The organism is Paracidovorax wautersii, from assembly GCF_900113035.1.
GTDB classification, from domain to species: Bacteria; Pseudomonadota; Gammaproteobacteria; order Burkholderiales; family Burkholderiaceae_C; genus Paracidovorax; species Paracidovorax wautersii.
The window spans coordinates 391,423-447,751 of sequence record NZ_FONX01000002.1 but is presented as its reverse complement, the minus strand read 5'-3'; the positions used below and the strand labels follow the sequence as shown (position 1 = coordinate 447,751).

The 56,329-nt window shown below is 63.6% G+C and carries 52 protein-coding genes (2 of these 52 running past the window's edge); 31 read left to right on the top strand and 21 right to left on the bottom strand.

The genetic code is table 11. The features are described from left to right. The 4 genes from BM070_RS04575 to radA form a co-directional block, all read right to left on the bottom strand. Nucleotides 1–65: the start of a zinc-finger domain-containing protein gene (locus BM070_RS04575; protein ID WP_092937951.1), read on the bottom strand. 142 nt of this gene lie to the left of the window's left edge; 65 of the gene's 207 nt are visible here — the first part of the coding sequence; it begins with the start codon at nt 63–65; its stop codon lies off the left edge, out of view. Between the two features lie 5 nt (nt 66–70). Next, nucleotides 71–1,009, bottom strand: coding sequence for a branched-chain amino acid transaminase (locus BM070_RS04570; RefSeq protein ID WP_092937949.1), 939 nt, complete (start codon nt 1,007–1,009; stop codon nt 71–73). A gap of 43 nt (nt 1,010–1,052) precedes the next feature. Then, nucleotides 1,053–1,499, bottom strand: coding sequence for a glycerate kinase (locus BM070_RS04565; RefSeq protein WP_092938154.1), 447 nt, complete (start codon nt 1,497–1,499; stop codon nt 1,053–1,055). A gap of 61 nt (nt 1,500–1,560) precedes the next feature. Then, on the bottom strand, nt 1,561–2,937 hold the full coding sequence (radA, locus tag BM070_RS04560; RefSeq protein WP_092937947.1) for a DNA repair protein RadA: 1,377 nt from the start codon (nt 2,935–2,937) through the stop codon (nt 1,561–1,563). 235 nt (nt 2,938–3,172) lie between these two features. On the opposite strand from radA, the gene BM070_RS04555 reads away from it, so the two are divergent. Together BM070_RS04555 and BM070_RS04550 are read left to right on the top strand one after the other, a co-directional pair. After that, nucleotides 3,173–3,514, top strand: a complete 342-nt coding sequence (locus tag BM070_RS04555; RefSeq protein ID WP_092937945.1) for a hypothetical protein — start codon at nt 3,173–3,175, stop codon at nt 3,512–3,514. A 107-nt stretch (nt 3,515–3,621) separates the two neighbouring features. Continuing rightward, nucleotides 3,622–4,242, top strand: coding sequence for a glutathione S-transferase family protein (locus tag BM070_RS04550; RefSeq protein ID WP_092937943.1), 621 nt, complete (start codon nt 3,622–3,624; stop codon nt 4,240–4,242). Nucleotides 4,243–4,293: 51 nt separating this feature from the next. Here the strand turns inward: BM070_RS04550 and BM070_RS04545 are convergent, their stop codons facing one another. After that, on the bottom strand, nt 4,294–5,892 hold the full coding sequence (locus BM070_RS04545; RefSeq protein WP_092937941.1) for an ABC transporter substrate-binding protein: 1,599 nt from the start codon (nt 5,890–5,892) through the stop codon (nt 4,294–4,296). Nucleotides 5,893–6,104: 212 nt separating this feature from the next. Further along, nucleotides 6,105–7,202: an alanine racemase gene (alr, locus tag BM070_RS04540; RefSeq protein WP_092937939.1), complete on the bottom strand. Its 1,098-nt coding sequence runs from the start codon at nt 7,200–7,202 to the stop codon at nt 6,105–6,107. Between the two features lie 142 nt (nt 7,203–7,344). Here alr and lplT point away from each other — a divergent pair, with 142 nt between their 5' ends. Both lplT and BM070_RS04530 read left to right on the top strand, forming a co-directional pair. Then, entirely contained in the window at nt 7,345–8,625 is a 1,281-nt protein-coding gene (gene lplT / locus BM070_RS04535; RefSeq protein WP_092937937.1) for a lysophospholipid transporter LplT, read from the top strand. A gap of 93 nt (nt 8,626–8,718) precedes the next feature. Further along, entirely contained in the window at nt 8,719–9,603 is an 885-nt protein-coding gene (locus tag BM070_RS04530) for a DMT family transporter (protein WP_092938152.1), read from the top strand. Between the two features lie 40 nt (nt 9,604–9,643). Here the strand turns inward: BM070_RS04530 and BM070_RS04525 are convergent, their stop codons facing one another. Together BM070_RS04525 and BM070_RS04520 are read right to left on the bottom strand one after the other, a co-directional pair. Then, a complete protein-coding gene (locus BM070_RS04525) occupies nt 9,644–10,483 on the bottom strand; it encodes an N-formylglutamate amidohydrolase (RefSeq protein ID WP_434803162.1) in 840 nt (279 codons plus the stop codon). 114 nt (nt 10,484–10,597) lie between these two features. Then, nucleotides 10,598–11,563, bottom strand: coding sequence for a Bug family tripartite tricarboxylate transporter substrate binding protein (locus BM070_RS04520; RefSeq protein WP_092937933.1), 966 nt, complete (start codon nt 11,561–11,563; stop codon nt 10,598–10,600). A 116-nt stretch (nt 11,564–11,679) separates the two neighbouring features. Here BM070_RS04520 and BM070_RS04515 point away from each other — a divergent pair, with 116 nt between their 5' ends. The 3 genes from BM070_RS04515 (at nt 11,680) to BM070_RS04505 (ending at nt 16,044) form a co-directional block, all read left to right on the top strand. Further along, nucleotides 11,680–13,902 carry a PAS domain S-box protein gene (locus BM070_RS04515; RefSeq protein WP_092937931.1) on the top strand — a complete coding sequence of 741 codons (2,223 nt, stop codon included), beginning with the start codon at nt 11,680–11,682 and terminating at the stop codon, nt 13,900–13,902. Then, entirely contained in the window at nt 13,899–14,546 is a 648-nt protein-coding gene (locus BM070_RS04510; RefSeq protein ID WP_092937929.1) for a response regulator transcription factor, read from the top strand. Before BM070_RS04515 ends, BM070_RS04510 begins: the two co-directional genes overlap by 4 nt. Nucleotides 14,547–14,724: 178 nt before the next feature. Further along, nucleotides 14,725–16,044, top strand: coding sequence for an MFS family transporter (locus BM070_RS04505; RefSeq protein WP_092937927.1), 1,320 nt, complete (start codon nt 14,725–14,727; stop codon nt 16,042–16,044). 30 nt (nt 16,045–16,074) lie between these two features. Here BM070_RS04505 and BM070_RS04500 read toward each other — a convergent pair whose 3' ends face one another. Beyond that, on the bottom strand, nt 16,075–16,791 hold the full coding sequence (locus BM070_RS04500; RefSeq protein ID WP_092937925.1) for a Crp/Fnr family transcriptional regulator: 717 nt from the start codon (nt 16,789–16,791) through the stop codon (nt 16,075–16,077). Between the two features lie 92 nt (nt 16,792–16,883). Here BM070_RS04500 and BM070_RS04495 point away from each other — a divergent pair, with 92 nt between their 5' ends. The 5 genes from BM070_RS04495 (at nt 16,884) to BM070_RS04475 (ending at nt 22,379) form a co-directional block, all read left to right on the top strand. Further along, nucleotides 16,884–18,578, top strand: a complete 1,695-nt coding sequence (locus tag BM070_RS04495) for an adenylate/guanylate cyclase domain-containing protein (protein ID WP_092937923.1) — start codon at nt 16,884–16,886, stop codon at nt 18,576–18,578. A 132-nt stretch (nt 18,579–18,710) separates the two neighbouring features. Beyond that, a complete protein-coding gene (locus tag BM070_RS04490) occupies nt 18,711–19,064 on the top strand; it encodes a DUF4148 domain-containing protein (protein ID WP_092937921.1) in 354 nt (117 codons plus the stop codon). Nucleotides 19,065–19,452: 388 nt separating this feature from the next. Beyond that, on the top strand, nt 19,453–19,845 hold the full coding sequence (locus BM070_RS04485) for a hypothetical protein (RefSeq protein ID WP_092937919.1): 393 nt from the start codon (nt 19,453–19,455) through the stop codon (nt 19,843–19,845). Nucleotides 19,846–20,115: 270 nt separating this feature from the next. Continuing rightward, nucleotides 20,116–21,315 (top strand): tyrosine-type recombinase/integrase, encoded by a 1,200-nt coding sequence (locus BM070_RS04480; protein ID WP_004883034.1) that lies wholly within the window; start codon nt 20,116–20,118, stop codon nt 21,313–21,315. Further along, nucleotides 21,312–22,379 carry a PDDEXK nuclease domain-containing protein gene (locus tag BM070_RS04475; protein ID WP_004883035.1) on the top strand — a complete coding sequence of 356 codons (1,068 nt, stop codon included), beginning with the start codon at nt 21,312–21,314 and terminating at the stop codon, nt 22,377–22,379. The genes BM070_RS04480 and BM070_RS04475 overlap by 4 nt, the downstream gene beginning before the upstream one ends. A 239-nt stretch (nt 22,380–22,618) precedes the next feature. Here BM070_RS04475 and BM070_RS24050 read toward each other — a convergent pair whose 3' ends face one another. The 5 genes from BM070_RS24050 to BM070_RS04450 all read right to left on the bottom strand — a co-directional run bounded on the left by BM070_RS24050 (nt 22,619) and on the right by BM070_RS04450 (nt 29,863). Next, nucleotides 22,619–23,866 carry a hypothetical protein gene (locus tag BM070_RS24050; protein ID WP_004883036.1) on the bottom strand — a complete coding sequence of 416 codons (1,248 nt, stop codon included), beginning with the start codon at nt 23,864–23,866 and terminating at the stop codon, nt 22,619–22,621. Nucleotides 23,867–24,154: 288 nt separating this feature from the next. After that, the gene (locus BM070_RS04465) at nt 24,155–25,954 is read right to left on the bottom strand and encodes a UvrD-helicase domain-containing protein (protein WP_004883039.1); all 1,800 of its coding nucleotides are present in this window, start codon (nt 25,952–25,954) and stop codon (nt 24,155–24,157) included. 2 nt (nt 25,955–25,956) lie between these two features. Further along, nucleotides 25,957–28,095 carry an AAA family ATPase gene (locus BM070_RS04460; protein ID WP_004883041.1) on the bottom strand — a complete coding sequence of 713 codons (2,139 nt, stop codon included), beginning with the start codon at nt 28,093–28,095 and terminating at the stop codon, nt 25,957–25,959. Nucleotides 28,096–28,200: 105 nt separating this feature from the next. After that, entirely contained in the window at nt 28,201–29,610 is a 1,410-nt protein-coding gene (locus BM070_RS04455; RefSeq protein ID WP_004883043.1) for a Shedu immune nuclease family protein, read from the bottom strand. 61 nt (nt 29,611–29,671) lie between these two features. After that, on the bottom strand, nt 29,672–29,863 hold the full coding sequence (locus BM070_RS04450) for a type II toxin-antitoxin system RelB/DinJ family antitoxin (RefSeq protein WP_004883046.1): 192 nt from the start codon (nt 29,861–29,863) through the stop codon (nt 29,672–29,674). Between the two features lie 679 nt (nt 29,864–30,542). On the opposite strand from BM070_RS04450, the gene BM070_RS04445 reads away from it, so the two are divergent. The 4 genes from BM070_RS04445 (at nt 30,543) to BM070_RS24040 (ending at nt 34,951) form a co-directional block, all read left to right on the top strand. Continuing rightward, the gene (locus tag BM070_RS04445) at nt 30,543–31,373 is read left to right on the top strand and encodes a DUF932 domain-containing protein (RefSeq protein ID WP_004883049.1); all 831 of its coding nucleotides are present in this window, start codon (nt 30,543–30,545) and stop codon (nt 31,371–31,373) included. 80 nt (nt 31,374–31,453) lie between these two features. Next, a complete protein-coding gene (locus BM070_RS04440; RefSeq protein ID WP_004883050.1) occupies nt 31,454–33,520 on the top strand; it encodes a ParB/RepB/Spo0J family partition protein in 2,067 nt (688 codons plus the stop codon). 810 nt (nt 33,521–34,330) lie between these two features. Next, the gene (locus BM070_RS04430) at nt 34,331–34,645 is read left to right on the top strand and encodes a DUF736 domain-containing protein (protein WP_004883051.1); all 315 of its coding nucleotides are present in this window, start codon (nt 34,331–34,333) and stop codon (nt 34,643–34,645) included. A gap of 87 nt (nt 34,646–34,732) precedes the next feature. Then, nucleotides 34,733–34,951: a hypothetical protein gene (locus tag BM070_RS24040; protein ID WP_103790875.1), complete on the top strand. Its 219-nt coding sequence runs from the start codon at nt 34,733–34,735 to the stop codon at nt 34,949–34,951. On the opposite strand, the gene BM070_RS04425 is transcribed toward BM070_RS24040, so the two are convergent. Beyond that, nucleotides 34,948–35,241, bottom strand: coding sequence for a helix-turn-helix domain-containing protein (locus BM070_RS04425; protein ID WP_064717570.1), 294 nt, complete (start codon nt 35,239–35,241; stop codon nt 34,948–34,950). The genes BM070_RS24040 and BM070_RS04425 overlap by 4 nt on opposite strands. Nucleotides 35,242–35,560: 319 nt before the next feature. On the opposite strand from BM070_RS04425, the gene BM070_RS25360 reads away from it, so the two are divergent. The 9 genes from BM070_RS25360 (at nt 35,561) to BM070_RS04370 (ending at nt 43,021) form a co-directional block, all read left to right on the top strand. After that, nucleotides 35,561–35,911, top strand: coding sequence for a DUF2958 domain-containing protein (locus tag BM070_RS25360; RefSeq protein ID WP_028699139.1), 351 nt, complete (start codon nt 35,561–35,563; stop codon nt 35,909–35,911). A gap of 343 nt (nt 35,912–36,254) precedes the next feature. Next, nucleotides 36,255–37,022, top strand: a complete 768-nt coding sequence (locus BM070_RS04415) for a DUF2285 domain-containing protein (protein ID WP_004883055.1) — start codon at nt 36,255–36,257, stop codon at nt 37,020–37,022. A 112-nt stretch (nt 37,023–37,134) separates the two neighbouring features. Beyond that, complete coding sequence (locus BM070_RS04410; RefSeq protein WP_004883058.1) at nt 37,135–37,419, top strand: helix-turn-helix transcriptional regulator; 285 nt, start codon at nt 37,135–37,137, stop codon at nt 37,417–37,419. Between the two features lie 26 nt (nt 37,420–37,445). Further along, nucleotides 37,446–38,288 carry a replication initiator protein A gene (locus BM070_RS04405; protein ID WP_004883059.1) on the top strand — a complete coding sequence of 281 codons (843 nt, stop codon included), beginning with the start codon at nt 37,446–37,448 and terminating at the stop codon, nt 38,286–38,288. A gap of 265 nt (nt 38,289–38,553) precedes the next feature. Further along, nucleotides 38,554–39,192: a ParA family partition ATPase gene (gene parA, locus BM070_RS04395; protein WP_004883061.1), complete on the top strand. Its 639-nt coding sequence runs from the start codon at nt 38,554–38,556 to the stop codon at nt 39,190–39,192. Then, entirely contained in the window at nt 39,189–39,464 is a 276-nt protein-coding gene (locus BM070_RS04390; RefSeq protein ID WP_004883063.1) for a hypothetical protein, read from the top strand. Before parA ends, BM070_RS04390 begins: the two co-directional genes overlap by 4 nt. After that, nucleotides 39,461–40,006 (top strand): DUF2840 domain-containing protein, encoded by a 546-nt coding sequence (locus BM070_RS04385; protein WP_004883064.1) that lies wholly within the window; start codon nt 39,461–39,463, stop codon nt 40,004–40,006. Before BM070_RS04390 ends, BM070_RS04385 begins: the two co-directional genes overlap by 4 nt. Further along, complete coding sequence (locus tag BM070_RS04380) at nt 40,003–40,602, top strand: S26 family signal peptidase (RefSeq protein WP_004883067.1); 600 nt, start codon at nt 40,003–40,005, stop codon at nt 40,600–40,602. Before BM070_RS04385 ends, BM070_RS04380 begins: the two co-directional genes overlap by 4 nt. Nucleotides 40,603–41,038: 436 nt before the next feature. Further along, complete coding sequence (locus BM070_RS04370) at nt 41,039–43,021, top strand: relaxase/mobilization nuclease domain-containing protein (protein ID WP_004883068.1); 1,983 nt, start codon at nt 41,039–41,041, stop codon at nt 43,019–43,021. Here BM070_RS04370 and BM070_RS04365 read toward each other — a convergent pair. The 6 genes from BM070_RS04365 to BM070_RS04340 all read right to left on the bottom strand — a co-directional run bounded on the left by BM070_RS04365 (nt 43,014) and on the right by BM070_RS04340 (nt 50,720). Further along, the gene (locus tag BM070_RS04365; RefSeq protein WP_197069153.1) at nt 43,014–44,507 is read right to left on the bottom strand and encodes a patatin-like phospholipase family protein; all 1,494 of its coding nucleotides are present in this window, start codon (nt 44,505–44,507) and stop codon (nt 43,014–43,016) included. The genes BM070_RS04370 and BM070_RS04365 overlap by 8 nt on opposite strands. 116 nt (nt 44,508–44,623) lie before the next feature. Beyond that, complete coding sequence (locus BM070_RS04360; protein ID WP_004883071.1) at nt 44,624–45,241, bottom strand: DUF3313 family protein; 618 nt, start codon at nt 45,239–45,241, stop codon at nt 44,624–44,626. Nucleotides 45,242–45,253: 12 nt separating this feature from the next. After that, nucleotides 45,254–45,589, bottom strand: a complete 336-nt coding sequence (locus BM070_RS04355) for a DMT family transporter (RefSeq protein WP_004883073.1) — start codon at nt 45,587–45,589, stop codon at nt 45,254–45,256. A 190-nt stretch (nt 45,590–45,779) separates the two neighbouring features. Further along, nucleotides 45,780–48,896: an efflux RND transporter permease subunit gene (locus tag BM070_RS04350; protein ID WP_004883075.1), complete on the bottom strand. Its 3,117-nt coding sequence runs from the start codon at nt 48,894–48,896 to the stop codon at nt 45,780–45,782. 22 nt (nt 48,897–48,918) lie between these two features. Next, nucleotides 48,919–50,085: an efflux RND transporter periplasmic adaptor subunit gene (locus tag BM070_RS04345; RefSeq protein ID WP_023123862.1), complete on the bottom strand. Its 1,167-nt coding sequence runs from the start codon at nt 50,083–50,085 to the stop codon at nt 48,919–48,921. Next, nucleotides 50,085–50,720 (bottom strand): TetR/AcrR family transcriptional regulator, encoded by a 636-nt coding sequence (locus BM070_RS04340; protein ID WP_092937915.1) that lies wholly within the window; start codon nt 50,718–50,720, stop codon nt 50,085–50,087. Before BM070_RS04340 ends, BM070_RS04345 begins: the two co-directional genes overlap by 1 nt. Before the next feature lie 109 nt (nt 50,721–50,829). Between BM070_RS04340 and BM070_RS04335 the strand changes: the two genes are divergently transcribed. The 6 genes from BM070_RS04335 to trbB all read left to right on the top strand — a co-directional run. Next, nucleotides 50,830–52,254, top strand: coding sequence for an efflux transporter outer membrane subunit (locus tag BM070_RS04335; RefSeq protein WP_092937913.1), 1,425 nt, complete (start codon nt 50,830–50,832; stop codon nt 52,252–52,254). A 74-nt stretch (nt 52,255–52,328) separates the two neighbouring features. Continuing rightward, nucleotides 52,329–53,273: a LysR family transcriptional regulator gene (locus BM070_RS04330; protein ID WP_004883081.1), complete on the top strand. Its 945-nt coding sequence runs from the start codon at nt 52,329–52,331 to the stop codon at nt 53,271–53,273. Continuing rightward, on the top strand, nt 53,270–53,545 hold the full coding sequence (locus tag BM070_RS04325) for an EexN family lipoprotein (protein WP_004883082.1): 276 nt from the start codon (nt 53,270–53,272) through the stop codon (nt 53,543–53,545). Before BM070_RS04330 ends, BM070_RS04325 begins: the two co-directional genes overlap by 4 nt. Before the next feature lie 282 nt (nt 53,546–53,827). Continuing rightward, a complete protein-coding gene (locus tag BM070_RS04320) occupies nt 53,828–55,843 on the top strand; it encodes a conjugal transfer protein TraG (RefSeq protein WP_004883083.1) in 2,016 nt (671 codons plus the stop codon). Then, on the top strand, nt 55,840–56,304 hold the full coding sequence (locus tag BM070_RS04315; RefSeq protein WP_004883086.1) for a ribbon-helix-helix protein, CopG family: 465 nt from the start codon (nt 55,840–55,842) through the stop codon (nt 56,302–56,304). Before BM070_RS04320 ends, BM070_RS04315 begins: the two co-directional genes overlap by 4 nt. Next, nucleotides 56,301–56,329, top strand: the 5' end (the start) of a protein-coding gene (gene trbB, locus BM070_RS04310; RefSeq protein ID WP_004883088.1) for a P-type conjugative transfer ATPase TrbB. 1,039 nt of this gene lie beyond the right edge of the window; only the first 29 of its 1,068 coding nucleotides appear in the window; the start codon lies at nt 56,301–56,303; the stop codon falls past the right edge of the window. Before BM070_RS04315 ends, trbB begins: the two co-directional genes overlap by 4 nt.

Below are 56,329 nucleotides of genomic sequence, written 5' to 3'. Positions count from 1 at the left end.
GGGCAGAAGACGCCGCCCTGGGGGTTGAGATCCTTGGCGAGCAATTCGATGACGGCTTGGGACATGACGATCAGACCTTGGTGAGCCAGTGGGCGTATTGGGGGTTGCGGCCGTTGACGATGTCGAAGAAGGCCTTCTGGATCTTTTCGGTGACCGGGCCGCGGCTGCCGGCGCCGATGGCGATGCGGTCCAGCTCGCGGATGGGCGTGACTTCGGCGGCGGTGCCGGTGAAGAAGGCCTCGTCGGCGATGTACACCTCGTCGCGCGTGATGCGCTTTTGCACCAGCTCGATCCCCAGATCCTTGCAGATGTGGAAGATGGTGTTGCGGGTGATGCCGTTGAGCGCGCCGGCCGACAGGTCGGGCGTATAGACCACGCCGTTCTTCACGACGAAGATGTTCTCGCCCGCGCCTTCGGAGACGAAGCCCGAGGCGTCCAGCAGCAGCGCCTCGTCGTAGCCGTCGTCCAGCGCTTCCATGTTCGCGAGGATGGAGTTGGTGTAGTTGCTCACCGCCTTGGCCTGCGTCATGGTGATGTTGACGTGGTGGCGCGTGTAGCTGCTGGTCTTGACGCGGATGCCGCGCTGCATGCCTTCTTCGCCCAGGTAGGCGCCCCAGGCCCAGGCCGCGACCATCAGGTGGATCTGGTTGCCGCGGGGCGACACGCCCAGCTTCTGCGAGCCGATCCAAGTCAGCGGGCGCAGGTAGCAGGATTCGAGCTGGTTCTCGCGCACCACGGCCTTCTGGGCCTCGTTGACCTCTTCCTTGCTGAAGGGGATCGCCATGCGCAGGATCTTGGCGCTGTTGAAGAGGCGCTCGGTGTGCTCCTGCAGGCGGAAGATGGCCGTGCCCTGCTCGGTCTTGTAGGCGCGCACGCCTTCGAAGGCGCCGCAGCCGTAGTGCAGCGTGTGGGTCAGCACGTGGATCTTGGCATCGCGCCAATCCACCATCTGGCCGTCCATCCAGATCTTGCCGTCACGGTCGGCCATCGAGGGAACTACGGGGCTCATCGTCATCCTTGTGTCATTGCGGGAAGTCGCAAAACCCGTGATTTTACGTTTCGGCGGCCGGTTGCGCCTGCTGCTGGGGCGTCTGCGGCGCGGCATCGTCCGCGGCCGGGCGCACCAGCTCCCAGCGCGCCAGCCGGCCGCGGCGGAACTCGCAGGTCACGTGCGACTGCGTGCCGTCCGTCCAGCGGAAGATCTCCGGGTCCTCGCCCTCGGGCGACTGCGGCTGGCCGAGCGAGCGCGTCATCGCCACCACGTGCATCAGGTTCACGCCCTCGCGTAGCCGGGCGTTCAGCATCACGGCGCTGCCCACATGGCCGATGGGGCGCTGGGCCGCCTTGTTCATCACGTTCATGAGGCGCGTGAAGTGCAGCAGCGCCCACATCATCAGGCCGCCGCCCACGGCGAAGACGCCCTGCCAGCCGTAGCTGCGCCAGGCCAGGCCCACCAGCAGCAGGATGCCGGCCGGAACGAGGTATTTGCGAAAATTCATGGCGCGCATTGTCCTATGGCGATTCCGCCGCGCCGGTGTGGAAGCTGCGTAGGCGAAGACCCTAGAGCCCGCGCACGACCTCCATGGCCTGCTCCACCCGCTCCACGGCATGGATGGTCAGCCCCTCGATCGGCTTCTTGGGCGCATTGGCCTTGGGTACCACGGCCACGGTGAAGCCCAGCTTGGCGGCTTCCTTCAGCCGCTCCTGGCCGCGCGGAGCGGGGCGCACCTCGCCCGCCAGCCCCACTTCGCCGAAGGCGAGGAAACCCTTGGGCAACGGCTTGCCGCGCAGGCTGCTGGTGATGGCCAGCATCACCGCCAGGTCGGCCGCGGGCTCGCTGATGCGCACGCCGCCCACGGCGTTGACGAACACGTCCTGGTCCATGCAGGCCACGCCCGCATGGCGGTGCAGCACGGCCAGCAACATGGCCAGGCGGTCCCGGTCCAGGCCCACCGACAGGCGGCGCGGGCTGGGCCCGCCCTCGTCCACCAGCGCCTGGATCTCCACCAGCATGGGCCGCGTGCCTTCCAGCGTGACCAGCACGCAGCTGCCGGGCACGGGTTCGCTGTGCTGGCTCAGGAAGATGGCGCTGGGGTTGGTCACGCCCTTGAGGCCCTTCTCGGTCATGGCGAAGACGCCGATCTCGTTGACGGCGCCGAAGCGGTTCTTGATGGCGCGCACCAGCCGGAACTGGCTGTGGGTGTCGCCTTCGAAGTACAGCACCGTGTCCACCATGTGCTCCAGCACGCGCGGGCCGGCCAGGGCGCCTTCCTTGGTCACGTGCCCCACGAGGATGATGGAGACGCCCGAGGTCTTGGCCGCCCGCGTGAGGTGGGCCGCGCATTCGCGCACCTGGGCAACCGAGCCCGGCGCGCTGGTGAGCTGGTCGGAATAGACGGTCTGGATGGAGTCGATCACCGCCACCGCGGGCTGCGTGCTGTCGATGGTGGCGAGGATCTTCTCCAGCTGGATCTCCGCCAGCACGTTGACCTGGCTGTGGTCCAGCCCCAGCCGGCGCGAGCGCAGCGCCACCTGCGCGCCGCTTTCCTCGCCCGTCACGTAGAGCGTGGGCAGGCCCAGGCGCTGCAGCGCATCCAGCGCCTGCAGCAGCAGGGTGGACTTGCCGATGCCCGGGTCGCCGCCGATCAGCACCACGCCGCCCTCGACGATGCCGCCGCCCAGCACGCGGTCCAGCTCGTCCAGGCCGCTGGGCGTGCGCGCCACGTCGGTGGCCTCGATGGCGGCCAGCGGCGTCACCGCCTGCGCCTGCGCCAGGCCCGCATAGGCAGGCGCGCTCAGCCGGTTCTTGCCGGGGCCGGCTTCGGCCACGGTCTCGACCAGTGTGTTCCAGGCACCGCAGGAGGGGCACTTGCCCAGCCAGCGCGGGCTGGTGCCGCCGCAGGCGGTGCAGGTGTAGAGGGTCTTTTCTTTGGCCATGGGAACGCAGCTCGGAAGGGGTCGGCGCGGGCGGGCCGGGGCCGGCCGCGCAAAGGCGGCATTGTCGGGGATGCGGCGCGCACGCCACTGCGCAAGGGCATGGGGCGTTCCCGCAGGTCAACGGACGTAAGCCATTGCAATGTCAGCCCCCTCCTACCCGAGGGGCCGGCCCGCGCACCGAGCATCTCGGCTCCAGCGGCGGTTCGCCGCGCCACTTTGATACAAGGAGCCTTCCATGACCTCTTCCCGACTGTCCCGTACCTCCACGCGCTGGTGGATCGCAGCCCCCCTGGTCGTCGTGTCCGCACTGGCCCTGAGCGCCTGCGACCGCACCAAGCCCGGCGAGCCGGCCAACAGCTCGGCGCCCATGACGCCGTCGCCCTCCGCTCCGACCACGCCCGTACCGGACGCCGGCACAGGCACGACGGGTTCCGGCATGGGCTCCAGCTCCAGCATGGGCACGGGTTCCGGCACCGGCACGGGCGGCATGGGATCGACCGACTCCGGCACGGGCAGCTCCATGCCGCCGGCCGCTGCCGCATCGGATGCGGCCAGCATGCCGCGCACCACGAACTGAGAACGTGTTCACGATCTCCCAGGGACGACTGGCGATAGGCTGAAGTAGCGGCCCGGGATTAGCATCAGGGCACCCTCAGCCCTGATGCGCCCCCGGCGCCTTCATCCATGCCCTCGTCCGAACTCACCCTCTACTACGCTGCCGGCACCTGCGCGCAGGCCGTGCGCATCGCGCTGGAAGAAGCCCAGGCGCCCTACCGCCTGGAACGGCTCGATTTATCCGCGCGCCAGCAGCAGTCGCCTGAATACCTCGCCATCAACCCCAAGGGCCGTGTGCCGGCGCTGGCCACCGGGCACGGCGTGCTGACCGAAACGCCAGCGCTGCTGGCCTACATCGCCCAGCGTTTTCCGCGGGCGCAGCTGGCGCCCACGGACGCATTCGGCTTCGCGCGCATGCAGGAGGTGCACAGCTACCTGGCCTCCACCGTCCACGTGGCCCATGCCCACCGCCCGCGCGCCAGCCGCTGGGCCGACGAGCCCGAGGCCATCGCCGCCATCCAGCGCAAGGTGCCGCAGAACATGACGGACTGCTTCACGCTGATCGAGGACCACTACCTGCAGGGCCCCTGGGTGCTGGGCGATGCCTATTCGGTGGCCGACGGCTATCTGTTCACCATCGCCGGCTGGCTGAAGAGCGACGGCGTGGACATCGCGCGCTTTTCCAAGGTGCATGCGCACTTCGAGCGCGTGGGCGCCCGCGCCGCGGTGCAGAGGGCGCTGGCCGACTGAGCGGGCGAGCCGGCGCACCCCCAGCGCCGTCCGCGCGCGGCTTCGGCCGCCTCAGTTCACCTTGAGCTGGCGCCAGTCGATGCGGTTGTCGGCGCGGTGGGTGATCTCCACCTTCTTGGACGCGGCCCACGGAATGATCTGGTTGTAGAGCGGGATGTGCGAGATCAGCGCATGGTCCTTGACCAGCGCCTGCTCGATCAGGCCGTTGCGCGTGGCGGGGTCGGTTTCCTTCTTGATGCGCTCGATCAGCGCGTCCTGCTGCGGATTGCTGAAGCGCCCCAGGTTGAAGTTGCCGTCGCCGCCCGCGCCGGGCGATCGCACCAGCGACTGCAGCGTGTAGAACGCGTCGAAGGTGGGCACGCCCCAGCCCAGCAGGTAGATGCTGGCCTCGTTGCGCTGGATCATCGGGAAATAGGTGGCGAAGGGCAGCGTGCGCAGCTTGGCCTTCACGCCCACCTTGGCCCACTGGGCGGTGATGGCCTGGCAGAGCTGCTCGTCGTTGATGTAGCGGCCCGCGCTGCAGGCGAAGTCCACCTCGAAGCCCTGCGGGTAGCCCGCCTCGGCCAGCAGCTTCTGCGCGGCAGCAGCGTCGTACGGCCAGCGCACGTCGGCCTTGGGCGTCCAGCCGTTGACCTGCCGGGCGATGAGCGTGCCGGTGGGCTGGGCCAGGCCGCGCAGCACCACGCGCTGGATGGCATTGATGTCGATGGCCTGGTAGAGCGCCTGGCGCACGCGCACGTCCTTGAGCGGGTTCTTGCCCTTCACGTTCGAGCCGGGCAGCTCGTCGCGGAACTGGTCCATGCCCAGCAGGATGGTGCGGTTCTCGGCGCCGTCCAGCACCTTCAGGTTGGGCTGCTGGCGGATGCGCGGCACGTCCTGCAGGCTGGGGTCGATCACGAAGTCCACCTCGCCCGAGAGCAGCGCGGCGGTGCGCGTGGCGTCGGACTTGATGGGCGTATAGACCACCTCGGTCACGTTGCCCGGGAACTTGCCGCGGCCCCACCACAGCGGGTTGGCCGTCAGCACCACGCGCTGGTCGGGCGACCAGGACTTGAGCACGAAGGGGCCGGTGCCCAGCGCGTTGCGGTGGGCGTAGTTCTCTTCGCTGACCTTGATGTCCTTCGGAATCGTGGTGTTGTTCTTCTCGGCCCATGGGCGGCTCATGATGCGCAGCTCGGTCAGCTGGTTGACCAGCACCGGGTTGGGCAGGTCAGAAAAGATGTCGATGGTCTGCGGGTCCACCACCACGACGCGGTCGATGCCCAGGGTGAAGACGGCGTAGTTGGAGCTCTTGGCCTTGGCGCGCTCCAGCGAGAACTTGACGTCGTCCGCGGTGAGCGGCGAGCCGTCGCTGAACTTCACGCCCTGGCGCAGGCTGACGCGCAGCTGCGTGGGGCTGACCTGCTTCCAGCCGGTGGCCAGCTGCGGCTCGGGCTTGAAGGTCTTGCTGTTGTATTCGACCAGCGTTTCATAGACGGCCGAATGCAGCGCGTTGTTGGTGCCCACGTTCTGCGCGTGGATGTCCCACGAGGTCAGGTCGGCCGAGCGGGCGTAGCGGAAGGTGGCGGCATCGGCCGTGGCCGGCAGGGCCGCGGCGGTGAAGACCGCCACGGCGGCGGCAATGGCAAGCAGGGGGGCGGGGGCGCGCATGGTGTGTCGGGTCCTCTCGGTGGCGTCGTCGCCGTGTTCATGGGTCCGCGCCGGCCGACTCTCTGGCGAGGCCGGGCCGACGGGGGCAAGAGCGCGACTATGCCGGGCCTGCGCCCGGCAGCGAACGAATCATTCGTGTTAACCATATGCACTGCCGGTGCTTGCTTGCGCGCGCACCGGGCAGCGCCACTGCACGTGCGCTGCGGGCTCGCTCAGTCGGCCAAGGCCACCGGCACCCGCTGCGCCAGCGCGCACATCAGCTCGTAGCCGATGGTGGCGCCGGCGCGCGCCACCTCGTCGATGGGCTGCACGGCGCCGCTGGAGGAACGGCCCCAGAGCGTGACCTCGCTGCCGATGCCCGCGCCGGGAACGCTGGTCAGGTCCACGTTCAGCATGTCCATGCTGACGCGGCCCACCAGGCGCGTGGGCGTGCCGTTCACCAGCACGGGCGTGCCGGTGCTGCAGTGGCGCGGGTAGCCGTCGGCATAGCCGCAGGCCACGATGCCGATGGTCATGGCGCGGTCGGCCGTGAAGCTGGAGCCATAGCCCACCGTGTCGCCCGGCTGCAGGTGCTGCACGCCGATGATGCGGGACGACAGCGTCATGGCGGACAGCAGGCCCCAGTCGGCCGCGGTGCGCTCGGGATGGTCGGGCGCGCTGCCGTAGAGCACGATGCCGGCGCGCACCCAGTCGCCGCGCACGGCCGGGTCGCTACCTTGGCGCAGCGTGGCGGCGCTGTTGCACACGCTGCGCTCGCCGGGCAGGTCCTGCGTGGCCTGGCGGAACACGGCCATCTGGTGGTCGGTGCCGCGCGGGCCGTCGGCGTCGCTGAAGTGGGTCATGAACGAGATCTCATCGACCTGCGTGAGCGCGTTGAGGCGCGCCCAGGCGGCGCGGTAGCGCTCGGGCGTGAAGCCCAGCCGGTTCATGCCGGAATTCATCTTCAGGAACACGCGGTGCGGCGCCTGCGTCTTGTGCGCGGCCAGCCAGTCGATCTGCTCGTCGCAGTGCACCGCGTGCCAGAGGCCCAGGCGCGAGCACAGCTCCAGGTCGCGCGGCTCGAACACGCCTTCGAGCAGCAGGATGGGACCGCGCCAGCCCAGGGCGCGCACGCGCTCGGCCTCGGCCAGGTCCAGCAGCGCGAAGCCGTCGGCGGCGCGCAGCGCGTCGAACACGCGCTCGATGCCATGGCCGTAGGCATTGGCCTTGACGACGGCCCAGACCAGCGCATCGGGCGCGGCCTGGCGGGCACGTGCCAGGTTGTGCTGCAGCGCAGCGGAATGGATGGTGGCCAGGATGGGACGCGGCATGACGGAATTTCCACGGGGAACAAGCATGGAATTCTGGCACTGCCCCCCTGGGGGTGCGTGATATAACCGCCGGTCCCTGCAGCAGTTCTGCAAGATTTAACAGGACATCAGTCCAACTGATGCACGACGCCCCAGCCATTCGATGAAGCGCGGTTTCTACACCATCATGTCGGCGCAGTTCTTCAGCTCGCTGGCTGACAACGCGTTGTTCGTCGCCGCCGTGGAGCTGCTGCGCACCAGCGGGGCGCCCGAGTGGCAGCGCGCCGCCCTGGTGCCCATGTTCGCGCTGTTCTACGTGGTGCTGGCACCCTTCGTGGGCGCCTTCGCGGACGCCATGCCCAAGGGGCGCGTGATGTTCATCAGCAATGCCATCAAGGTGGTGGGCTGCCTGATGATGCTGTTCGGCTCGCACCCGCTCATCTCCTACGCGGTGGTCGGCCTGGGCGCTGCGGCCTATTCGCCGGCCAAGTACGGCATCCTCACCGAACTGCTCCCCGCCTCGCAGCTGGTCAAGGCCAACGGCTGGATCGAGGGGCTGACCATCGCCTCCATCATCCTGGGCGTGCTGCTGGGCGGCCAGCTGATCGGGCCGGTGGTGTCGGGCCATCTGCTGGCCTTCGACATGCCGCTGATCGACACCGGCGTGAACACCGCGGCCGAAGCGGCCATCGCCTCGATGATCGCGCTCTACCTGGCCGCCGCCTGGTTCAACACGCGCATCCCCGACACCGGCGTCGAGATGCGCCCCATGCCGCGCAACCCGCTGGCCATGCTGCCGGACTTCTGGACCTGCAACAGCCGGCTGTGGCGCGACAAGCTGGGCCAGATCTCGCTGTCCACCACCACCCTGTTCTGGGGCGCGGGCGGCAACCTCAAGTTCATCGTGCTGGCCTGGGCGGCAGCGGCCCTGCACTACAACACCACGCAGGCCTCGGCCCTCACTGGCGTGGTGGCCATCGGCACGGCCGTGGGCGCGGTGGTGGCTTCCATGCGCATGCGGCTGGACGCGGCCACCAAGGTCATTCCGCTGGGCATCGCCATGGGCCTGCTGCTGATCGCGATGGTGTTCATCAAGAGCATCTGGGTCGCCGTGCCCTTCCTGATCCTGCTGGGCGGGCTGGGTGGCTACCTGGTGGTGCCCATGAACGCGCTGCTGCAGCACCGCGGCCACAACCTGATGGGCGCGGGCCGCTCCATCGCCGTGCAGAACTTCAACGAGCAGGCCTGCATCCTGGGTCTGGGCGCGTTCTACAGCCTGTCGCTCAAGATGGGCCTGTCGGTGTTCGGCGCCATCACGGCCTTCGGGCTGGTGGTGGCGGGGGTGATGTGGCTCATCAAGCGCTGGCACATCCACAACTGCAAGGCCTACCCGGACGAGGTCGAGCACCTGCTGCATCTGGCCCGGCACGACCACCATCACTGAGCCGGGCAGCGCTCGGCCTGCGCTCCATCGCTCCTTTATTGATAGCTGCACGCGCAGGTGGAAAGCGCGCCGCAGCCGTTTTTCGCCTTCAACATGCCGTTGCCTTCCTCCCTGCTGCCCGTGCTGGCCCTGCTGCTCAACGCCCTGATCTGGGGGCTGGCGTGGTGGCCGTTCCGGCTCATGCACGGTGCCGGGCTGCATCCACTCTGGGCTACAGCGGTGATGTACAGCGGCGTGCTGGCCACGCTGCTGGCGCTGCGCCCGGGCCTCATCGCCCAGCTGCGCGCGCACCCGCAGCTCTGGCTGCTGGCGGTGTGCTCGGGCCTCAACAACGTGGCCTTCAACTGGGCGGTGACGGTGGGCGACGTGGTGCGCGTGATCCTGCTCTTCTATCTGATGCCCGCCTGGGCGGTGCTGCTGGCCTGGCGCATCCTGGGCGAGCGGCCCACGCCCATGGCGCTGGCGCGGCTGCTACTGGCCTTCGGCGGCGTGCTGCTGGTGCTGGTGCCGGCGGGCGCCTCGCCCGGGCAGCTGCTGCACGGCCTCTCGATGGCGGACGGGCTGGCGCTGCTGGGCGGCTTCATGTTCGCCATGACCAATGTGACGCTCCGGCGCCTGAGCGCCGTGCCCGGCCAGGCGCGCATGTGCGCCATGTTCGGTGGCTGCCTGCTGATGGCGCTGGCGGCGGCCAGCCTGGGCAGCCGGGTGGGCGTGGTCGAGCCCTTTCCGGCCTTCAACGCGACCTGGGCGGTGACGGCAGCCGTGCTGGCGGCCTTGCTGCTGCTGGGCAACTGGGCGCTGCAGTTCGGTGCCGCGCGCCTCGCAGCCGGCACCACGGCGGTGGTGCTGCTGTCGGAGGTGGTGTTCGCCAGCGTCTCGTCGGTGCTGCTGTCCGCCGCGCAGCTGCAGCCGCGCACGCTGCTGGGCGGCGGACTGATCGTGACGGCCTCGCTGCTGGCGGCGCTGCAACGGCGCTGAGCCGCGGCGCGCGAAGCCAGCGCGGAGCCGATCCGAGCCGTCAGCTGCGCGGGTCGGTGGCCAGCAGCATCTCCACCATGGCCTTCAGGTCGGCCTGCAGGCGGGCGAAGCCGGCCTCTTCGATGGCCAGGGTCTGCTCGTCCATGTAGAGCTTGCGGTTGATCTCCACCTGGATGCTGTGGCGCTGCGCTGCCGGGTCGCCGTAGCGGCGCACCAGTTCCACGCCCTTGTAGGGGTGGTTGTAGTCCACGCTGTAGCCGCGCTCCTTCAGGAAGGCGCAGAGCTTCTTCGAGAGCGCCGGGCTGGCGGTGCTGCCGTCGCGGTCGCCCACGACGAAGTCGGCATGCACCAGGCCCGGGTGCAGCGTGGCGTGGCTGGCGGCCACGGCGGGCATGGAGTGGCAGTTGATGTGGATGCAGTAGCCGTGGCGCGCATGGGCCGCGTCGATCTCCCGCGCCACCGCCTGGTGGTAGGGGCGCCAGCAGTTGTCGATGCGCGCGCGGATCTCGTCCACGCCCAGCTTGCGGGCGTAGATGGGCACGCCCTCGTCGGTGAACTTCCAGATCAGGCCCTTGCCCAGCCGCACCTTCTGCAGCACGACCGGGTCGGTGGTGATGGGGTCGGTCCACTCGCCGTCGAGCAGATCGACATCCAGCTCGGTCGTGTCGCGGTTGGCGTCCAGGTAGATGCGCGGGAAATGCGCCTCCACCCAGCCCACGCCCAGCGCGGGGGCGAAGCCGTAGAGCTTCTCGACGTGCGTGTCTTCCGCGCGGCGCAGCACGGGCAGGGCCAGCGCGGCGCGGAAGTCTTCGGGATAGACCGTGCCGCTGTGCGGCGAGTCGAGCACCACCGGCGTGCGCCCCGGCACGGCGCTGACCATGCGGGCGGCGGGCGCCGCGCAGGGCCCGGAAGGCAGGCTGGGGGATGGGGTGGGACTCAACACGGCAGGCATGGACACGTCGCTCCGTCAGTTTTCATTCACTCATTCACTCATTCACTCGAGCTTGATCTTGGCATACGCCGCCACCTTTTTCATCTTCTCGATCTCCCTCACGATCTGCTGGGAAAACTGCGCCGGCGTGGTGCCCGAGGGGTAGAGCCCCTGCCCGGCCAGCCGGTCGCGCACGGCCGGCTCCTTGAGCGCCGCGGCCACGGCCTGCTGCACGCGCAGCACCTGCGCGGCGGGAGTGGAAGCGGGCGCCACCAGGCCGAACCACGAAGGCTCGTTGGCCTGCGGATAGCCCAGCTCGGCGTAGGTGGGCACGTCGGGCAGCACGTCAAGCCGCTCTGGCCACGACACGGCCAGGGCCTTGAGCTTGCCGGCCTTCACGTGGGGCAGCGACGAGGCCACCTGGTCGAAATACACCGGCACCTGCCCGCCCAGCACGTCGTTGATGGCCGGGCCCGCACCACGGTAGGGAATGTGGACCATGGCCGTGCCGGTGCTGCTCTTGAACAGCTCGCCCCACATGTGGCCGATGGTGCCGTTGCCGGGGGTGGCGTAGGAGATCTTGCCGGGGTGGGCCTGGAGGTACTTCACCAGATCGGCGAAGTCCTTCACGGGCAGCACCTGCGGGTTGATCACGAGGACGCCGGGCGCCTTGACGATCTCGGTCACTCCGGCGAAGTCCTTGATGGGGTCGTAGGGCAGCCTGGCATAGACGGCGGGATTCACGCCGTGCGTGGACAGCGTGGCCACGCCGAAGGTCAGGCCGTCGCCCGGCGCGCGGGCCACTTCGGCCATGCCGATGGAGCCGCCCGCGCCGGCGCGGTTGTCGATGACGACCGGCTGGCCCAGCAGGCGCTGCAGCGGCTCCTGCAGGGCGCGGCCGGCGATGTCGGTCGCGCCGCCGGGCGGAAAGGGCACGACGATGCGCAGCGGCTTGCCCTCCTGCGCGAACGAGACGAAGGGCGCTGCGGAGGCGGCCGCCAGGGCGGCCAGGAGATGGCGACGTTGCATGGGAGAGTGCTTTCTTGGGCAAGAGCCTGAACGAAGACCCTGACGCCCAAGCAACGGACATGCCGGGCGCTGCCACGAGAACCGACCCCCATCCGGACCGGTTCTAATCCAGGGCCATGTTCCGGCTTCCACCCGCCTGGGCCCGCCTCGCCGCGGCGCCGCTTCGCGCACTCAGAACCCCATCGCCCGACACGCCCGGCGCCGCCCACGGGCTGCGCCGGGCCGCCGCCTGGGCCGCCCTGCTGGCCTGCGCGCTGATGCTGATCGGCCTGGCCGCGCAGTGGGCCGAGCGCCGCGAAGCGCGCATGCAGGCCGACACCATCCGCCGCGCGATGGAAGTGCATGCGCTGGGGCTGCGCGATGCGGCCGGCAAGTACCGCTACCTGCCCTTCACCGCCGGCCTGCACCCCGACCTGCGCGCTGCGCTGGCGCACCCGCGCGACGCCCGCGCGCTGGCCCGCGCCAACCGCTACATCGCCCAGGTCAACCGCGAGGCCGGCTCCGACGCGCTCTACCTCATCGGCCCCGACGGCATGACCCTGGCCGCCAGCAACTGGGACACGCCCCAGAGCTTCGTCGGCGAGTCCTACGCCAACCGGCCCTACTTCGCCGAAGCGCGCGACGGCCAGAACGGCATGTTCTACGGCGTGGGGCAGACCACGGGCGAGCCGGGCCTCTTCCTCTCCGCGCCAGTGCGCGCCGAGGGCAGCGGCGCCGTGCTGGGCGTGGTCGCCGTCAAGCTCAGCCTGCAGCCGCAGCAGCAGGCCTGGGCCTTCGTGCGCGCGCCCATCGCGCTCTCGGACGCGAGCGGCGTGGTGTTCCTCAGCTCCGTGCCCGAATGGCTCTACCGCACCACCCGCGCCCTGCAGCCGGCCGAGCGCGAACGCATCCGGCGCGAGCAGCAGTACGGCGCGCGCGGCGATCTGGCGGCCGTGCCCTGGCGCGTGGAGCGCGACGCCGGCCAGCCCGGCTACTACCTGCTGCACACGCGCATCGGCGGCCGGCCGCAGCGCCTGCTGGCCGTGGACGAGGCCCTGCCCGACCTGGGCTGGACGCTCACGGTGACGGCCGACGACACCGAGGTCGCGCAGGCCGGCCAGCGGGCCTGGATGCTGGGCCTGCTGGTGGCCGCCGTGCTGCTGCTGGGCGGCCTCTACTGGCGGCTGCGCGAGCGCCGCTTCGCCGAGCAGCGCGACGCCCGGCAGGACCTGGAGCGGCGCGTGCGCGAGCGCACCCAGGCGCTGGACGAAGCCCACGCCTTCCGCAAGGCGATGGAGGATTCGCTGCTGGTGGGCATGCGCGCGCGCGACGCCGAAGGCCGCATCACCTACGTCAACCCCGCCTTCTGCGCCATGACGGGCCATGCCGCCGAAGACCTGCTGGGCCGGCTGCCGCCCTACCCGTACTGGCACCCGGACGACGTGCCCCAGCACTGGCAGCGCTACGAGGCCATGATCCGCGGCGAGCCCGCGCGCACGGGCTTCGAGTCGCGCCTCAGGCACCGCGACGGGCACGAGGTCATCACCATGGTCTATACGGCGCCGCTGGTGCGCGCCGACGGCACGCACGCGGGCTGGATGAGCTCGGTCGTGGACATCACCGAGCAAAAGCGCGCCGAGCAGCGCCAGCGCCAGAACGACGAGCAGCTGCAGCACGCGCAGCGCCTGGCCAGCCTGGGCGAGATGGCCTCCACCCTGGCGCACGAGCTCAACCAGCCGCTGATGGCGCTCAGCAGCTTCGCCAGCGCCGCCAAGGCCTTCGCGCAGCAGGGCAACCAGGCGCTGCTGGCCAGCAGCCTGGACGAGACCATGGCGCAGGCCCAGCGCAGCGCCGAGATCGTGCGCCGCATCCGCGGCTTCGTGCGCCAGCACACGCCCGGCACCGAGGACTGCGCCGTGCCCGCCCTCATCGCCAATGCGCTGGCGCTGCTGCGCGGCGAGATGCGCCAGCGCCAGGCGCGCGCCGTGGTGCAGGCGCCCGCCGGCCTGCCGCCCGCGCGCGGCGACCGCGTGCTGCTGGAGCAGGTGCTGCTCAACCTCGTCTCCAACAGCCTGCAGGCCATGGAGGCCAAGCCGCCCGAAGAGCGCGTGGTGGAGATCGACGCCCAGGTGCAGGACGGGCGCATGCACATCCGCGTGGCCGACCGGGGCGCGGGCATCGACGCGGCGCTCACCGAGCGCGTCTTCGCGCCCTTCTTCACCACCAAGCCCGCCGGACTGGGCCTGGGCCTGAACATCTGCCGCACCATCGTGGAGGCCCACCGGGGCCGCCTGGGCTTCGCCGCCCGGCCTGGCGGCGGCACCGTATTCACCCTCGAGCTGGAGATCGCATCGCCGTGAACAACGCCCCTGCACCTGCCCCTGCCGCGACGGCAGCCCTCGCCAACAACCTCTGCGTGGTCGATGACGACGAGGCCGTGCGCCGCTCGCTGGGCCTGCTGCTGCTCTCGCGCGGCCATGCGGTGCAGACCTTCGCCTCGGGCGAGGACTTCCTCGCCGGCGCCGACCTGCAGCGCCCGGGCTGCGCCATCCTCGACCTGCGCCTGGGCGGCATGAGCGGGCTGCAGGTGTTCGACGCGCTGCGCGCGCAGGACAGCCCGCTGGTGGCGGTCTTCCTCTCGGGCCACGGCGACATTCCCATGGCCGTGGCCGCCGTGCAGCAGGGCGCCTTCGACTGGCTGGAAAAGCCCTGCAACGACGAGCGGCTGCTGGAGACCATCGGCCGCGCGCTGCGCCGCGCCGGCGAGATCGCCGCACGCCAGCAGGTCCGGCGCGCCGCCCAGGCGCTGTGGGACAAGCTCACCCCGCGCGAGATGCAGGTCGCCCGGCTGGTGGCCGAAGGCAAGCCCAACAAGCAGATCGCGCAGGAACTCGCCCCGCTGGAGCAGCGCACTGTGGAGACGCACCGCGCGCACGCCTTCGCCAAGCTGGGCCTCGCCAACAGCCACCAGCTCGACCGCTTCCTGCGCGAGCACAGGCTGTAGCGGGCGGACGGCGCGAGGGAACCTGCGCCCGGGATCTCGGTATTAACCCTTGCGTATCGCTACGCAGGCGCCCGGCGGGCGGCTACGGACGACATGCGCGAGCGCACCGCGCAGACTCGGCGCATGGGCTGCCCCTGCGCGGCCCAGGCCCCGAGAGACCGAGACAAGGACCGCATCCATGAGCACTGCCACGGCGCCAGCCGATACGACCGACCACACGCCCTACACCTTCGAAGAGAAGAAAAAGCGCATCTTCGCCATCTTCGCCGCCTCGTCCGGCAACCTGGTGGAGTGGTTCGACTTCTACGTCTATGCCTTCTGCGCGATCTACTTCGCGCCGGCGTTCTTCCCCAAGTCCGACCCCACGGTGCAGCTGCTCAACACGGCCGGCGTGTTCGCGGCCGGCTTCCTGATGCGGCCGGTGGGTGGCTGGCTGTTCGGCCGCCTGGCCGACCGCAAGGGCCGCAAGACCTCGATGGTGGTCTCGGTCACCATGATGTGCGCGGGCTCGCTGATCATCGCCTGCCTGCCCACCTACGCGCAGATCGGCGCCGCCGCGCCCGCGCTGCTGCTGGCCGCACGGCTGCTGCAGGGCCTGTCGGTGGGCGGCGAGTACGGCACCACGGCCACCTACATGAGCGAAGTCGCCATGCGCGGCCAGCGCGGCTTCTTCTCGTCGTTCCAGTACGTCACGCTCATCGGCGGCCAGCTGCTGGCGGTGCTGGTGGTGGTGCTGCTGCAGCAGGCGCTGGACGACGCCGAGCTCAAGCGCTGGGGCTGGCGCATTCCCTTCGTGCTGGGCGCGGTCGCGGCCGTGGTCGCCCTGGCGCTGCGCCGCACGCTGACCGAGACGGCCAGCAAGCAGCACCGCGCCACCCAGGGCGCGGGCACGCTGCGCCACCTCTTCACGCACCACAAGCGCGCCTTCTTCGTGGTGCTGGGCTACACGGCCGGCGGCTCGCTGGTCTTCTACACCTTCACCACCTACATGCAGAAGTACCTGGTCAACTCGGCCGGCATGTCGATCAAGACGGCCAGCAACGTGATGACCGCGTGCCTCTTCCTCTACATGTGCATGCAGCCGCTCTTCGGCGCGCTCTCCGACCGCATCGGCCGGCGCAACAACATGCTGCTCTTCGGCGCCCTGGGCGCGCTGATGACGGTGCCGGTGATGAGCCAGCTGCAGCAGGTGGGCAGCCCGCTGGTGGCCGGCGTGCTCATCACGCTGGCGCTGGCGGTGGTGAGCTTCTACACCTCGATCAGCGGCGTGGTGAAGGCCGAGATGTTCCCGCCCGAAGTGCGCGCGCTGGGCGTGGGCCTGTCGTACGCGGTGGGCAACGCCATCTTCGGCGGCAGCGCCGAGTACGTGGCCCTGGGCCTGAAGTCGCTGGGCCACGAGTCGTACTTCTACTGGTATGTGACCGGCATGCTGGCCATCGCCTTCCTGGTCAGCCTGATGCTGCCCAAGCAGGCGAGCTACCTGCACCACGACAAGTAGGCGCGGCTCGCAGAGCCGCACAACGGGCCGTCAGTCGCCGCGCACGGCGGCGACCAGCGCTTCCAGGGCGCGCACGTCGGTGATCCGCACCGCGTGCGCGCCTTCTTTCTTGAGCACGCCGCGCCGCGTCAGCGCGCCCAGCTCGCGCGTGACCTGCTCGCGGTTGGTGCTGATCCGGCCGGCCAGGGCCACATGCGGCGGCATGGGATCGATGAGCGCGCTGTGGTCCTCCGCCACGCCGGCCTCGTGCGCCATGCGCAGCAGCTCGGTGTGCAGCCGCGTGTGCACGCCCAGCGTGCTGAGGTCGATCACCCGCTCGGTCAGGCGCCGCACGAGCAGCGCCAGACTGCGCATCATCCGCATGGCCAGCGCGGGCTCGCGCTCCAGCAGCGCCAGGAAGGCCTTCGGCGACATGCAGGCCAGCAGCGAGGGCTCCAGCGTCACCACGTCGGCCGAGCGCGGCTGCCCGTCCAGCGCCGAGAGATCGCCGAAATGCGCGCCGGCATCGCAGTCGCGGAAGGCCACCTCGCGGCCATTGGCCGAATAGGTGGTGATGCGGGCCTGGCCGGAGACGAGGAAATACACCTCGCCGCCCACCGACGCGCGCGTGAAGAGCGGGCGGCGCGCCTCCAGCATGCGCCAGTCGCAGTCCGCGGCGATGCGGTCCAGGCAGGCATCGCCCAGCCCCTCGAAGAGCGCGATGCGGCGCAGGGCCAGGCTGGAGCGGGCGGGAGCGGAAGCATTCATGGAACGGGGCGCAGCAAGGGAGGACGGGGCGCGGATTATGCTCAGCCCCCGCCGCGCGCGCAGACGCCCGGCGCTACAGCCCTGCTCGCCACATGCCCACACCGCCCTCCCCCGCCCACCGCCCCGCCTGGCCCACCGCGCGCAATCTGCGCTGGACCAGCGGCCTGGTGCTCTGGGCCTATGTGGCGCTGCACCTGGCCAACCATGCGGCGGGGCTGGCGTCGCTGGAGGCGGCCGAGGCCCTGCGCCGCACGCTGCACGGCGCCTGGGCGACGCTGCCGGGCACGGTGCTGCTCTACGGCGCCTTCGCCACGCATCTGGCCATGGCCTGCGTCGCGCTATGGCAGCGCCGCAGCCTGCGCATGCCCGCCATCGAGGCCGTGCGGCTGGCGCTGGGCCTGGCGCTGCCGCTGCTGCTGGCCGCGCACGCGGTGGGCACGCGCTGGACGGACGACTGGCTGGGCGTGGAGCCCAGCTATGCGCGCGTGGTGCGCGCCATCTGGACGCCCGAGGGCCTGAGCCTGCAATGGCTGCTGCTGGCCGCGACCTGGGCGCACGGCTGCCTGGGCCTGCACCTGGCACTGCGCAGCCGGGCCGGCTGGCAGCGCTGGCAGCCGCTGCTGCTGGCCGGCGCGGTGCTGCTGCCGGTGCTCGCCGCGCTGGGCGTGGTGGCGATGGCGCGCGAGCTGCAATGGCGGGGCCTGCCCGCCGCGCCCACCGCCACGGAAGCCGGTGCCGCCGCCGCCCATGCGCTGGCCGAACAGCTGCGCCTGGGCTGGCTGCTGGCCCTGGCCGCCCTGCCGGCGCTGCGCTGGGGCTGGGGCGCCGCCCGCCGGCGGCACTGCCAGGCCGGCCGCACCGTCACGCTGCGCTACCCGGACCGCGCGGTGCAGGTGCCGCGCGGCTTCACCGTGCTGGAGGCGAGCCGCGCCCACGGCATCGCCCACCTTTCGCGCTGCGGAGGGCGCGCACGCTGCTCCACCTGCCGCGTGCGCGTGCAGGCCGCGCCCGGCGCCCTGCCCCCGCCGGGGCGCGACGAGCGCCAGACGCTGGCGCGCGTGCAGGCGCCGCCCGACGTGCGGCTGGCCTGCCAGCTGCGGCCGCAGGGCGATGCCACCGTGACGCCGCTCTTTCGCGCCGAAGGGGCCGACGGCACCGCCGCCGCAGCGGCCCCGGTCGCGGCCTCCGCGGCCTACGAGGAGCGGCAGGTGGCCATCCTGTTCGTGGACCTGCGCCGCTGGTCGGGCCTGGCCGAGCGGCAGTGGCCGTTCGACCTGGCCTGGGTGCTGGACCAGTATTTCGCGCAGGTCGGCGCTGCCGTGCAGGCCAGCGGCGGCCTCGCCAACCAGTTCATCGGCGACAGCGTGATGGCCATCTTCGGCCTGCGCACCGACCTGCCCACCGCCTGCCGCCAGGCGGTGCAGGCCGCCGCGCTCATCGAGCAGCGCATGGACGCCTGGAACGCGCAGAGCTTCGCCACGCAGTTCGGCCATGCGCTGGACTTCGGCATGGGGCTGCATGCGGGCCGGGTCGCGCTGGGCCGCGTGGGCTGGGGCGACACCACCACCTTCAGCGCCGTGGGCGAGGTGGTGAACACCGCCAGCCGGCTGCAGGACCATTCCAAGCAGGCCGGCACGCGCCTGGTGCTGTCACTGGAAGCCGCCTGCCTGGCCGGCGTGGCGGACGCGCTGGGCCAGCCCGTGCCGGCGGCGGTGCGCGGGCGCTCGCAGCCGCTCGACGTGCTGCATGTGCCGCACCCGGCGCGGCAGTGGCCGCCGGCCGGCTGAGCGGCCCCGGGCCGCACCGATCTGCGAAAAGCTGTGCGTTTGCGCACATACGCCCATCAGGGAAAACCCGACACTTCTTCCCATGCAGACGGCAATCCCGCCCCTGCAGCAGACCAAGAAGGAAGAACCGTCATGAACCGCCATACCAAGCACCTGATCGCCCTCGCCGCCGTTGCCGCCGCCGCTTTCGCCGGCTCCGCATCCGCTGCCACCACGTCGCAGGAAGTCTGGTTCGGCGCCCAGCCCGCCGCCCAGGGCGCCCCGCTGTCGCGTGCCGAAGTGCAAGCCGATCTGAACCTGTGGAACCGCGCCGGCCTGGGCTCGATCAACTCGGGCGAATACAGCGACGTGACCAACCCCGCCTACGCCCAGCGCCTGGCCACCTACCAGCGCCTGCGCAGCGGCCCCGAATACGTGGCTGAAGTGCAGCGTCTGGGCGGCAGCGTGAGCACCGCCGGTGCCGCTGCACAGCGCAGCGTGAACTGAATCGCGGCGGCAAACGCGAGCATTCCCTTCGGAGTGCAAGCGCGGTAAGCCGCTGTAAGAAACAGGGCGGAAACGGTCTTTGCGGCCCGCCACTGCGCCGCCGGCGCGGCCCCGGGCGACATCGCCGGGGCCGCACCGGCGGCGCTGCTGTCTGCAGCGGTTTTTCATTGGGAAACCCGGCAGAAAGCCCACAGCCCGCAGCGCATCGGAGCACACGCCCGTCGGATGGGACCTGACACGAATACCTGCGTTTTCGCACACGTTCGGCCCCCCTCCCGGCGCGACACTGAAATCCCTGCAGCGAAAGATGCTGCCGCGGCAACCCCGCTGGCAACACCCTCTTTTCCTTTCACTGCATCCCTCTCACGTGTCATTCGAAAGGAACAACATGAACCGCAAGCAACTCATCGCCGCCGCCACCCTGGCTTTTGCCGCCACCGGCGCAGCCGTCGCAGGCCCCATGGGCAGCGCGAACGTGTCGCAGGAAGTCTGGGCCGGCCCCGCGCCCGCTCCCATCGTGTCGGCCACGAGCCGCCCGGTGACCACCGCCGAAGTGATGGCGGACTGGAACCTGTGGCAGCGCGCCGGCCTGGGCCGCTACCAGGTGGGCGAAGGCTCTCCCGCCAACGACCCGATGTACGCACAGCGCCTGGCCGAATACCAGCGCCTGCGCAGCGGCCCCGAATTCGTGGCTGAAGTCCGCCGCCTGGGTGGCGAGCCCAGCACCTATGCGTCGGTCTATGAAACCCGCACCTGGCCCGCTCCCGGCACCGCTGAATAAGCGCTGCTAGCCCGGCCGTGCCTGCCGCACCCCGTGCGGCAGCGCCCCGCCAGTGCCAGACCCGAAACCCGCGCCCTCCGGCGCGGGTTTTTTATTTCACCATGACTCCAGCACCGAAATTCGCTGGACTACGCTACAGCCCGATACAGCAGGTTTATCAATGACTTAAGCGAGTTCAACATATGCCGGTGCTTTCCGAAACCTGACCTGACTTCCGACCGCCTGACTCCTATCCGGCCCTTGGAATCCAGGTCTTTCCAAGGAGTCATCATGGCTAAGATCAAACTCACTAAGTCCGCTGTCGATGCGGCGCAACCCCAGGCAGAGGCCGTCGAACTCCGGGACACGCTGGTCCCCGGCTTCCTGTGCAAGATTACCCCGGCGGGTCGCAAGGTGTTCATGCTCCAGTACCGGACGAACGCTGGCGAGCGCCGCAAGCCCTCGCTAGGACTGTACGGGGAGCTGACCGTCGAACAGGCGCGGTCGCTGGCGCAGGAATGGCTGGCCCAAGTCCGCCGAGGCGGAGATCCCGCCGCAGAGAAGGCGGAGGCGCGCCAGGCACCTACGGTCAAGGAGCTATGCACGAAGTTCATGGAGGACTACTCCAAGAAGCGCAACAAGCTCAGCACCCAAGCCGGCTATCAGGCTGTCATCAATCGCAACATTATTCCGCTGCTGGGACGCAAGAAAGTTCAGGACGTGAAGCGTCCTGAAATCGCCGGACTGATGGAAAAGCTTTCGTACAAGCAGACCGAGGCGAACAAGGTATTCAGCGTCTTGCGCAAGATGTTCAACATGGCCGAGGTATGGGGCTATCGGCCCGACGGTACCAACCCTTGCCGTCACGTCCCGATGTTCCCTGCCGGCAAATCGACTCACCTCATCAGCGACGAAGAAATGGGCAACCTGTTCCGACAGCTCGACAAGATCGAGTCGGAGGGGCTGGAGAACTACGTCATCCCTTTGGGAATCCGCCTGCAGTTCGAGTTCGCCGGCCGCCGCTCGGAAATCATCGCGCTGGAATGGAACTGGGTTGACTTGCAGAACCGGCGCGTCGTCTGGCCTGACAGCAAGACAGGCGGCATGTCTAAGCCCATGAGCGAGGAAGCCTATCGGCTACTCTCGACGGCACCCCGGCAGGAGGGTAGCCGCTATGTGCTGCCTTCTCCTAGCCACGCTGGCAAGCATCTAACCACGGGCGAGTATTACGGTGGCTGGAGCCGTGCGCTCAAGGCGGCTGGCGCTACGCACGTGGGCACGCACGGCATCCGCCACCGTTCGGCGACCGACATTGCCAATTCGGGCATCCCGGTCAAGGTCGGCATGGCGCTAACGGCGCACAAGACCGTCGTCATGTTCATGCGCTACGTCCACACCGAGGATAAGCCGGTGCGAGAGGCGGCCGAACTGGTGGCGAATCGGCGTAAGACGATCACCGGGATGCAGGGAGCCAAGGAGGTGGCCGCATGACCCGGCGCAAGGCATCCGTCTCAGCGCCAGCAGCGCCGCCCGCGCTGCTGGGCGACATCCGGGCACTGATCGAAGCGTCGCGCCAGCGCGTCGCCTCGGCGGTCAATGCCGAGCTGACATTGCTGTTCTGGCGCATTGGCCAGCGCATCCATACGGAAGTGCTTGCCGGGCAGCGGGCCGGGTACGGCGACGAAATCCTGCCGACCCTGGCGGCGCAGCTTGTCCGCGACTACGGACGTAGCTTCGCGGACAAGAACCTGCGCCGGATGGTGCAGTTCGCCGCCACCTTCTCGGACGAGCCAATTGTCGTGACGCTGTCACGACAATTGAGCTGGTCGCATTTCGTGGCGCTGCTGCCGCTAAAAGACCCGCTCCAGCGGGACTACTACGTGCAAATGGCCAGCGCCGAACGCTGGAGCGTGCGGACGCTACGCGAGCGCATCGACTCGATGCTATACGAGCGCACGGCGCTGTCCAAGAAGCCGGACGAGACGATCACGCAAGAGCTGGCGGCGATGCGCGATGCGCAGCGCATGTCGCCGGCGCTGGTCATGCGCGACCCGTACATCCTCGACTTCCTGGGCCTGCGCGATACCTGGCAGGAAGGCGACCTGGAAGCCGCGATCATCCGCGAAATGGAGTCTTTTTTGCTGGAGTTGGGCGCGGGCTTCTCTTTCCTAGCCCGGCAGAAACGCATCCAGATCGACGACGAGGATTTCCACCTGGACCTGCTGTTCTATAACCGCAAGCTGCGGCGGCTGGTGGCGGTGGAGTTGAAGATCGGCGAGTTCAAGGCAGCATACAAGGGGCAGATGGAGCTTTATTTGCGTTGGCTCGACAAGCACGAACGCGAACCGGAGGAAGCCTCGCCGCTGGGCATCATTCTTTGTACCGGCAAGAAGTCAGAGCAGATCGAGTTGCTGGAGCTGGACAAGTCGGGCATCCACGTAGCCGAATACCTGACGACCCTGCCGCCGCGTGCGGTGCTGGGGGAGCGGTTGCAGCAGGCGACCGAACGGGCGCGGTTGCAGATCGAGCAGCGGCAGCCTGGCGAGAAGTCCTGACAGCAGCATCTGTCCAACCGTACACCCAAACCACAGCACGAGCATGTGGCAACGGATCTCTTGCTCTATCGAGGCTCCATGCTAGTGTGGAATCGCCATAGGCCGATAAGGAACTGGCCTGCGGCTCAAGGATGCGCTGGGGCTAGTGGGCGCGAGCGCCCAATCACATGATTATCGCGGGCAGCAGCGCCATGTTCTATGCCGATCGCTGTTTTAATTAAATATCTCAAACTATAAAGTCAGTTAATTTTTTCAAAATATTCACGAATCAAGTCATCATTTTTTAAATACGAATCGAGAACCTGAAACAGAAAAAGATCCCCGCTAATATTTATATCAAACGGGATCATTGAGTTATCTATTTTGAATGTCTTTATTTTTCTATGCCCCTTGATGTTGGCATTGCTCAATCTTTCTTGATAGCTATCCAACGTATATACGATAAATTCGTGATCCAAGTGAGTTATAAAAAAATCATCGCCTTTTGAACTGTATTCAAGATGGATGACTTGCGTTACGACGTCGTCGCCTGCCACCTCAAAGTCCTCCATCAATTCTTCAAAAGTCAAACTTAGCTTCTCTGCGTCATGGTGAATCCATAGATTGTTCTCATATTTATCGGTGGAGTAGAACTTTGACAATCTAGGAAGGGAAGATATTTTCAATCGCAACGGAGCGCCAAACTCCATCTCCTCCATTGCAGGGACATAATCGGAGACGTAATCAATCCTGAATGCTATTTCGGACAGCATTCCTTTTTCAATGAGTTCCTCGATAGAGGTAAGCAGCTTCCTCGGAACTTTTATCCAGAAGTGTCGCCCTATGCGTTCATCGCGTATTGTCTGACTATCCTTGTCGTTGAATATCTGAATATTCTCGTTCAGGCTGACAAGACTATATTTAGAGAACTGAGCATCTTCCTTTCTTATGTCAATTCCAATTTTCTCGTACTCACGTTCAACTACCTTGGAATATTTTAGCTCCAGCATCTCAGCCCTCCCCATGATTGATTGGTGCTTGGAATAAAAAATGCAGCCAATGCGATAATTTGCGTAATTTTCTTTTATGTACGAAACACCATCTTCGTCATGGATATGCTTGTAGGAATTGTTGAGAATTTCTAGCGATCCCGGATACTCGTTGAGATAATTATTTAAGTAGTCCATTAAATGCTGGATTGTCTTTATAGCCAATCGCTTGTCCACTAGATCAAGCTGTGGCCCATAAAACTTGGCTGCGTTTGGATGGTCGCGTTTGGCTTCAAATTCTTTCAGAATGGCCGCCTTTTCATTCATGCAGCCCTCCGTATAAGCACGCATTACGTCTGCCTGAAAGCTCTCATTTGCCAGAGAGGTTTGGATGAGGGGAAGCAATTTCTTGACAAAGATCGGGTCTTTATTAAGAAAGACGTAGCAAAATTTCCCAAAGCTGAATAACGCGATTTTTTCCGAAGAAAATTCATTGATTTCTTCAAAGATATTTTTCATATTTTTTACTCAACTCGCCGTAGTCCAAATAGTAAGCGACGGAACCTTGAGCGTCTCCACTTTGTGGATCGCGCTGCTCCACGTTCGCTATTCGCTCATCCCTGACGGGACTGGCATTCGCCAGCCCTCCACGGCCCGACACTGTGATCCGGGCCTGCGCGCTCCGCTTGCATGTTGAGCTGGCGACAGCAGGGCATGCAGAGCGAGCCGCGCGCAGATGATTCAGCCAAACGCTAAACAAAGCTGTAGGGCATCCCATAGAGAGCGCGGTTGCGCTACTCGTGATTTCTATGGAATTTGATCGTATCCAAAACTGCATGAGGCAAGCTTGCGAGTTACTTGATACTCTTCGCCAGAATACTGGCGAACTCGACCTCGTTCCGAAACAAGGTGCAGGTTCTTCCTTGCCCGCGAACCAATGACATACAGCAATTTCATCGCGCTTTCTTGACCGTTCGGATCATTGAAATGCGGCACCATATCTTCTAATAATGCATAAGCGATCACTGCATCGAACTCGGCTCCCTTGACGCCGTGTATCGTCGAGATGGTGATTCCAGTCCTATGCTGAAATACCTTCCTGAATGTCTCAATATCGCCTATAAATTCGCTACCTTCACTCTTCAATCGATTTACCCGGGCTTGCGAACTATCGAAGAAGGCAACGTGATGCTCTTGAAGCAGCGTGAAAAGGCGAAAGTCGATTGCTAAGTTTGCAAACAGACGCTCGAAAAATGCGCTCAAGTAGGTAAGACCATCTGTTTCATCGATCTTAATTGCATTGCACTCCCTCAACAAGGACCTCCGCGTGAGCTTCGACACGCTAGCCCCGGCCGCCTCTAGGTCATTCAGAATCTCCCCGGCCCACCGCAGTCTGCGCACATACATTCCCGGCGATGCCTGAGTAAGTGCAATCTTAGAAAGCCTGTACCAGAAATTCTCTGTGTCCCGTGCAAAGGGAACCATACCGGGGCCATCGAATGAGTACTCCGGCATGCTGGCGACCAAACGACGTGTCATGCTTGCAAGATGCGTCCACTGTGGCGCGAGAATGCACACCTCGTGAGGTGAGATGCCCATAGTCTCAATGTTGAAACGGATGAGCCGGATGAGCTCAGCGTCCAGATCATTTTTGCTCACTGTGTCGTCGAATGAAATAAGGCTTGGGTACGCCTTGTCCTCGGATGCGGCTTCGATGCGTGTGTTGTGAACGTTGTAGTTTCCGAAGTACTCAATGATGCGCTCAGAAGAACGGTAGTTCCGCGACAGTTCGAGTTCGTCCAAATCGATATTGGCCATCGCCTTGAAATCCTCGAAGGCAATCGGATATCCGCCAAGCGATTGATAAATCGCCTGGTTAGGATCTCCGACAATAAAGGCCTTGGTCGCACCTTGACCAGCTTTCAGAATGGCGGTGATGATCGAATACTGAATTCGTTTGGTGTCCTGATACTCGTCGATCAGCACGAAAGAGAACAACTGTGCCAGAAGAGTGCTGATCGCAGGATGACGTGCGATCAGTTGGTACGCATAGTAAAGAATGAGCTCAAAGTCTAGCTGCCGACTTTCGTGCAGAATCTCAAAATACTTGCCCAATATGACGTGAAGACCCGAATGCTTCCAATCTTGTGGGCAGGAGAGCACATATCCAGTTTCGGTGTAATAAAACTCACAATCCCAGAATGTTATTTTTGGCTTCTGGTAAGGCTTGCACAATGCCTCCAGGATTTTCTCGCGCTCATGCTGATCGATCACACGGAAGCCTCGATCCAACGCTTCGTGATAGATGCCGTACGGTTTCAATATCCATTCAAGACAGAACGAATGTATCGTTCCTATCCATAATCGGGATGTATCCACCCCAAGGCTCTCAATGCGCTCGTGGATTTCGTCGGCGGCACGGTGCGTATAAGTGATGGCAACGACAAACTGCTTGTTCGATTTCAGCCTGGACAACTCATAGGCGATTTTGTAGGTGAGCGTGCGCGTTTTCCCGCTGCCCGGGCAAGCGATGAGAAAGACGCTCCCTGGCTTCAGAATGGCTGCTTCCTGCTCGGGATTCAGATCATCTTTGTTCCACATGAACATGATCAGAACACCGCGAGTACATCGTTGATGCGATCATCTGGGAACGTGGCAAGCATCTCGTTTCGGATGCCGACGAAGTCGATGTCTCCATTTCGGAAGGCCAGCAGCTTGGCCCTAAAGTCGTCGAATACGGCAGACGCAGTGAAGATATCTTCTGCATCGATGTAGTTCACGCGGTAGCTCAGCACGTTAAACCAGACTTCCTTAGTGACCACCGGATGCGCAAAAGCGATGGCGTCCAAGATGTACTTCGGAATGGCGGTCTGCGGATCGATCTTCTTTCCCAGCAAGATGGCAAACCATCCCTTGCCGTAGTTGTCCGCCATGGTCAATGCGCGCTGACCGAACAACGCGATGTCCGCTGATTCGAGCTCCGCCTTGGCCGTCGCGATGGTTGGTGCATCCTTGTAGACATCAGGAAGGATGCCGACCACCTTACGCGCATTGCCGGCGGCAATGAAGTCGACCTCGAAGGTATGGGGGGCAAAGAATGGAGAAACCCACCCGTTATCTTTGAAGGTGTCTTCCAATAACGCTTTCCTGGCGACCCCTTTTTCCTGGGATGCCTGATACTTGCCCTTGCGCCGGAGCAGCCCTTCGGAGTCTCCCGCCGCCGGCGTTGTGTCAATGATGGACTTGTCAAGGTCGGTGACGATGCTGCACCGCTTCCGGATTCGGGCATCATCGAAAAGAACCGCGACGTTCTGAAATCCAGTGCTGCGGATATTAATTAAACTGATGCCGAGTTCATCAAGGCTGACGCCTAGCACGTTCTTGATCAGGATCGGAACGAGAATTTCTTCTGCATCGCCCTCCACTAAGAGGACGCTCTTGGCAAACAACAAGTTGCTACGGACAGCATCCAGGTAGCGTTGAATGTTGCCGATCTCTTCTGGGTTTAGGCCAATTGCAGGCTGGTATGCCTCGCAACGATCACCTTCTCTGCCGAGGATGTTCACGTTCTGAACATTGCTGACCTCAGAGATGTGCGTCGAATGGGTCGAATAAATGATCTGTGTGTCGTCGTATTTGAGCTTGTCGAACAGTGTTTTCTGGATATGTGTGTGAATGTGAGCTTCCGGCTCTTCGATAAGCAGAAAGTTGGCGATCGACTGTTTAGCCTTTTGATACTTGAATTCAAGCAGTTTCAACGTGAGGAATATCAGGTTTGCTCCACCAAGGCTCAGCTCGTGGATCGGTCCTTCGTGGCTCTCCCCCGATTCGCCAACGAACAGCTTGAGCGACTGGAACAACTTGTCAGCTTCGTCTGGCAGATCCGACTTGATAGAAAGAGAAGACGGCGAATACGCCTCACCCGCCGCATCCTTGATGGTGTCTCTGATATCCGTCCGGACGACCTGCACGTCTGGCAACGCTTCGATGGAGTCATTCAATGCCTTTACCCCGTCGGTGATAGCCTGGAACGCCACGGGGTCGATATCGCCGCTCTTGCCCTTCAGAAGCGAAAAGAGCGGATTTGTCCGGTTGTTGTGAAATTCGGAGACGACGTCCCGTAGCGCCTGGACGAAAGTGAACGAAATTTCTTTGGAGACGGACAGCACGTTCGGAATCTTCGCGCCGATAACACGAAATTCAACCTCTTCATTGAATCGAACATTCGCGAAGTCGCCGACCACATCCTTATAGAAGGCCTCGTCGTTGAAGTCGGCTTCACTCCGACCTGTGAAAATCGTTTCATAGTCGTCGATGGTGACCGGGTTCAGGATAGCGTCGAGGCCTGCCTGATCACCATCGTTCAATTGAGAAAGTCGCAGCCTGATTTCCTTCTTCGGACGAAAGATCAGGTTGTAAGTGGCCTTGCCGTTCGCCTCTTCCTCAATTACGCCCGTCCCATGTCGGAAGAGCGCCTGCACTGATTCATCCGCAGAGATTTCCTCAAACTCAAGACTGATGATGATCCAATGTCCCTGCCAGCGCCCTAGGCCGCGATGAAAGTCGGTATGCTCCAGCCGGTAGGCAGAGCGAATCATGTTGTCATCAAGCAGCAATCTGATTGCGCGAAAGAGATTGGTTTTGCCAGATCCATTTTCGCCGATGACAGTGTTGATACCCTTCTGGAACAGCAGCTTCGTGTTGGGAAAGTTCCGGTAGTTGACCAGGCTGAGCTTGGATATATGCATTTGATTCAATCTTGTTGTTGAAATCCACATGCCGATCGGCCGATGGATTGGTTGAACACTGCAGCCATTGATCCCAACTACGGAATGGCCAACTGTCAGTTGGTTTTAGAACGGCACCGTGTCTAAGGTAGGAATCGGTTGGAGCGCATTTTTAATCTCGGTTAGCCTTGCAAGTAGTTCATCGAAAGTCACGATCACGATCTCTGCGAACGCATTTCGAACGAGCTCGAATGACTTTCTTTGCTGATGCTCTTGTGGCGTCATGCCAGCGACAACTATGCAGCGAACCGCATAGCTGTGGAGGTCGTATCGGTTCATGTTATTTTTTATGACGGGTAGTTCACTCTGCAATTTGAAACGCTGATCTAGAATTTGAGCAATCGCTCCACCCAATTCTGTCGATGGGCCAAAAACATCATCTCCACGATAGGGAGATTTTCCTAGCAGTTCGGTTTGCGGCTTTTTTATCTCAATGAGGCCAAGATTGCCCGTGGAAGCGGATGCGTATAGAAAATCTGAAAATTTTCCGCCGGACCCGTTAAGTCGCTTGCCACCTGCATAAGCTTGCCCCTGAACCAGCATGGCTGGAACGGCAAATGCAAGACTAAGTATGAAAGGATTTTCCAGAAAGAAGCTTTGCCACTTGCTTTCCGTCAGTCCTTTTCCAAGCATTTCCTGGTATCGCTCAATCAGTTGATTCAGTGTGATGAGCTCAATATCATTCTTTAATGCCAGCAGCGAGCGCGGCTCAGATTCCGCCAGTGCTTCTATATTGTCTTGAACCATGCGAACAGCGGCGCGCCGATCACGCTTGGAAAGCGTCACATGCTGCCGCCCACCATCGGTCATTTCCGTTAGTGCATCAGGTCTTACGCTCTTCTTTAGAGCGGGAAATTGTGCTGAATCGGCAGCATGTAATAAGGTCTGGTAGACATGAAATTGCTTGTCCTTGCGCGCGTCTCTCTGGTGGCGAGAGGCTATGCGATTTAATTCTTTTCTTAATTCATGAAATCTTCTTATTCCGAGAATAAAGAATGGCGAATCAATTTTCGCGTCATTTCCTTTGTGGACAATGAGTATGCTTACGTTTTCTAAGCTGGCGGCTGTTTCGCAAATTTGCCGATATTCCCACAGAAGCCCCAAACCGAATCGAAAATCTTTGGCAAACCCATCCGGCAACTGCTCAAGAAGCCCAACGACATCGTCAGTAGTCTCTGGCAGTATGTAGGGCTCGATAACAGGCCGAGCGACGACGATGCGTTCAAGGGTGCCGTATTTAGGTTGCAGGTAATCGTCGCGATCTTCTCGAATATTAAGAGGCCAAATGGTCAATCTGTCTGGACACACATTGAGCAGTCTCGCTATTGGCGAATCCGGCTTGCGCTCCGCTGCGGGAATATCAGTGAAGAAAACGTTAATGCCTTCCTCTTCCGGTTCGGCTGCTTCAATGACAAGGAAGGGGCCGCCGTCCAAACGCTCACGTTGATTGAATGCTGAAGGTCTGATAGATGCCATGAACTATTCTTGATCCCTACTGTTCAGAGAAACGATTTGCGGGCCTTGCCTCAGCGCAACCTTATGGTGCCTTCCGATCAGAATCGGACGACACACGATTGATGTCAAAGGGGAGTGCCTTATCTGCCGCGATTCGGGTCAGCAGCATCCGAATCGCATCCGAAATTGATAACCCCATTTCAGCCAGAACAACAGTTGCGGCTTCTTTAATCTGCCCGTCAATCCGGGCACGAACGACGTCGTTACTTGCCATTGTTGCGCTCACAATAGATGTAGCTACATTGTGGCTCATAAGTACTATTGCGTCACTTACATTTTGTTGTGAACAGTAGAGCATCCCGGCGTGCCGCCGTCGGGCTCGCGGGCGTTGCCCCGCGCCTCGTGCCGAGTCGCGGCCATGCGGCTTTGATCCCTGATGCCTCCGGCCGTCTCTTCGCTCCTGGCCTGCGCGCGGCGCTTGCCCTCCAGGGGATCGGCTGGACAGCCCATCCCCGCCGCGCCTTGCTTGGCGCCCCTCGCATGCACCGAACAGGTTGCACCTGATCGACCAACAGCCATCCAGCTAGGCGTGCCGCTGGCACGCAGGGGCGCTCGCCGCGCGGCGTTGGTTTCAGCGCACCCCCTGGCCCATTGGCCGCTGTTCGTCTTTCCCCAAGTTCATCGCTTTTTCCCGCGACCGTAGCCCGCGGTGCCTGGCCGTCAAGGCGCGCAGGGCCGAGTCCTCGCTGCGCTGCGGGCCGCACCAACCCTGCGCTTCTCCCTTGACGGCCAGTCCCTCGCTGGCCCGGTTTTTCGCGGGCGATGAACTCAGGAAAGACGGCGGCAAACAGGACCGGCCCAGGTCTCTGCGCCGAACCAACCGAAGCCACAACGGGCTCCGAATCTTGGAATCCGGTCAGCTTTGAAACCACAGCAACTCATTGGAGAAAACCATGCAACTCGCATCTCGATTCGCTTCCCATTCCCCGACGCTGCGCAGTGACTACCCGCTGTCCGACGACCAAATCCGCCGCGTAGCCCCGTCCATCTTCGCGGAGGCCCCGCACGATAGCCGCTCCGAACGGTACGCCTACATTCCCACCGCCGCCGTGCTGGCGGAACTGCGCAAGGAAGGGTTTGAACCCTTCATGGCAGCGCAAACCCGCGTGCGGCACGACGACCGCCGCGACTACACCAAACACATGATTCGCCTGCGCCATGCCAGTCAGATCAACGGCGCGGAAGCCAATGAAATCGTGCTGCTGAACTCGCACGACGGCACCAGCAGCTATCAGATGCTGGCCGGAATGTTCCGGTTCGTTTGCAGCAATGGCCTTGTGTGCGGCGATACCGTGGCCGATGTGCGCGTGCCGCACAAGGGCGACGTGGCCGGTTCTGTCATCGAAGGCGCTTTCGAGGTGTTGAGCGGCTTCGAACGCGTGAAGGAATCCCGCGACCTGATGCGCGCTATCACGCTGGACGAAGGCGAAGCCGAAGTGTTCGCCCGTTCCGCGCTGGCCCTCAAGTACGACCCCACCGATAACAAGCCCGCGCCCATCACGGAAAGCCAAATCCTGATGCCGCGCCGGTTCGACGACCGCCGCCCGGACTTGTGGAGCGTGTTCAACCGCACCCAAGAAAACCTGACCAAAGGCGGATTGCATGGCCGCAGCGCCAACGGACGCCGCCAGCAGACCCGCCCCGTGCAGGGCATTGATTCCGATGTGCGCCTCAATCGCGCCCTCTGGATGTTGGCCGATGGCCTGCGCCAGTTGAAGGCCTGATTCCCCACGCGGCAGGGGCAGGCAGCAGCCCTTGCCGCTTTCTTCGCTGCTGCATCCCTGAACCGATAGGAGTTATCACCATGAACGCCATTACCCAAACCGAAGCCCGCGCCCTCAACACCGCCGCCGCTATCCCGCTGGAAGCCGCCGACCCGACCAAGAACCTGATTTTGGTTCCGCTGTCGCGGCTGGTGTCGCGTCCTGCTGGCCGCAACGTGCGCAAGACCCCGCGCATGTCCATTCCCGAACTCGCCGCGAGCATTCAGCGTGTCGGCCTGCTGCAAAACCTCATCGTCATTGCCGCCGCCGATGGCGAGCATTACGAAGTCGTGGCCGGTGGCCGCAGGCTGGCCGCGTTGAAGCTGCTGGCGAAGAAGCGCCGCATCAGCAAGGAATGGGAAGTGCCTTGCCTGTTGGTGGCCGATGGCACCGCCCGCACGGCCAGCCTCACCGAGAACGTGCAGCGCGAAGCCATGCACCCCGCCGACCAGTTCGAGGCATTCGCCGCGCTGGTGGCCGAAGGCCGACCCATCGAGGACATAGCCGCCGATTTCAGCGTCACGCCGCTGGTGGTGCAGCGCCGCTTGAAGCTGGCGAACGTCTCGCCCCGGCTGCTGGCCGACTACCGCGCCGAAGCCGTGACGCTCGATCAGTTGATGGCCCTTGCCATCACCGACGACCACGCCGCGCAGGAAACCGCGTTCTACGACGCGCCGACGTGGCAGCGCAACCCTTCCCAATTGCGCGACCGCCTCACCGAGCGCGAGATTGACGCATACCGGCATCCGCTGGTGCGTTTCGTGGGGCTGGATACCTACGGAGCCGCAGGCGGTGGTGTGCGCCGTGACCTGTTCGCGGAAGGTGACGCGGGCGTGTATCTGACCGATGCCGCGCTGCTGGAACGGCTGGCGCAAGACAAGCTGGCAGGTATCGCCGCCGAGGTGAAGGACGAAGGCTGGGCGTGGGTGGATGCCACCCCCGCCGTGACCCATGCCGACCTGCACGCCTTCCAGCGTGCGCCGAGGGAGCGCCGCGAACCGAACAAGCGCGAAGCGCAGCGCATCGAGAAGCTGCAAACCAAGATGCACGAACTGGCCGCCGCCGTGGATGACGCGCTTGATACCGAAGACGAGGAAAAGGCCGATGCCTTGCAGGAAGAAGGCGAAGCCGTGGGCGAGCAGTTGCAGGCGCTGGAAGATGGCTTGCAGGACTACGGCACGACCGTGAAGGCCGCAGCCGGTGCCATCGTCACCATCGACCGCAACGGGCAGGCAGTGATTCATCGCGGGTTGATGCGCGAGGCCGAGGCCAAGGCGCTGCGCACACTGGAACGCCTGCGCCAAGGTTTCGGCAGCGAAAGCGAAGCCGGGAACGACGACGAAGGCGAGGACGACGAGCAGCCCAAGACCGCCGCCATGTCCGACAAGCTGGCGCAGCGGTTGAGCGCCCACCGCACCGCCGCGCTGCAAATCGAAGTCGCCCGGCATCCGCAAGTGGCGCTGGCCGCGCTGGTGCATGGCATGGTGCAGACCGTCTTGCAGGGCAGCCACTACGGCCACGACTTGCCGCTGGGCGTGAGCCTGAAAGCGCAAGACCGGCTGGAAGGCATCGCCCCGGATATACCGGATTCGCCCGCCGCCGTGGCGCTGCGCGAGTTGCAGCAGGTAGCAGGCGAAGGCTTGCCGGAGGACAGCGCCGAACTGTTCGCCGTGCTGCTAGCGAAGTCGCAAGATGAACTGGTGCGGCTGCTGGCGATATCCGTGGCCGTCACGGTGGACGTGGTGACACCCCGCGCCACGCCGCAGCAACCGGGCGCGGAACTGGCGCAGGCTGTCGGCTTGGACATGGCCGCATGGTGGAAGCCCACCAATGAGGGTTATTTCCGGCATGTGCCGAAGGCCGCGATTCTGGAAGCCGTGGAGCAGTACGCCCCGGCGCACGTCACCCGGCTGGCGAAGTTGAAGAAGGCCGACATTGCCAGCGAAGCCGAGCGGCTGGCCGATGGCACCGGCTGGATGCCTGCCATCTTCAAGGCCGAAGGCACCGACGACACCACGGCGCAGGATGCGCCGCAGGCGGTGACGAACGACGAGCCGGAAGCCATCGACAACGACGACGAGCAGCAGGCCCACGCACTCGCCGCCTGACCTTCACCACCACCGAGCGCCCCGGTTTCGGCCGGGGCGCTTCGCTGTTCCATCAGCATCGGCCCCAGGCCGTTCCGCCCTGGTGCCGATGGTCAAAAATCCGGGCGCGGCGGTGGCCGCGCCCGGTTTCCAAGCCCAAAGCCAGAACGCCCCTTCGCCGCCTTCGGGCGGACGGCGAAGGGGCGGCGCACAAGTGACCTTGTGCGCGGGAAACCCTCGAAGCCCATAAGTGCGTCGGCGCACAGCGCCGACGACATTCCGAACGCGCCCCACCGCAATGGACGGGCGTGTGGGGCTACGCCCCGGCTTGCTGCCGCAGGTTGCACGAAAGCGTGCCGTCCTCGACGCTGGCGGTTCGTCGCCTGTACGTCACGAAGGACGGTTCACCGACACGCCGCCCGGCCTTGCAATGGAGCTTCCACGCCACGCCTCACGCAAAGGGCCGCAAGCAGCAGTAGGGACGCTTTCACCTTGTCGCTGGGCATTGTCCTTGCCCGTGTCAGGGCGCAGGCCGGTGAAGCCGTCGCGCGGGGATGCCGAGTCGGCCATGCCTCCATTCGGGAGCGGGCGGCCAGTACGTCCTTGTGTTGTTGTGAATCCTGGCGGTGGCTGGGCTTCATGGCCGCAACCTTCCAGCGAAAACAATTCCCCCTGCGCTGCGCGCATTCCTCGCGGGACAAATTCTTTTCGCTTCCAGGTTCTCCACGGTGTTGCGACCGCTGCGCGGTGCGGCCAGCCCATCCCCCGCCGGACGGATCACAACAAGGACGCACTGGCGCGACCTTGTTCAACCCGAAAGGAGAAATCATCATGGCTAACATCGGCACCTTCACCGCAGAGAAAGACGGCTTCACCGGCCAGCTCCGCACCCTGACCCTCAACTTCAAGGTCAAGCTGGTTCCCAACGACAAGGGCGAGAACGAAAGCGCCCCGGACTTCCGCCTGCAAGCGGCCGGCCACGACTTCGGCGCGGCGTGGAAGAAAACCAGCGAGGCCGGGCGGGATTACCTGTCGGTGGCCATCGACGATCCTTCATTCCCGGCGACGGTCTATGCCCGCCTGATCGAAGGCGAGAATGACACGCACGACCTCATCTGGTCGCGCAGCAAGCCCAAGGCGGCCTGACGGCCGCCCACCGCGCCCCGCCCATTGCGGCGGGGCGCGGTGCTGCTGATCGCAGCATCGCACGCACAGGGTTTCGGCAGTTGCCCCATGTCCCGCATGTCCAAGGCCAGCATTGCATTGGTGATGGTCGAATGGCTCGAAGCCCGTGGCAGTAGGAACAGCATGGCGTGTCGGCGCATTGCGCCGCCGGGCTTTCGGGCTGCGCCCCATGCCGCCAATGGCGTCATGTCCATTCGGCTTCAATCCCTCACGCCTTCGCGCCTGGCGGCGCTGCGCGCTCCGCTTGCGGGCATTCAGACGCGCTAGGGCGCGTCGCGCTCTTTCAGCACGGCCTCGAACTCCTGGCGCACCCGCGCCAGCAGTTCGTCGGCCTTGTGCGTGTCGTCGCCGGCGTAGGCCAGCGTCAACAGCGTCAGCGGATGCACTTCCATGACCTCGCACAGCTCGGTCAGCTTGTGCAGGGTCGGACTTTTCAAGTCGCGCTCCAGCGTACTCATATAGGTGCGGCTGGACACGTCGGAGAACGCTTCCTGGCTCAAGCCTCGCGCCTTCCTGACTGTCCGTATTGCCGTTGCCAATGAGTGTTTCGCTGTCACTAACTTGGTTTCCCCATAAAAACCAAGATGACAGCCCATTGCGCCCTATAGGGCTACAATCTATAGTGTTCATTCATGGCTGAAAGGCCCGCTTTCGTGCTTTTACGGAAATCCGCAGATGCGGATTCCGACAGAACCGGGGAATCGCATCCGTGTCTTTCCGGCTTCCGACAATTCCGCTTCGGCGCTTCTGTTCTTCTACGGATGCGATGGCTTGCACATCGGTGCTTCCACACGAATGCACGGATGCGTTTCGGCAGTTCTGCGCTTCGGCACCAAAGCGCATTCGCGCATCGTCGGTTTCGTGGAGAAGCTGCCCATGACCCTGCCGCTTGTCACCGCTGATGAACGCGCCCGGCTGCTGGCCCACGGCGCGGCGCTCGCCGCTGGTCAGCGGCTCGACCCGCTGCCCGTGGTGCGCTTGTTCACCCCGGACGCGCATGTGACCTGGCTGCTGGTGTCGCTCGACCCGGCGGATGGCGACACGGCCTACGGCCTGATCGACCTCGGTATCGGTATGCCTGAGCTCGGGATGGTCAAGCTGTCCGACCTGGCGGGCATCGTCGGGCCGCGCAAGCTGCCGGTGCGGCGGGATCGGTATTTCCAGGCGGTGCGCCCGTTATCGGAGTACGTCCGGCTGGCGCAGGAGAACGGCGCGATCACGGACTGATGAAAACCAGCGCGGCCTAGCCAGCCGGGGCGCATCGTGACTATTTCAATCTTGATCAAGACCGTGCAGGTCTGAATCCGCATTCTTGCACCGAAGTGGTGCGATCCTGTTGAAAACAGTCCTGATCTTGGGCGCGGGCTGCGGCACGGTGTTCGGTGCTGCGCGTCATTTTCCTGAAGGCGTAGCCGTCGCATTCAGACGATTTCCGCAACACGCAGAGCCAAATGGTCTTGACACCGACAGTTACAGCCTAACCAATTTTGATGACGACCTGATGGCATTTCGATAGTTCCCGCATCGCGGAAATCGTGGCGACGCATCCCAAACAGAGGGAGGTTTCGCCATGACTGATCGCAGCGCCGAACACTGGTATCCGACAGCGGCCTATCTCTACGTTCTGCACCTTGACGGCCCTGCGCTGGCGTGGGAATACCTGCGCCGAAATCCCGACTACCGCCGCGACTGGCTGCGCCGCCGCCGCCGGCCGGACACGGCGCAGGCGTGGGGCCTGCGCCTGCTGGAAGACCCAGCCCTGGATGCGCGCGACGCGCATCCGGCCTGGTTTCCCGATCACGATGCCGTCGTGCAGGTTTACCCGGACGATGACCCGCCACCCGAAGCCCATGCCTTCGAGTTCTGGCGCGTCCCTGGCCGCAAGCAACTGATCCACGACGGCAAGCGCCTGGTGCTGGTGTCGCATTGGCCCGGCTGCTGCCTGCGGCTCGCGCTCGCGCCGGGCCTGGAAGACGGCATGGCCTACCTCTACGCCACCCGCGCCTGCGCCACGCCCTGCGCGCGCTATCGCACGCTCGCGTCCGAGCTGGACGCATTGGCCGTGGCCACGGTTGCCACGCCTGCGGCGGCGGCCCGTTCCAGGCCCACGACGGCCGCGGTGCTGGAACTGCACACCTTGCAGACGCTCGACGCGACCCTGGCGGGCGCGTCATTGCGCGAAGTGGCCGAAGGGCTGTTCGGCGCCGATGCCGTCGCCGCCGACTGGCACAAGGACAGCGCCTTACGTGCCCGCGTGCGGCGGCTGGTACGTCGTGGCGATGCGCTGATGCGTGGCGGCTATCGCCGCCTGGCACAGCTTCCGCCGCCGTTGCAGTAGGGGGGGACGTTTCGCGTCCCCCGTAGATCGTCCCTTAGCAAGCAGCCTCGCTTTCTTGAAAGTGCCTCTAACCGGCCGCGTGGTGTGGCCGGGCTTGATGGAGGTACATCCCATGCGACCCGCTCCCTTGCGGCCTGCCGCCGCTGCTGTCGCTGCGCCTGCGCAGCCCCAACGCTACCTGACCAACGACGAAGCCGCCGAGTACCTGCGCCTGTCGCCACGCACGCTGGAGAAACAGCGCGTGATCGGCGGCGGCCCGAAGTTCCGCAAGTTCGGCCGCCGCGTCATGTACGCGGTGTCCGACCTCGATGCCTGGGCCGACCAGCGCAGCTACGAGGCGACTTCCGACCCGGAATATGCCGAACGCCACGCGGGCGATTACCGTGATGGCCGCTGATCGCTGGCGCGTGGGTGGCCGTCGCCATGTCCAGCCCGCCAGGGCAAGCCTTGCAGCGCGAACAGCTCGACCTGTTCCGCGCGCTGCCGGGCGACATGGCACCCCGCGACAGCCAGGACTTGATGGCCTTTCCGTTCTTCTCGCTGGCGAAGTCGCGGCGTACCGCGCCGATCGACTTCCGCGCCGGCGGCATCACCATCCGCGTGGAGGGTACGCAGGAGCACGGCATCGCAACGATATGGGATGCCGACCTGCTGATTTGGGCCGCCTCGCAGATCGTGGAGGCGCGCGACGCGGGCTTGCGCCCGTCGCGCTGGATACGCGCCACTCCCTACGAGATCCTGCGCTTCATCGGGCGCGGCACGTCTCTCAACGACTACCTGCGCCTGAAAGCCGCGCTCGACCGGCTGCAATCGACCACGGTGGCCACGTCCATCCGCGAAACCACGGGAAGGCGATTGCATCGCTTCTCGTGGATCAACGAGTGGAAGGAACTGGCCGATGCCAGCGGCGTGCCGCTGGGCATCGAACTGATCCTGCCGGACTGGTTCTATGCGGGCGTGCTCGATGCCGCCTTGGTGCTGACCATCGACCCAGCCTATTTCCGCTTGAAGGGCGGGATCGAGCGCTGGCTGTACCGCCTGGTGCGCAAGCACGGCGGCAAGCAGCCGGGCGGCTGGCAATTCGACTTCCGGCACCTGCACCGCAAGTCGGGCAGCGCTGCGCGCTTCTCCGACTTCGCTTACGACCTGCGCGTCCTGGTGGCGCGGCAGTCGCTGCCCGGCTACGTCCTGGGCATCGAGCGAATGCCGGACGACGGACAAGAACTGCTGACCTTCCGGCCCGTGCTGCACACGGCACGGGGATAACTCGTGGAAAAGGTGTGGACGGCCTCGTGCTATCAGGAGTACCGGGTATCGTGCTATCGGGAGTACGCCTATCGTGCTATCAGGAGTACGAAAACGCCGGAAAGCCAATAACGGCGCGGGTTTGCGGCCCCTCTAACTTCCCTAACAAGAAATACATAACTTTTAGTAGAAGCGCGCCGTTTCGGTGGACAACCGAGAAACGGCACGGCGAACAGCGTTTTGCACGGCAGGTAAAGCCCGGCTTTCCAGCAGGGAGGGCCGCGCCATGATCCTCGCTCTGCTCAACCAGAAAGGCGGTGTCGGCAAGACCACGCTCGCCACGCACATCGCGGGCGAACTGGCGATGCGCGGCCAGCATGTCGTCCTGCTCGATGCCGACCCGCAGGGTTCATCCCTGGACTGGACGCAGCGCAGAAGCCAGCAAGGCTTGCCACGGCTGTTCAGCGCCGTGGGCCTCGCACGCGAAACGCTGCATCAGGAAGCGCCAGAACTCGCCAGGCGGGCCGATCACGTCATCATCGACGGGCCGCCGCGCATCGCCGCCTTGGCGCGCTCCGCGCTGCTGGCGGCCGAGCGCGTGCTGATCCCGGTGCAGCCCAGCCCCTACGACCTCTGGGCCAGCTCGGAAATGGTTTCGCTGATCCGCGAGGCGCAGGTGTTCCGGCCGCTGCTCCGCGCGGCCTTCGTCATCAACCGGCGCGTCAGCACCACCATCATCGGGCGCGAGGCGCGGCAATCGCTCGCCGAACAGCCGCTGCCCGCGCTGCGCTCGGAGGTGCATCAGCGCATCGTCTTCGCCGACAGCGTGGCCGCTGGCCGGCTCGCACGCGAGACAGCGCCCGACAGTGCCGCCGCCCGCGAAATCACCGCCCTGGTGGACGAACTGCTGCGGTGGCCGACATGACAGCGCAGCAGCCACCCAACAGCAAACGCACGGGCAAGCGCGTCGGCATCGGCGCACGTCCGCCCGCGAATCCGCACGCCGAGGCGTGGATTCGTCAGGGCGATGCCGACGCGCTGGGCAAAGGCGACCTCTACACGGCCCGCCTCACGCTCGACATCACGCCCGCCATGCGGGCGCGCATCAAGGTGTCGGCCTTCACGCAAGGCGTGACCGTGGCCGACCTGCTGCGCGGCCTGCTGGAGCGGGAGTTTCCGCCGGAGAACACACCATGAACGCATTCGCTTGGCCTGCCGCGAACGCGGCACCGGCTGCGCCGCTGCCTGCGCTTTCGGCACTCGCCGGACAGGCCGGCAATGTGCCGCTGACGCGCGTTTCGCTGGCCTACCTCGAACATCGCTTCAAGCTCTACCTGCGCTTCGGCGAACCGGCGCGCACGCTTCAGCTCGACCGCTGGCGGCGCTGCGCGGTGTTCCTGCCGGGCGCGATGCTCTGCCGCATCCGCTGGCAGGCCAACGACTACGGCACGATCCGCTGGCAACTCATGGTGATGCAGGCTTGCACACCGCTGGACGCGGCGCAGCGCATCCCCGGTGTTCAGCCGGGCGCGCGCTTGCTCCTACACACCGAAGGCGATGCCAACGTGCGCGCCGTGCTGGAGCGCATCGACGGCATCGAGGCGCTGGGCATCGCTGCCATCGACGTGTCGCCGGCGTACTGGCGCACGCTGGGCAACCGTCTTGCGGCTCGCCTTGCGCTGCCCGAATACACCACCGAGCGGCATACCGCCTGGCTGGCCGGGAAGGTGCTGCCATGACCGCCCCGACCACCACACCCAACGCGCCCGACGTGGCGCCGCGTCCTCGCTCACGCCTGCGCGCTCGCATCGTGCTGGCGACACTGGCCGCCATCGGCTTCGCTGCGCTGGCCTGGGCGGCTTTCGTGTCGCCGCTGCCGCGTCTGACCTACAACCCGTCCGACAGCGTGGCGGTCGGCTGGTATCGCATTGACCCGTTCGACCCGCGCACCGCCTCGCTGCCACGTCCGTTGTCCGTGGACAGCATCGTGCTGGTGCCGCTTCCGGCCACGGCTGCCGCGCTCGCTGCGCAGCGCGGCTACCTGCCGACGCGCGTTCCGCTGCTCAAACGTGTGGGCGCGGTCGCGCCGCAACACGTCTGCATCGTCGCCGGTCAGGTACGCATCGACGGCGTGCCTTCGGCCGCCGTACTGCCCGCCGACCGGCTGGGCCGGGCGCTGCCGTCCTTGCAGCTTTGCCGCCGCCTTGAACCGGGCGAACTGCTCCTGTTGAGCGTGACGAATCCAGCATCGTTCGACAGCCGCTATTTCGGCCCGGTCAGCGCATCCGCCGTGATCGGCGTTGCGCATCCGGTGTGGCCGGAGATACGCCCATGATGGCCGCCGATTCGCTGCGCTCTGACGTGCCATCGGGCATGTCGTTCTGCTGGCTGCTTCAGTGTCGCTGCGCCTGTCGTGCCGGTGCATTCGCACCGCACGTCGCGCAGCATCCGGCGCAGCCGTCCAACGTTCAGGCGTCTTGCCTCGAACGCGCCCGGCCTGCGGCCATTGGCGCTTTCGCCGGCGCGCTGTCTGTTCACGCAGCAGCGCCGCCGGGCCGCCGTTGCCTGGAGCGACAGCGAAGGGCAAAGGCGGAAGGCAAGACAAAAGGACGCGGCACCTGGCCGCGTCGAAAGCCAGTCAGCACATGGGGGGAACGCGGCACGGAGCGGCTTCGCCACCGTGCCGCGTTTGGCGCGAGGGTCGCGCCAATGCTGGCATGTCCGCGTGCTTCGCACGACAGGACACGCCCAAGCTTGCGGGGAGCGCAGCCATGACCGACAGCCGCGACGACGACTTTCGCGTGCGCCCCAGCGCCCCGAAGAACCGGGGCAAGGGCCAGGGGCAGAGCTTCGTTTCCAAGGTGCTCAAGCAGGCCGGCAAAGCCAGCAGCGGCAAGTCGGCAGTACGCCGTCCTGGCGCGGCTGGCACCGGCCAGCGGCCCGGCTCTCGGCTCGGACGTGGCCACACGGCGGCGCGCTTCGCCGGGGCGAAGCTAATGCCCATGTCGCGGCGCGTGACCATCAAGACCTTGCTGGTCAATCACCAGCGGGCCAGCCCGCAATCGCTCGCCAAGCACCTGCGCTACATCGAGCGCGACGGCGCGGGTCGCGATGGCGAACCGGGCCGGGGCTACGGGCCACAGGCCGACGAAGCCGATCTGGACGCCTTCAAGGAACGCTGCGCCGACGACCGGCACCATTTCCGCTTCATCGTCTCGCCCGAGGACGGGGCCGAGCTGGACGACCTGCGCACCTACACCCGGCATCTGGTGAGCCGCATGGAAGCCGACCTGGGCACGCGGCTGGATTGGGTGGCGGTGGATCACTGGAACACCGACAACCCGCACACCCACCTGATCGTGCGCGGGCGCGACGACACCGGCAAAGACCTCATCATCGCGGGTGACTACATCGCCCACGGCTTCCGCCATCGCGCCGCCGAGCTGGCGACCGAGTGGCTGGGGCCGCGCACCGAACTGGAGATTCAGCAGACCTTGAGGCGCGAGGTGGAACAGGAGCGGTGGACGAGCCTGGATCGCACCTTGCAGCGCGAGACCGGCGAGGATGGCCGGGTGCATGTCGAACGGCTCAACGAGCCGAGGTTGCAACGCCAGCGCCTGCTGCTGATCGGCCGCCTGCAACGCTTGCAGCGCCTGGGCCTAGCCGACGAGGTGCAGCCCGGCACCTGGGCCATTCATGCCGATGCCGAGAAGACCTTGCGTGCCCTGGGTGAGCGTGGCGACATCATCCGAACGATGCAGCGGGCCATGAGCGGCCAGCCGCGTGAGCTGGCGGTGTTCGAGCCGGGCGACGATGGTCGCAGCCTCATCGGCCGCGTGGCCGCGAAGGGGCTTGCCGATGAGTTGCACGACCGAGGCTATCTGATCATCGACGGCACGGACGGTAAGGCCCACTACGTTGCACTGAACGCCCGCGACGAACTGGCGAACTATCCCACGGGCGCTGTGGTAGAGGTGAAGGGTTCGACTGAGGTGCGCACGGCCGACAAGAACATCGCCTCGCTGGCGAGCGATGGCCTGTACCGCACCGATCATCACCTGGTAATCGAGCAGGGCCGGGCTACGCCCGGACGCGACCCGCAGGAAGTCGTCGCCGCTCATGTCCGGCGGCTGGAAGCCCTGCGCCGGGCTTGCATCGTGGAGCGCGTGGCCGAAGGGCTATGGAAGGTACCGGACGACCTGGCCGAGCGTGGCCGCCAATACGACGCGCAACGGCTGGGCGATGTAGCCGTAGAGCTGAAATCACACCTTCCTATTGAACGGCAGGCCCGCGTCATCGGCGCGACTTGGCTTGACCAGCAACTGATCGGCGGTGGCCGTGGGCTGGGCAACTTGGGCTTTGGCGGTGATACCAAGCAGGCCATACAGCAGCGAGCCGATTTCCTCGAAGAACAGGGGCTGGCACAGCGCCGCGGGCAGCGCGTCATCCTCGCGCGCAACCTGCTGGGCACGCTACGCAATCGGGAACTAGTGCAGGCCGCGAAAGACATTGCGGCGGAAACCGGCCTAGAGCATCGCCCGGTGGCCGACGGGCAGCGCGTAGCCGGTATCTACCGGCGTTCCATTATGCTCGCCAGCGGGCGCTACGCGATGCTCGATGACGGCATGGGGTTCAGCCTTGTGCCGTGGCGGCCGGTAATTGAGCCGCGACTGGGACAACAGCTTGCCGCAAAGGTTATCGGCGGAAGTGCCTCTTGGGAACTTGGACGAAAGCCCAGTATCGGTATCAGTTAGATATCAAGGGAAGCTGAGTACCAGGCGCAGTCTGCTTGGCTGCTGTGATTCTTCTTAGAGATTCAATCAATGCCATAAACTCCTTGGATTGCCTCAGTGCTTCGCCTCCCGCAGTTTGCAGGTCCAAGACATCCGTAGCCTCGATCGTGAAGGCTGTGGGCACGCGCAGCAGCGAATGCCGGATCTTGTCGTCCGGCACGTCGTTCAGACTTACGCTTACTACGTAGATTTCTGCGTCGGCCGCAAAGGGGCTGTCCGCTTGGCCACGGGTGCGGACAATCTCGGAACGCCAGTGTTGCAGGTCGTCGTTAAGCATGGCCAGCGTCACCTGGGTCTCGCGAGCGCCGGCACCGAAGATCAGCGACTCAAGTACTTGCGTCGTGCTGGGAACTCGGTCGCTACTGTCCACTCTCTCGCTCAGTCCTCGTTCGGAGTTCACCGTCACCAACACGAGTCGGCGCAAGCTTCCGGGCTTGACCTCCGAGAAATTGGCGCTCATTGAGCCCGAAGCTACTAGCCGGTCTAGCATCAGACGTACGCCGAGGTTGTCGGAGACACCACCGTCCACGAGGTGGATATAGGGCCGATCGTGCGCATTGAGGTAGCTGTCTATGCCGCTTTGCAGGATGCGTGATCTGTAATTTTGCCCTCTGACAGGCAAAGATCGGAGAGGCGGCGGACAGGTATTGGCGTTGTTTCGCACCGTTACGGGCGACAGCACCAGCGGTACTGCCGACGAGGCCGCCACCGCGAAAGACAGCGGCGTTGCATCGAGGTCGGAACAGATTAGCCGGAATTGCTCGGTGGTGAAATCGAAAGGGGCACCGGTCGTGAGGTCGGTTGCCGTGATCATCAGTTCGGGCGCGCCCGGTCGTCGGCGCACGTCACCAAAGGTGCGGCCTTCAAAAAGTTCGTCCAAGCGTTGAGCCAGGATCTGGCTGCGCCCAAACCAAGGTGAAGTTAGTCTATAAAGACGCTCAGGCCACAGAGCTTCACGTATGAGTCGCCCCTCAAAAGGCACAAGCAGAAAATCCGGCTCGAAACGAGTCAGCGTGGCATCGCCGAAGGCCGCGAAGTGCGCGGCAAGGATGCTGCCCCCCGACACTCCGCTGACCAGGAACACCTGATCCAACAGAGTGGTCTCCTGGCCCTCTAGCGCGAAGCGTGTGGCCTTGAGTTCGCGCAGCACGCCCAGGCCGAAGGCCGCCGCCCGAGCGCCCCCGCCTGACAGTGTCACCGCTACAACCACCGGTTGGTTGACCTCCGACGGCCTGATGCGTTGGTCGTTCTCGGCGAGAGACATTAAGGCGGCGTCGGAAAGTGTCGGGTTGATCCAAGGACGGTAAGTGGAACACCCTGTCAGAACTACCGTTGCCAGCACACCGGCCAAACTCCATCGTGTGAATTTACACACCTCCAGGCGCTTTACCTCTGCAAGCAGCACCACGCAGCGTTTCGAATAGACAAGAACGAGAAACGCCGGCAATTTTGCGACGAAGCAGAGCCACTCCAGAATGCTGCAGACGTTACAAGAACGGCACCCTACGAATCCCCTTGATGAGGCTCCTCGCGATCCGCGCGAAGTTATGGAATAGCAGCTATTCACGAGCCAGCACTTCTCCAAGCGCTATTGATCCGTTCAAGGCAGGTGGTGATTGCAGACTTTGCATGCCCGAGCAGTGTGTAGGAGCCTTTGAAATCCGCGAGAGCGTTGCCGTGCTCGAAGCAGCTAGCAGCAGCCACCCGACGATCTGTTTGTTCATCTACTGCCTCAAACTCCAAACTAGCTCCCCCAGTTGTCACTGGTCCAACAAGCAACGTCGTTAGGGTGTTGACTGCTCTATTGGGCGTCTCAATGGTCGTAATTGCCACACGCACACGTATGCGGCCTGACGATGCGGGAGCTTCGGACTTAGTTTGGAGATGTCGCAGTTCACTGTTGACGTGATCGAGAAGCTCTCGCACTTGCTCAGCTTCAAGCCCACCTATGCGTCCAGTTGCCGTCACTACCTGAGCATCCTCGACTAATATTTCCCGGTAACGACTGGGTTCAAAGCCTGGCGCCTTGAAGAGCAGAACATTTTCGTACTTCGTTTTTCCCAATACATCGTAATCACCAAGAAACCCTGATCGAGTCATTCCGTTTGAAGCACAGCCAGATAAGGTTGCCGTGAGGCCTGCCAGCAGCACAAAATGGATTAATGAAATAGGGCGTTTCATATATATTTTCATTTATCCCATTTTCAGACAGACGATGCCAGCAACAACCAGCGCAATTCCAACCCAACGTATCAAGGAGGCGGTATCGCCGAACACATACACGCCCACGAAAAACGCGCCCAGCGAACCGATGCCGGTCCAGACCGCATAAGCTGTTCCTATGGGGATCTGTTTAAGAGATAACCATAGGAAAAAGCCGCTGGCTGCCATACAGGCAACTGCAATCGCCGGCCCCACGTAGCGCATCGCTGCATTGGCCGCACCCATCTTGAGGCCTAGTGGCCAACCGATTTCGAACAGGCCGGCAATCAGTAGAACCAACCATGGATTCCATGACAACGGGTTCATATATTTCTCCAAATCTATTCAGTGAAAATTGATTATCAAAGCATCAAAGCATCAAAGAATAGGCAGTAGGCGGTCAATTCGCTCTGCTTCTGATTTCTTCTTAAACTCTCTGATGGCGAGAATCTGTCTCCCCGATCTCTCCGGCCACGAGAGAGATCGGGGGAAGCGTGTGGACAGTTACGCTGAGGGATCAGACCGGTTGCACTGGTTGTTGTACCGCCTCGTGACTCCGTTTGCTGCCCGGCCACTTCATTCCGAACAGCACCTCGTAGAGCAACGGAATCAGGCCAAGCGTCACGAGCGTGCCAAGTGCGAGACCACCGATCATGCCGATGGCCATGCCCTTCCACAGCGGCCCCGCAAACAACATCAGGGGCACGAGACCCGCGATACAGGTCACCTTGGTCATCACGATTGGACGCAGCCGCTGCATCGCAGCTCCCACCAGGGCTTCATGTCGGGCGAGACCTTCCGAGAGGCCGTGTTCAATTTGTTCGAGCAGAAGAACGGCGTTGTTGACGATGATTCCGAACAGCGCAAGCACCCCGAATGTCGCCATGAAGCTGAAAGGAGTGCCTGTTGCCTTCAGTGCAATCACGACCCCAATCAACGTGAAGGGAATCGTTGCGAGAATCACGATCAGCTTGCGGAAGGAGTTGAACTGCCAGATGAATAGCAGCAACATCGCCAGAAGAGCGAACGGCATGTAGTGCGTGAGCGATGCATTCGATTCAGCCGATTCCTCAATTTCTCCACCAAGCTCTATGGCATAGCCTGCAGGTAGTTCAATTGCGGCGATCCGAGGTGCGAGGTGATCCACGATCTCTTGCGCGGTGTATGCGGTGTTCTGCCCCTGAACTGTGACTGTACGAATGAGATTGCGGCGCTGGATCACAGACGGCTCGCTAGCGAGCGTGACATCGGCCACTTGCGCCAGGGAAACCGGCTGGCCACCCGACGCTGGATAGATGGTCGTCGAACCAACGTCCGCAGTGCTGCGCCGATCATTGGACGTCCCGCGCATCACGATTGGCACGCTGGTATCGCCATCTCGGATCACAGAGATCGACTGGCCGATGTAGCGGGTGCCAAGCCAGGCAGCTATGTCGTCGGTGGTGACGCCAGCACGTCGCGCACGATCTTGATCGACCCGAACATCGAGACGGCCGACACGGGTATCCCAGTTGTTCTTGATGTTGGCCGTACCTGGCAGCTCCCGTAGCGCGGACTCAATTTTCGCCGCCGCATTCATCAGCACCTCATGATCCGGCCCACTGACCCGGTAGACGGCTGTGCCGGCTTCGGTAGTGCCTAGCGAGAACCGCTGAGGCTCTGCGCGTACATCTCCATGATGCTGCGCGAAGTAAGCCCGAGTTCGGGCAATCACGACGTCAATGTTGGTGCCTGCCTTGACCGTCACGACAAAGTACGCGATGTTCGATGCTGGCAATGGGGGATTGAGCCCAAGGATGAAGCGCGGCCCACCGTCAGCGACGTAGCCAATGTGATCCGTGATTTCGGGGTTGATTTCTTGATCACCGAGCCAGCCGCTCACTTCCTTCACTTTGGCAAGAGTGAGCCGTGAATCCGTTCCAGGGGCGAGCTGCACCGGTATTTGGAATTGAACTCGGTCGGACTTCGGCAAGAAGTCGTATGGCAGTGTCGTGAATCCGTACAGAGCTACGGCCAATGCACCCGTCATCACACCAACGTAGATCGCCTTGTGGTCAAGCACCCACTCAAGCAACTTGCGATAGCCGCGATAGAAGCGTGTGTTGTAGGTTTGCGCGTCATTCGCCGGTTGATGATGCACTTTGGTGAAGTGGTAGCACAGCAGTGGAGTGACGGTCAGACACAACAGCCAAGATCCGAGTAACGTGAGCGCGAGGACAATGACGAGAGAGCGCAGATACTCACTCGTCGCACTCTGGCCGAAGAAGAACGGGGAGAAGGCGATGACGATAACCAATGAGGACGTCAGCAGCGGCAGTGCGAGGGTACGACCCGCTTCGAGACAAGCCTGTTTGCGGTCTTCACCGGCTGCCAAGCGCCGTTCAATGTCTTCGGCAATCACGATGCCGTTGTCTACCAAGAGCCCCAAAGCGATGATGATGGCTGCCATCGAAACACTTTGCAGCTCGATGTTCAGCGCGCGCATCACGATCAGTGCCCCCAGAATGGTAAGCGGCACGATCATCCCGACGATGAATCCTGTGCGCCATCCCAGGAAAAGGACGACGACGCCGAGCACGATGACAATCGTTTCGATCATCACCTGGTTCATCTTGCCCATTTCACGTTTGACGACGTCTGCCTGGAATGTCACATAGGAGAGCTCGAAACCTGCGGGCAGAAGTTTCTCAAGCTCGGCCACACGGGATTTGAGGGCTACGCCGAATTGCTCCACGTTCTGGCCCGAGGTCATGGACACTGCCATCACTACGGCAGGCTGGCCCTTATAGACTGCAGCAGACTCGGGAGGATCTGCAGGTTGTACCTGCACGCGCGCAAGCTCTCCCAGTGAGATTGAAGGAGCAGGCGAAGCACCGCGCGCACCCTGAGCTTGCGCCATCATGATCGGCAACGCGCGCAGCGAAGCGGCGTCGCGAACCTCTCCACTAACAGCCAGCGAAGCGTTGATGCCACCGATGGCGATTTGCCCGCCTGAAAGCACGACGTTTTGTTTAACGAGTTGATCGATCACCCCTTGTGGGGTCAATCCAAGCTGGGCTAGTTTTGGTCGATCAAATTCGAGATAGACGCGCTCTTCCTGCAAGCCGTAGAAGCTGATGCGATCAACGCCGGGAAGCGCGTATAGGCGATCGCGCATCTCTTTCAACGACACACGCATTTCGCCCATGGAGTAGCCCGGCGCGGTCACCGCAATGGAGGCCACGGCAACACGGCCGAAGTCGTCGTTGACAAATGGCCCCAACGTACCCTGTGGAAGCAGAGGCTGAGCATCGGCAACCTTCGCGCGAACGCGCTGCCATATGGGGGCTAGGTCGGTGTACCGCTCCCAGATCGTGACCTGTATGACGGCCCCGCCCGCGCGAACGGTTGTGGTTACACGCTTGACCTCGGCCAGCTCCCGCAAACGCTCCTCGATCGGACGCGCGATCAACTGCTCAACACGTTCGGCTGGCATGCCAGGGTTCAGAACGGCAACAACCGCATCTCGAATCGTGACCGATGGCTCTTCCTGCGAAGGGAAATTGAGAAACGTGGCAATGCCGGCAACAAGAATGATGACCGCGGCAAGGTAGGTGAGTCTGCTGGCGCGCAGCGCCATTTCTGTGATCTTCATAGCGAAGTCTTCCTGTAGCGGGTCAGCGTCCGGCCAATTGGGTCGTGGCCTTGAGTGGGGTGACTTGTTGCTCGTTCGTCAGCCAACTCGCGCCAGCCGCGACTACCATCTCGCCGCGCTTCAGGCCGCCCACAACGCGAACGTTGTCGCCGCCTGGCTCGCTCTGGAATTGCACTTCCCGGCGGTGCACCTTCTTTCCGGTCACGTCATATACAAACACTGCGGCTTGTCCTGCTTTCTCACTGAGCACCAGTGCCGAATAGGGAAGCATCAGACGATCTGGTGAGGCATCCTTCGCTTCCGGTGCCTTCAGCAATACTTGAACGGCAGACCCGGGTCGAAGACTGCGCGCAAGAGTAGCATCTTGAGGAACGAGCACGACAGGTAAAAGTGAGCCATTTTCAGCACGCAAGCCGATGCGTTGTACCGAAGCACGAACGGGACTTGCTGACTCGCTCAGGCGCAGTTCGGCGACCTGCCCAATTTTGATATTTGCCGCCTGGGTCGTCGATGCAGTCGCAAGGACTTCTACGCCGCTGCGTAGTCCATCCACTTGAAGCACCGGCGCTCCGGCTGCAATATCTGTGAACGGCAGAGCGAGTTTCTCCGCGACGACGCCGTCGAATGGCGCATGAATGGCGGCCCCCCTTCGCGCACGCTCGGCAAGGCCGAATGCGGCCTTTGCATTGCGCACCTGGCCTTCAGCTGCAACCAACTGTGCTTTCACACTCTCGAATGCAGCCGGGGAGATTACGTTGCCCTCAAGCAGCCCCCTTTGCTGCGTTGTCTGCACGATTCTGTCTGCCAATGCGGCTTCCGCAGCAGCGAGTGTCGCCCGAGCCTGTTCTAGGCGGAGTTGCTCGGGCTGAACATCCAACTCAGCCAGAAGCTGTCCGCGAGAGAAGCGATCTCCCACGTCCACATGAAGCTTGCTGATACGCCCGCCAGTCTCGAACCCCAAGGTACTCCGCTCACTGGAGCGAGCTAGACCACTCAATTCAATGCGATTGGCCACAGAACCTACATCCCCCACCGTGAGCAGCTTGACCGCTCGCGGTGGATCGGAAGCAGGCTCCTTCTGACTACCACAGCCGGCAAGCGATGCGAGCAGAACAAACGCGAGGCCGACTTTCTGCATTTGCCAGGACTGGGATTTAAAGGGAGTGCAAGACACGGGAAGGCCTTTCATCAGCGTTTATCAATAGGGGTGAGTTCCAGTTCGCCGCGGGCGAGCGCCTGGAGGGTGTGCATGAGTCGAGAAAGGTCTTCGGCAGCAAACGTCGGAAAACCCATCATTTCGGCGAGGAAGACTCCGTCCAAGGCAAATAGAACGATTCCGGCGATATCGGTGCCGCGTGGAGATTTGCTCGCGTTCTCGTACTGCCTGCGGTACCAGCCGCGCACAGGCTCAAGCAGCGTGGGGTCTTCAGCCACGGCCGCCAGCAATGCAGCGCTCATCTTTTGCATCCCGCCGTCAGGCATAGCCGAGACCTGGCTGGATAGCCAAGGGTCTGGATCGCCGACGAATGGCAGCTCTCGCTCTTCCTGCCCGCCATCAAACGCCGAGACCTGGTCATCAATCATCGTGAGGAGCAGATCGCGCTTGGTCTTGAAGTGGTGCAGGAACGCACCTTTGCTCATTCCTGCCCGTGCAACGACCGCGTCAAGCGTTAGGTGCCCGGCACCTCCCTCCATGACTACGTCACGCGCAGCTTGAAGGATGCGCTCCCGTGTTTGTTGCGCTTTCTTAGAGATGGAGGGGGCTTCAGCGCCGTTGTCCGCCGAATGCGACTCCTCTGGGCTTGATTTCATACGAGTTGCCATGGTGAAACTCCAAAGATGCTTGATTTTTGAACCGTCTGGACGGTATAGTACACGCCATGAACTATGCCCGTCAAGACGGCCTCCTCAATTCACAACCTAGTGGCTCAACATGTCCGATCCCTACGCCCGCCGCGGCCTTACTGCTGTTGCATTCCTATCGATCACGCTTCTCGCCGCGTGCAGCCACTCGCCTCACAGGGTGGAGACATCACGCGTTGAGGTTCCGGCCAAATTCATGAACGAAGCGGGTCTGGCTGTGCAGCAGGTGCCAGCACAAGCACTCCCGGCCGAGTGGTGGACGGCGTACGGTGATCCGCTGATTGACGCGCTGGTGCGCAACGCGCTGGAGCACAACACCGATCTCGCTATTGCAAGAGCGCGGATTGATGAAGCTGTGGCGATCACCCGACGTACACGCGCTTCAATGTTCCCTAGCTTGGCGCTCACGCCCCAAGCAACGCGCGCGCGCGACTTTTCTTTGGCACCGACCATCAGCAGCGATGCCAGGCTTCCGCTGTCGGCTTCATGGGAAGTTGATCTAGCGGGCCGCCTCTCGCATGCCGCTGATGGCGCACGGATGGACGCAGTTGCTGTCGAACAGAACTGGTTCGCGACACGTTGGCAGATCGCCTTTGAGACAGTGTCCGCTGCACTGCAGCAGCGGCAGGCGGCAGAGCTGGAAGATCTGGCAAAAGAGCGACTTCAAGTCGCCGAGCGCCTTGAGCGTCTGACAGAGCAGAAGTTCAAGGCAGGTCAAGCTACGGGCTTTGACATTGAACGCACGCGTTCCGAGGTCATCGCCCTCCGGGTGGAGCAAGAGCAGTTGCGACGCGTACGCGGCGAAGCAACGCATGCCTTGGATGTGCTCGTTGGCCGGATTCCGGGGGCGCTTGGCAGCGGTCCTGCGCTTGCCTCTCTCACCATGCCCGATTGGACTCCCAGAAGCGTGCCAGGCGAATTGCTGCAGCAGCGCCCCGACGTCAGAGCCGCGCAGGCGCGTCTTGCAGCGGCGACGGCGCGATGGAACGCAGCAGAAGGCGAGCGGCTCCCCAAACTTGTGCTCGATTTGAGTGGTGGGCGCCAACGCTTCGAGAACAACGGAACACGTGTGGCAGGGAACATTTTCTCTCTGGGCTTGGGTGTGACGCTTCCGATCTTTGACGGTGGAGCAATACAAGCGGGAATCGACGAGGGCTCAGCACGCAGTCGCGGCGCACAGGCTGACCTGGAACGCACGGTTTTGCTTGCGCTTCAGGATGTGGAGAACGCTTATCTGGGCTGGCAGACCCAGCGGACTTCTCTGCAGCATCAGGTCGATGGTCTTGTCGTCGCTGATCGACTCCTTGACCGCAGTCGACGCCTCTTTGAGGCGGGACAGGTGGATGCGACCGTTGTTGCAGAAGCGGAGCGTGGCACCTTGTCCCAGCGAGCGGCTCTGGTCCGTGCTCGCGCCGACGCAGCCGTGCAATGGGGTGTTCTCGCTAAAGCGCTTTCTGGTTCGCCAGAGCATGTGAATCTGCAATCTTCACCCTGAGTCCTTGAGTTGGAAGAACGCAGCATGGCAGCGAGTTTTAAATACTGAATAGATCGACGATTAGTAGGGGACGCATGGAAATTCGACATCTACGTTGTTTTATGGCGCTCGCCGAGGAACTTCACTTCGCTCGCGCCGCTGCGAAACTGCATATTGAGCAGTCCCCACTGTCTCGCACGATCAAAGAACTCGAAGAGGAGTTAGGAGCACAGCTCTTTATTCGGAACACGAGAAGCACGCGTTTGACACGAGCTGGGTTGATGCTCATGGAGCACGCACCTCGGGTGTTCGCATCCTTGCAACAGGCGCGGGACTGCGTGAAGGCAGCAAAAAATGGCTTTCATGGACAACTCCGCGTCGCCTTGTCAGACGGCGCAACACTACTGTGCTTACCAGCCCTATTGGCGTTGTGTCGCGAGGAGGAGCCCGAGGTTGAGATTCGCTTTTTTGAGGTGCCACTATCCCAACAAATCAAAGGATTGCACGACGACCTGTATGACGTCGGCTTTGCACAGTCCGACGACGTAGGTGATGGAATCGTCGCACTTCCCGCGTGGACTGACACGCTTATGGTGGCGCTGCCAGCTCGGCATCCGTTGCTGGCTCTTAAGCGAATTCCATTGGATGAACTGCTGCGCTACCCGCTAGTGCTATCTGATCCTCAAGTGTGCGAGGGCCACGCCAAGCACATTGAGCGAGTACTTAGCCGGGCTGAAATGCAGCCTCTAGTTGCCGAGCGGGTTACCACTTTCGACCTGATGATGGCGTTGGTATCTGCCGGTTTTGCACTCGGACTTACAGGGGCTGCACACATTGCAGCCTCCCGAGAGCCAGGAGTCGTGGCGAGGCCGCTTTCGACACGCGTACCACCTTTGACGACCTATCTACTCAGACTTGAAGGCGATCCGTTTGACGAGCTTGCGCGCTTCATTCAGCGAGTACAGGCCATCGAATTGCCAGAGTTTCTCAGGTCAACAAAAAGCCGAAATCCCGATCTTCCGGAGGAATTGATGCCATGAGACTCGCCATCACGCTCGTCGCTGCAATGCTAGTCGCATGCGGTCAATCTGATAAACCGCACAAAGCCACTAGTGCAGAAAAGAAAACCCCGACAGTAGAAGAGCTGGTGGCAGACCCGGAACAGCTCAAGAAGTTGCGCCAGCAATGCAAGACGGATCGGCCTACTTTGGGCGAACTGCTTTGCAACCGGGTAGCGGAGGCAACACGTAAGCGGTTCTACGGTGACGGAAAAACGCCATACACACCGCCCAAAGAATCCCCCAAATTCTGAAATTCAGCAATTCAGCAATTCAGCAATTCAGCAATTCAGCAATTCAGCAATTCAGCAATTCGCTAGTCTGCCTGAATCTTCTGTTCGGCACGCTGATATTCGCCGGCGCTTACGGAGTCACTCCCTGGCTAGACACAGCGCGAATTCATTCTTTCTTATCGACCTTTCTGCCCCAAACGGTCTTTGACCGGCACTAAGCCAGCACCGATCCTGACGCCTGCGGCACATTTCTAAGCCGCGTTTCCCAAGGGAATCAGCGTAGGAGAGATTGGAGGCGGGGCTATGCAAGGTACGAATGTGCTGTTCGGTCAGATAGCCGTGGTATTCGGCATCGTGATCGCGGGTGTGTGGGGCGCCACACAATGGACGGCAGCAGCCCTTGGCTATCAGGTACGCCTTGGCTCCCCCTGGTTTGATTTCCTCGGCACACCGATCTACCTCCCGTGGAAGCTGTTTGAGTGGTGGTTCTTCTTCGATGCCTACGCGCCACGCGTTTTCGACACGGGCGGTGCCATAGCGGGTGGCAGTGGCTTGCTGGCGGTGGTGGTCGCAGTCTGCATGTCGATCTGGCGCTCTCGTCAATCACGCCTAGTCACGACCTATGGCTCGGCACGCTGGGCAAGTACGGAGGACATTCGCAAAGCCGGCCTTACGCAGCCGATCGGCGTGTTCCTCGGTCAGCACGATGGCAAGTACCTTCGGCATGAAGGCCCGGAACACATCCTCACTTTCGCGCCCACGCGCTCAGGCAAAGGCGTCGGCCTTGTGGTGCCGACGCTGCTTTCTTGGCCTGCATCCGCCGTAGTCCACGACATCAAGGGCGAGAATTGGCAGATCACCGCAGGTTGGCGCTCACGCTACTCACACTGCCTGCTGTTCAATCCGACCGATGCGAAGTCGGCGGCCTACAACCCGCTGCTAGAAGTTCGGCGCGGCGCACATGAAGTGCGTGACGTACAGAACATAGCCGACATTCTGGTCGATCCAGAAGGCGCGCTTGAGAAGCGCAACCATTGGGAGAAGACTTCGCACGCGCTGCTGGTCGGGGCCATCCTGCATGTGCTCTACGCGGGCGAGGACAAGACGCTGCGCGGCGTCGCCAATTTCCTCTCCGATCCGGCCAGCCCCTTCGAGCTGACCTTGCACCGGATGATGACCACACAGCACCTCGTGAACGTGGAAGGTGGTGGCCCGCATCCAGTCGTCGCTTCGGCGGCGCGCGAAGTGCTCAACAAGTCGGACAACGAGCGTTCCGGCGTGTTGAGCACCGCCATGTCGTTCCTGGGCCTCTACCGCGACCCCACGGTGGCCGAAGTCACCTCGCGCTGCGACTGGCGTATCGCCGACCTGATCGCGTCCGAGCATCCGGTGTCGCTTTATCTGGTAGTGCCACCTTCGGATATTTCGCGGACGAAACCGCTCATTCGCCTGATCCTCAACCAGATCGGCCGACGGCTCACCGAATCGCTCGACGGCAGCGACGGCATCGAACGCCGCCACAAGCTGCTGCTGATGCTCGATGAGTTCCCGGCGCTGGGCCGCCTGGACTTCTTCGAGACGGCGCTTGCCTTCATGGCGGGCTACGGAATCCGCAGTTTTCTTATCGCCCAATCGCTCAACCAGATCGACAAAGCCTACGGCCAGAACCATTCGATTCTGGATAACTGCCATGTCCGCGTGACGTTCGCCACCAACGATGAACGCACTGCGAAACGGATCTCCGAAACGCTTGGCACCGCTACCGAACTGCGCGCGCAGCGCAACTATGCCGGGCACAGATTGGCACCGTGGCTGGGGCACCTCATGGTGTCGCGGCAGGAGACGGCCCGCCCGCTACTGACGCCCGGTGAAGTGATGCAGCTTCCGACTGAGGAAGCTGTGGTGATGGTGTCCAGCGTGGCACCGATCAAGGCCAAGAAGCTGCGCTACTACGCCGACGCGAATTTCAAGAACCGCGTTTTACCGCCGCCTGTGCTCGCGGCCGGGCAATACGCGGACGCGCCACCGGCCCGGCCCGACGACTGGAGCGGCCTATCGATCCCAGCCGTGTCAACGGTCCGGGCTGCGGGCCTGTCCGGCGATGGCACAGGCACCGCCGATGACGGCGGCCCACGCCGACAGCCGGAGCTATCCGAAGTCAGCGAATACAGCCCCGAACCGCTGCTCGCCGGCCATGACCTGACTCTGCTCGATGACGACGACGACCTGCCGCTGCCGCTTCCCGGCCAGCTCGACCCGGCCATGCAGCGCACGGCCCGGCTGGCTTCCCTCGACCCCAACGACGGAATCGACTTATGAGCCAATACCGCCTCAATCTGTTCATTCAGCCCGAGCACGCCAAGCGTCTCGAAGAACTGGCCGCCAAGAAAGGCGTGTCCAAGTCGTCCATTGTCGCGGCGGCGCTCGCGTCGTGGCTATCGCCCGATGCTGGCGACCAGCGCGAGGCGGCCATCGCCAAGCGGCTCGATCGCCTGTCGCGGCAGGCCGAGCGCATGGAGCGCGACCAGAACATCCAGATCGAAACACTGGCGCTGTTCATCCGCTACTTCCTGACCGTCAGCACCCCGATTCCCGAAGCCCATCAGGACGCAGCTCGCGCCCAAGGCAAAGCGCGTTTCGAGCAATTCGTGGAGCGGCTCGGCCGCCACCTGCTGCGTGGCCGCAGCCTGGTGCGCGACGTTGTGGAAGAACTGCACCCAGACCCGGCGCGAATGGATGACGCGGAGGCACTGGCTGAAGCGCAGGAGCGTGCCTCATGAGCGCCATTCCGCAAACCCCGCCCGA

What these genes read in the sequence shown, in the direction of transcription:
- BM070_RS04570 (WP_092937949.1), bottom strand. Translation starts at nt 1,009, where the DNA reads ATGAGCCCCGTAGTTCCCTCGATGGCCGACCGTGACGGCAAGATCTGG.
- BM070_RS04565 (WP_092938154.1), bottom strand. Translation starts at nt 1,499, where the DNA reads ATGAATTTTCGCAAATACCTCGTTCCGGCCGGCATCCTGCTGCTGGTG.
- radA (WP_092937947.1), bottom strand. Translation starts at nt 2,937, where the DNA reads ATGGCCAAAGAAAAGACCCTCTACACCTGCACCGCCTGCGGCGGCACC.
- BM070_RS04555 (WP_092937945.1), top strand. Translation starts at nt 3,173, where the DNA reads ATGACCTCTTCCCGACTGTCCCGTACCTCCACGCGCTGGTGGATCGCA.
- BM070_RS04550 (WP_092937943.1), top strand. Translation starts at nt 3,622, where the DNA reads ATGCCCTCGTCCGAACTCACCCTCTACTACGCTGCCGGCACCTGCGCG.
- BM070_RS04545 (WP_092937941.1), bottom strand. Translation starts at nt 5,892, where the DNA reads ATGCGCGCCCCCGCCCCCCTGCTTGCCATTGCCGCCGCCGTGGCGGTC.
- alr (WP_092937939.1), bottom strand. Translation starts at nt 7,202, where the DNA reads ATGCCGCGTCCCATCCTGGCCACCATCCATTCCGCTGCGCTGCAGCAC.
- lplT (WP_092937937.1), top strand. Translation starts at nt 7,345, where the DNA reads ATGAAGCGCGGTTTCTACACCATCATGTCGGCGCAGTTCTTCAGCTCG.
- BM070_RS04530 (WP_092938152.1), top strand. Translation starts at nt 8,719, where the DNA reads ATGCCGTTGCCTTCCTCCCTGCTGCCCGTGCTGGCCCTGCTGCTCAAC.
- BM070_RS04525 (WP_434803162.1), bottom strand. Translation starts at nt 10,483, where the DNA reads ATGGTCAGCGCCGTGCCGGGGCGCACGCCGGTGGTGCTCGACTCGCCG.
- BM070_RS04520 (WP_092937933.1), bottom strand. Translation starts at nt 11,563, where the DNA reads ATGCAACGTCGCCATCTCCTGGCCGCCCTGGCGGCCGCCTCCGCAGCG.
- BM070_RS04515 (WP_092937931.1), top strand. Translation starts at nt 11,680, where the DNA reads ATGTTCCGGCTTCCACCCGCCTGGGCCCGCCTCGCCGCGGCGCCGCTT.
- BM070_RS04505 (WP_092937927.1), top strand. Translation starts at nt 14,725, where the DNA reads ATGAGCACTGCCACGGCGCCAGCCGATACGACCGACCACACGCCCTAC.
- BM070_RS04500 (WP_092937925.1), bottom strand. Translation starts at nt 16,791, where the DNA reads ATGAATGCTTCCGCTCCCGCCCGCTCCAGCCTGGCCCTGCGCCGCATC.
- BM070_RS04495 (WP_092937923.1), top strand. Translation starts at nt 16,884, where the DNA reads ATGCCCACACCGCCCTCCCCCGCCCACCGCCCCGCCTGGCCCACCGCG.
- BM070_RS04490 (WP_092937921.1), top strand. Translation starts at nt 18,711, where the DNA reads ATGAACCGCCATACCAAGCACCTGATCGCCCTCGCCGCCGTTGCCGCC.
- BM070_RS04485 (WP_092937919.1), top strand. Translation starts at nt 19,453, where the DNA reads ATGAACCGCAAGCAACTCATCGCCGCCGCCACCCTGGCTTTTGCCGCC.
- BM070_RS04480 (WP_004883034.1), top strand. Translation starts at nt 20,116, where the DNA reads ATGGCTAAGATCAAACTCACTAAGTCCGCTGTCGATGCGGCGCAACCC.
- BM070_RS04475 (WP_004883035.1), top strand. Translation starts at nt 21,312, where the DNA reads ATGACCCGGCGCAAGGCATCCGTCTCAGCGCCAGCAGCGCCGCCCGCG.
- BM070_RS24050 (WP_004883036.1), bottom strand. Translation starts at nt 23,866, where the DNA reads ATGAAAAATATCTTTGAAGAAATCAATGAATTTTCTTCGGAAAAAATC.
- BM070_RS04465 (WP_004883039.1), bottom strand. Translation starts at nt 25,954, where the DNA reads ATGTTCATGTGGAACAAAGATGATCTGAATCCCGAGCAGGAAGCAGCC.
- BM070_RS04460 (WP_004883041.1), bottom strand. Translation starts at nt 28,095, where the DNA reads ATGCATATATCCAAGCTCAGCCTGGTCAACTACCGGAACTTTCCCAAC.
- BM070_RS04455 (WP_004883043.1), bottom strand. Translation starts at nt 29,610, where the DNA reads ATGGCATCTATCAGACCTTCAGCATTCAATCAACGTGAGCGTTTGGAC.
- BM070_RS04450 (WP_004883046.1), bottom strand. Translation starts at nt 29,863, where the DNA reads ATGGCAAGTAACGACGTCGTTCGTGCCCGGATTGACGGGCAGATTAAA.
- BM070_RS04445 (WP_004883049.1), top strand. Translation starts at nt 30,543, where the DNA reads ATGCAACTCGCATCTCGATTCGCTTCCCATTCCCCGACGCTGCGCAGT.
- BM070_RS04440 (WP_004883050.1), top strand. Translation starts at nt 31,454, where the DNA reads ATGAACGCCATTACCCAAACCGAAGCCCGCGCCCTCAACACCGCCGCC.
- BM070_RS04430 (WP_004883051.1), top strand. Translation starts at nt 34,331, where the DNA reads ATGGCTAACATCGGCACCTTCACCGCAGAGAAAGACGGCTTCACCGGC.
- BM070_RS24040 (WP_103790875.1), top strand. Translation starts at nt 34,733, where the DNA reads ATGTCCCGCATGTCCAAGGCCAGCATTGCATTGGTGATGGTCGAATGG.
- BM070_RS25360 (WP_028699139.1), top strand. Translation starts at nt 35,561, where the DNA reads ATGACCCTGCCGCTTGTCACCGCTGATGAACGCGCCCGGCTGCTGGCC.
- BM070_RS04415 (WP_004883055.1), top strand. Translation starts at nt 36,255, where the DNA reads ATGACTGATCGCAGCGCCGAACACTGGTATCCGACAGCGGCCTATCTC.
- BM070_RS04410 (WP_004883058.1), top strand. Translation starts at nt 37,135, where the DNA reads ATGCGACCCGCTCCCTTGCGGCCTGCCGCCGCTGCTGTCGCTGCGCCT.
- BM070_RS04405 (WP_004883059.1), top strand. Translation starts at nt 37,446, where the DNA reads ATGTCCAGCCCGCCAGGGCAAGCCTTGCAGCGCGAACAGCTCGACCTG.
- parA (WP_004883061.1), top strand. Translation starts at nt 38,554, where the DNA reads ATGATCCTCGCTCTGCTCAACCAGAAAGGCGGTGTCGGCAAGACCACG.
- BM070_RS04390 (WP_004883063.1), top strand. Translation starts at nt 39,189, where the DNA reads ATGACAGCGCAGCAGCCACCCAACAGCAAACGCACGGGCAAGCGCGTC.
- BM070_RS04385 (WP_004883064.1), top strand. Translation starts at nt 39,461, where the DNA reads ATGAACGCATTCGCTTGGCCTGCCGCGAACGCGGCACCGGCTGCGCCG.
- BM070_RS04380 (WP_004883067.1), top strand. Translation starts at nt 40,003, where the DNA reads ATGACCGCCCCGACCACCACACCCAACGCGCCCGACGTGGCGCCGCGT.
- BM070_RS04370 (WP_004883068.1), top strand. Translation starts at nt 41,039, where the DNA reads ATGACCGACAGCCGCGACGACGACTTTCGCGTGCGCCCCAGCGCCCCG.
- BM070_RS04360 (WP_004883071.1), bottom strand. Translation starts at nt 45,241, where the DNA reads ATGAAACGCCCTATTTCATTAATCCATTTTGTGCTGCTGGCAGGCCTC.
- BM070_RS04355 (WP_004883073.1), bottom strand. Translation starts at nt 45,589, where the DNA reads ATGAACCCGTTGTCATGGAATCCATGGTTGGTTCTACTGATTGCCGGC.
- BM070_RS04350 (WP_004883075.1), bottom strand. Translation starts at nt 48,896, where the DNA reads ATGAAGATCACAGAAATGGCGCTGCGCGCCAGCAGACTCACCTACCTT.
- BM070_RS04345 (WP_023123862.1), bottom strand. Translation starts at nt 50,085, where the DNA reads ATGAAAGGCCTTCCCGTGTCTTGCACTCCCTTTAAATCCCAGTCCTGG.
- BM070_RS04340 (WP_092937915.1), bottom strand. Translation starts at nt 50,720, where the DNA reads ATGGCAACTCGTATGAAATCAAGCCCAGAGGAGTCGCATTCGGCGGAC.
- BM070_RS04335 (WP_092937913.1), top strand. Translation starts at nt 50,830, where the DNA reads ATGTCCGATCCCTACGCCCGCCGCGGCCTTACTGCTGTTGCATTCCTA.
- BM070_RS04330 (WP_004883081.1), top strand. Translation starts at nt 52,329, where the DNA reads ATGGAAATTCGACATCTACGTTGTTTTATGGCGCTCGCCGAGGAACTT.
- BM070_RS04325 (WP_004883082.1), top strand. Translation starts at nt 53,270, where the DNA reads ATGAGACTCGCCATCACGCTCGTCGCTGCAATGCTAGTCGCATGCGGT.
- BM070_RS04320 (WP_004883083.1), top strand. Translation starts at nt 53,828, where the DNA reads ATGCAAGGTACGAATGTGCTGTTCGGTCAGATAGCCGTGGTATTCGGC.
- BM070_RS04315 (WP_004883086.1), top strand. Translation starts at nt 55,840, where the DNA reads ATGAGCCAATACCGCCTCAATCTGTTCATTCAGCCCGAGCACGCCAAG.